Source organism: Micromonospora sp. AB353 (assembly GCF_049538395.1).
Taxonomy (GTDB): domain Bacteria; phylum Actinomycetota; class Actinomycetes; order Mycobacteriales; family Micromonosporaceae; genus Micromonospora; species Micromonospora aurantiaca.
Map to the genome: position 1 here is coordinate 1 of NZ_JBMVFV010000048.1, position 43838 is coordinate 43838.

Sequence of the window (43838 nt, forward strand, 5' to 3'; positions counted from 1 at the left end):
CAGCCGGACGGCGGCGGCCTGCGCCTCGCGTGCCCGGTCGGCTGTGGCCAGGGTCCACTGGCGGTGCAGTGCGCGGCCCACCTCGCCGGGGCGGCCGGTGGCGTCCGCGCCGAACGCGGGATGCGGCGGGTCGGTGGCGGTCACCGTGCGGGACAGGGTGGCGAGGGTGACGCCGGCCTCGTCGAGACGGGCGGCCAGGGCACGCAGCGTCTCCATGTCAGGCCCCCGCCAGCGGCCGGTAGGCCGCGAACGTCTCGTTGTGCAGTTTCTCCCGCGCCCACTGCGCCGCGTCGGCGGCGGCGGTCACCGCGGCCTGCACCGAACCGGCCACGTCGCGCGGGCTGCGGTGGTGCAGCGGGCCGAGGAACCGCACGTCGGTGATGCGCCCGCCGGCGGTCACCACCACCTCGACGAGCCCGTCGGGCGAGCGGACGGTGACCTCGACCGTCGCGACCGCCTGGTCGAACTCGGCCTGCAGGTTCTCGATCCGGCGGTAGCGCCGCACCGCCTCCTCGATCCAGGCCTCGTCGATCTCGCCCCGCGGCATCGGCGGACTCCTCCCGGCCGGTCCGGCCTTCACTGAGCGTGCCGCCTCGGTCACCGCGGCATCACCGGACCGTACCGCACGCCAATCGCGCGTGTCGATGCCCTGTGGACAGTGCGGAAGGGCCCGGCTCAGCCGCGCCAGAGGGCCAGCATCATCGCCTCCACGGCGATCCGCGGCTTGACGTTCGCCTCGATCGCCGCGCGGCACTCCAGCACCGCCTCCAGGCGGCGCAGCGAGCCCTCGGCGTCCCACTTCTGCGCGCCCGCCGAGGCGAGCGACGCGGTGTCGGTGTGCACCGGGGCGACAGGCGCCCGCAGCGCCATGATGAGCGCGTCCCGGTAGAACCCGGCCAGGTCGACCAGCGCCCGGTCCAGCGCGTCCCGCTGGGCGCGGGTGGCACGCGACTTCTGCCGCTTCTCCAGGTCCTTGAGCTGACCGGCCGCGCCGCGCATGGCGCCGGCCGCGCCCCGGCCGGTGCCGCCCGCGCCGAGCGCCGTCTGCAACGCCGTACGCTCCGCCTCGTCGATCTCCGCGACGGAGGCGGCGGCCTCCGCCTCGGCGGCCTCGATCAGCGCCGAGGCCGCGTCGAACGCCGCGCCCACGCCGGTCAGCCGGCGCGGCACGGCCAGCACCGCGTCACGCCGCTGCCGGGCCTCCGGGTCGCGGGCCAGCCGCCGGGCCCGGCCCACGTGCCCCTGCGCCGCCGCGGCGGCCCACTCGGCCACGTCCGGCGCGACGCCGTCGCGGCGGACCAGCACCTCGGCCACCGCTGCGGGCGGCGGCTGCCGCAGCGGTACGACGCGGCAGCGCGACCGGATGGTCACGGAGATGTCGTCCGGGTGGGTGGACGGGGCGCAGAGCAGGAAGACGGTACGCGGCGGCGGCTCCTCGATCGCCTTCAGCAGCGCGTTGCCGGCGGCCTCGGTGAGCCGGTCTGCGTCCTCGATGATCACGATTTGCCACCGGCCGCCGGACGGCGCGCTGGCCGCCCGCAGCACCAGCGCGCGCATCTCGTTGACGCCGATGGACAGGCCCTCGGGCACCACGAGACGGACGTCCGCGTGGGTGCCGGCGAGCGTGGTGTGGCAGCCGGGGCAGGTACCGCAGCCGGTGCCGTGCACGCACTCCAGCGCGGCGGCGAACGCGCGGGCGGCCACCGAGCGGCCCGATCCGGGCGGCCCGGTGAAGATCCAGGCGTGGGTCATCCCGCCGCCCGGGTCGGCCGGCGTGGCCGGGCCCGGATCGCCGTCGTGCTCCTCGGCGAGCGCGTCGAGGTCGTCGTACCCGCCCGCGGGGGACGTCACCGGCGCGCGCAGCAGGGCGGCGGCCGAGGCGGCGGCCCGCCGGAGCATGGCCACCGCCTCGTCCTGCCCGACCAGATCGCCGAAGACGTCGGTCATCGTCGGGGTTGCTCCATCGTCACCAGCTCCGCGTCGGATAACTCGGGCTGGACCGAGGTGTCCGGGCCCTGCGCCGGACGGGGGTGCACGATGCCGGCCGGATCCGCGAGCAGCTCGCCCACCCGGCGGGCGACCGCGTCGGCGGTCTCGTCGATCGGGCGGGACGCGTCGAGCACCAGGTAGCGCTTCGGGTCACCGGCGGCGAGGTCGAGGAAGGCGTACCGGACCCGCTCGTGGAACGTCAGCGACTCGGCCTCCAGCCGGTCGGTGCCCTCGTTGCGGTCCTCGACCCGGCTCAGGCCGGTACGCGGCTCGACGTCGAGCAGCACCACCAGGTCGGGCTTGAGGCCGCCGGTGGCCCAGGACGAGAGCCAGGAGACCTCGTCCACCGGGAGCGTCCGGCCGGCGCCCTGGTAGGCGAGCGACGAGTCGACGTACCGGTCGCTGATCACCACAGCGCCGCGTACGAGCGCCGGGCGGACGACGGTGGCCACGTGGTGCGCCCGGTCGGCGGCGTAGAGCAGCGCCTCGGCACGCGGCGACGGTGCCTCGCCGGGCGTGGTGCCGAGCACCAGCGAGCGGATCCGTTCGCCGACCGGCGTGGCGCCCGGCTCGCGGGTGACCACCACGTCGCGGCCCTGCGCACGCAGCCGGTCGGCGAGCTGGGCGAGCTGGGTGGACTTGCCCGCGCCCTCGCCGCCCTCGAAGACCACGAACAGGCCGCTGGAGACGAACGGCTCGGCCGGCATCAGCGGGCGGCCCCGGATCGAGCCCCATAGGTCGGCGAGGACCGGTACGCCCTTCTTGTCGTCCATCTGGCCGAACGCGCTGATCCCGGCGATGATGCCGGCCGCGCCGGCGGCGAGCAGCAGCAGACGGGTGGAGGAGATGGAGATGCCCAGGTCGGCGATGGTGAGCTGGCGGGAGCCGCCGACGCCGACCAGGAGGCTGCTGAGCGCGATGGCCAGGATCAGCACCAGCCGGGTGCCGATCTGCACCACCGCGAAGACCCGGCCGCGTACCTCGTCGGCCACCTCGCCGCCGAGCAGCGTGGTGCCGGCCAGGAACGCCATGCCGGCGCCCGCGCCGACCAGGATCGCGCCGAGGATGGCCATCGACAGGTGGATGGCGAACGCGAGCACCAGCACGGAGGCGCTGGCGAGCACGATGCTCATGCCGAACCAGCGGCGGCGGGACATGTCCCGCACGATCATCGGCCCGAGGCCGATACCGAGCGCCAGACCGACGAAGATCGCGCCGAAGAGCAGCGAGAACGCGGCGTCACCGGCGCCGAGCGAGTTGGCGAAGAACTTGGCCGTGCCGACCACGATGCCGCCGCCGGCGAACGCGCCGAAGATGCCCAGCACCAGGCCGCGGACGAGCGGGGTCTTGCCGATGTACTTCCAGCCCTCGGAGAACTGCCGGAACATGCTCTGCTCGGAGCGCTCGGCCTCGCCGCGCTGGGCGTGGCTGATCTCCTTGATCCCGAACGCCACCACGAGCGCGGTGGCCAGCCGGGAGAAGGCGTTGAACCAGAGCGCGAGCTGTGCGGGTTCGGCCCAGTCGGGCAGGTCGCCGCCGACCGCGCCGCGGACGCCGCGGTCCAGCACGGCCAGGGCGATGGCCGCCGCGACCGGCGTGAGGCCGTACGTGGTGATCAGCGTGAGCTGGTTCGCCGCCTCCAGCCGGGTACGCGGGATGAGGTTGGGGACCGCCGCCTCCTTGGCCGGGATCCACATCAACGTGATCGACTCGATCAGGAACGTGGCGATCAGCGCCCAGCCGACCACCAGCCCACCGGCGGCGCCGGTGAGCGCGTACAGCGGGATCGAGGCGAACAGCACGAAGCGCAGCAGGTCGCAGATGACCATGGTCCACCGGCGGTCGAACCGGTCGGCGAACACACCGGCCACCGGGCCGAGCACCAGCGCCGGGAGCAGCCGGATCGCGGTCACGCCACCGAACGCGGCGCCCTGGGCGGTGCTGCCGGAGACCTGGGAGGCGGCGAACAGCGCGGTGGCCAGCAGGCCGAGCCAGTCGCCGAAGGAGGCGGCGCTGAGCACGATCCACAGCCTGCGGAACGGCCGGATGCGCAGCACCGAGCGGATGGCGGCGACGCCGGAGTGGTCGGCGGCTGTCCCGGGCGACGACACGCCGGGCGACTCGCCGTTGTTCTGGCTTTCGATGGCCGTACCTCCACGTGCCGGCCCAGGTCTGGGCATCCCCGGTGGAACACTCTAGTCGCGCAGGAAGGGTCGTCCCCCGCGACATTCACCTGCTCGCCGAGCCTAGGCCGCCGGGACCACCGCCCGCAGCCCGGACAGACGCGAGGGTATTTCGCATTGCCGTCCAGACAGTTAGCGTGCAGACGTGGCCATCGACCGTGACAAACTTCGCGATCGTCTCGACCGGGCGACCGCTCACCTCGACCCGCCGTACGCGGTGGTCGACCTCACCGCGTTCGACGCCAACGCCGAGGCGCTGGCCGGCCGGTCCGGCGGCAAGCCGCTGCGCGTGGCGAGCAAGTCGGTACGCGTCCGCGAGCTGCTGACCCGGGCACTCAAGCGGCCCGGGTGGCGCGGCGTGATGGCCTTCACGCTGCCCGAGGCGCTGTGGCTGGTCCGTTCCGGGGTCAGCGACGACGTGCTCGTGGCGTACCCGACGGCGCACCGGGGCGGCCTCACCGACCTGGCCGCCGACCCGGCGCTCGCCGACGCCGTCACGCTGATGATCGACGACACCGCACAGCTCGACCTGATCGACCGGGTGTGCCCGCCCGCGCGCCGGCCCGCGCTGCGGATCTGCCTCGATCTGGACGCCTCCTGGCGACCGCTGGGCGGCCGGGTGCACGTCGGCGTGCGCCGCTCCCCGGTGCACAGCGCCACGGCGGCCGGCGCGCTCGCCGCCGCCGTCGCCGGCCGGCCGGGCTTCCGGCTGGTCGGCCTGATGTCGTACGAGGCACAGATCGCCGGCCTCGGCGACGCACCGCCCGGACAGGCGATGCTCGGCTCGGCGATCCGGGTCGCGCAGCGCGGGTCGTACCGGGAACTGCTCGCGCGCCGCTCCGCCGCGGTCGGCGCGGTACGCGACCACGCCGACCTGGAGTTCGTCAACGGCGGCGGCACCGGCAGCGTGGCCGCCACCAGCGCGGACCCCGCGGTCACCGAGGTCACCGCGGGCTCCGGCCTGTACGGGCCGACGCTGTTCGACGCGTACCGTGCCTGGCGGCCGACCCCGGCGGCGTTCTTCGCCTGCGCGGTGGTCCGCCGCCCGGCACCCGGGCTGGCGACGGTGCTCGGCGGTGGCTGGATCGCCTCCGGCCAGGCGGCGAGCAGCCGGCTGCCGCGGCCCTGGCTGCCGGACGGGTTGAAGCTGCTCGGCGCGGAGGGCGCCGGCGAGGTGCAGACCCCGCTGGCCGGGAAGGCCGCCGACGACCTGCGCGTCGGCGACCGGGTGTGGTTCCGCCACGCCAAGGCGGGCGAGCTGTGTGAGCACGTCAACGAGGTGCACCTGGTCGAGGGGGACGCGGTGGTCGCCACCGTGCCGACCTACCGGGGCGAGGGGCACGCCTTCCTCTGAGCCACCTCGCGGCTCCGCCCCGCCACGTGACGACGGCGGGCCCCGGCGTGTCCGGGAACCCGCCGCTCGGCGTGCCGCTCAGCCCTGGTGGGCGGCCTCCGTGGGGGCGTTCACCTGCCGGTGCAGGTACTCCCGGATGAGCGCCTTCGCCTCGACCAGCACCCGCTCGTCGCCGTCGGTGCGACGGCGGAAGGCCAGCTTGATCAGGGCGTCAGCGGCCTCCACCGCGACCTCCAGGTGGAACCGCAGGTCGGGCACCCCGGCCAGGCCGAAACGCTCGGTGAGTACGCGGGCGAGCTGCTCCGCGATGACCCCGTTGTTGTCCCGCTGGTCGTCCAGCAGGTGCAGGTCGACCACGTCGCCGAAGTGCAGGGTACGGAAGCCGGGGACGGTGCGGTGCATCGAGATGTACTCGTCGATCGCCGCGTCGACGCCGTCCCACCAGTGGGTCAGGTCGTCCGAGGAGAACCGCTCGTCGAGCCGCTGGAGGTAGGACTCCATGGTGCGCAGCGTCAGCGCCTGCACGATCGCCCGTTTGTCCGGGAAGAACTGGTAGACCGACCCGATCGCCACCTCGGCACGCTCGGCGAGCAGGGTCGTGGTCAGCCCTTCGTACCCCACCTCGTCGACGAGCTCGGCGCAGGCGTCCAGCATCCGCTGGACTCGCGCGACACTTCGACCCTGCACCGGTACCCGACGCAGCGGCCCGGTCGTGGCGGCTGGTGTGGACACTCGGCGCCACCCCCCTTCGACGGATGAACATATCTGCACGTCACGAGTCTGTGACTACCGGTACAACGAGCCGGGCTCGATTGCGGTATTTACCAGGCACAACGTTCCTGATATGAATTCAGTTCATATTCATGTCGAGGAGTGGCCGCGATGACCGGTACCACAGCCACCTGGTCCAACTGGGCCGGCAACCAGCACAGCACCGCGCTCCTCACCGTGCGCCCGCACAGCGTCTCCGACGTGGCCGAGGCCGTGCGCCAGGCCGCCGCGGCGGGCCGGACCATCCGGGCCACCGGCAGCGGCCACTCCTTCACCGCCACCGCCGTCGCCGACGGGCACCGGATCGACCTCGCCGCGCTGGAGACGGACGTCACCGTCGATGTGGCGCGCCGCCTGGTCACCGTACCGGCCGGGATGACGTTGCACACGCTCAACGAACTGCTCGCCGGGCACGGCCTCGCGATGCCGAACCTGGGCGACATCGACGCCCAGACCATCGCCGGTGCGCTCTCCACAGGCACCCACGGCACCGGGGCGAAACTGGGCTGCCTGTCCACCTTCGTGGCCGGGCTGACGCTCGTCACCGGCACCGGCGAGGTGCTGCGCTGCTCGGCCGAGGAGAACCGCGACGTCTTCGACGCCGCCCGCGTCGGGCTCGGCGCGGTCGGCGTACTGGTCGAGGTCACGCTGCGCTGCGTGGACGCCTTCGTGCTGCGCGCACACGAACGCCCGGCCCCGCTCGCCGAGGTGCTCGACGACCTGCCCGGCCTCTACGGCGCGCACGACCACGCCGAGTTCTACTGGTTCCCGTACACCGACCGGGTGCAGGTCAAGACCAACGACCGGGTACCCGCCGACGACCAGCCACTACCCGGCTGGCGCGGCTGGCTGGACGACGAGTTCCTCTCCAACACCGTCTTCGCCGGCGCCTGCCGCCTCGGGCGCGCCGTACCCGCCCTCGCACCCCGGATCAGCGCCGTCTCCGCCCGCGCGCTCACCGAACGCACCTACACCGGACGCTCCGACCGGGTGTTCTGCACGCCGCGCCGGGTCCGCTTCGTGGAGATGGAGTACGGCCTGCCGCGCGAGGCGCTGCCCACCGCGCTGGCCGAGCTGCGCCGGATCGTGGACCGGCTGCCGTTCAAGGTGCTGTTCCCGGTCGAGGTGCGGTTCACCGCCGCCGACGACATCTGGCTGTCCCACTCGTACGGGCGGGACTCGGCGTACATCGCCGTGCACCAGTACGTGGGCATGCCGTACGAGCCGTACTTCCGCGCGTTCGAGGAGGTGGCGACGGAGCTGGGTGGCCGCCCGCACTGGGGCAAGCTGCACTGGCGCACCGCCGAGTCCCTGGCGAGCGCCTACCCGAGATTCGCCGACTTCCAGTCCGTCCGCACCCGCCTGGACCCCCAGAACCTTTTCCAGAACCCCTACTTGACACAGGTTCTGGGCGCTTGACGATCTTGGAGGGAAAGGGCCCTTATCGGGGCCGTTTTCTTCCAAGATCTCGGCTGGCGGTCACCCTGGCCAGCCGGCCGCCCGCAGGGCGGCGCGGAGTTGGGCGATCACCTCTTCGGGATGGGCGCGCAAGACCCAGGCGGGGAACCGGAGAACCCGGTCGCCCTCGACCCACAGGTCGTTCTGCCGCCGCATGTCCGCCCACGCGTGCGCCGGATCGAGATGCTGGCCGCCGTCCACCTCGACGTGCACGCGCCACTGCTCGAAGTACGCGTCGAGGTAGCGCCGCCGGCCAGCGGAGTCCCGGCGGACCACCTGACGGCTCGGTTCGGGCAGCCCCGCGCTGCGGACGAGACCGAGCAGGTCGAGTTCGCCCAGGGAGTGCGCACCGCCGGCCGCATCCGTGGCGGTGGACAGGATCAGCCGTCGTCGGCGGATCCGGGGCATCCGCTCCACCACCTCGTGCAGGTCGTCGCCACCCACCAGCCGCTGCTGGAAGGCAGCCGCGACGATCGCGCGGGCCCGGGTGTCGGTCGGTGCCCACTGCGCGGCGTCGACGATCGACCGGGCCGCCGCCGTCCGGGGCGGTGCCGCGACCGGCACCACGTCGGAATCGGGCAGGTGGGTCGTCCGGTGGGCCAGCACACCGGCCGGCAGCGGTGACCGACGGGTCGTGGCGGGCAGGAGCAGGTGGACTGTCCGGTCCGGGAAGCCCCGCAGCCCGCCCGCCTGAGCAGCGGTCACGCCACCCAGAAGCGCGGTGGGACCGGCCGCCAGTACGGCGATCCACCGGAGTTGCGCGGGACCGACCGGGCCGTTGTGCGCGACGAGAACCGCGCGATGCGCCTGTCGCCACCGACCGGTCGTCACCCGGTGGCGGATCGCCCTACGCGTGAGATGCGCTCGTGCCTGCTGGAGGCTGAGCACGTCCTCCTGCCGGAAGAGCAGCCAGGTCAGTTCGTCCGCGTCATCCGACGGCAGCGCCCGCCGCATGCCCGCCCAGGAGTTCCCCACCCACCCACGGTGCCCCCGACGCGGCCCTCTCGCCGCCCCTGTGGACAACCACCAGATCTTGGAAGAAGACGGCCCTCATAGGGGCCCTTTCCTTCCAAGATCTCGGAAGGGGTCACTCGTTCGGGGTTGAGGTCGCCTTCTTGGGAGCAGCCTTCTTCGCGGGGGCCTTCTTCGCCGCCGTGGCCTTGGCGGCCGTCGTCTTCTTGGCAGCCGTCGTCTTCTTGGCGGCCGTCGTCTTCTTCGCCGGGGCGGCCTTCTTGGCGGCCTTCTTCTTCGGCGCCGGGCCCTTCGCGCGCTTCTCGGCCAACATCTCCGACGCCTGCTCGAGCGTCAGCTCCTCCGGCGTCTGCCCGCGCCGCAGCGACGCGTTGAACTCGCCGTCCGTCACGTACGGCCCGAAGCGCCCGTCCTTGATCACCAGCGGCTTCTCGGTGAGCGGGTCGTTGCCCATCTCCCGCAGCGGCGGTGCGGCGGCCCGGCGCTGACGCGTCTTCGGGGCGGCCAGCAACGCCAGCGCCTCGTCCAGCGTGACGGTGAACATCTTGTCTTCCGAGTCCAGCGAGCGGAACTCGTCACCGCGCTTGACGTACGGGCCGTAGCGGCCGTTGTTGGCGAACACCTCGGTGCCGTCCGGGGCCACGCCGATCAGCCGGGGCAGGCGCAGCAGCTGCAACGCCTGCTCCAGGGTGAGGCTGTCCGGCGTCTGCGAGCGCAGCAGCGACGACTTGCGCTCACCGCTCGCGACGTACGGGCCGAACCGGCCGGACTTGAGCACGATCGGCTCGCCGGTCGACGGGTCGTCGCCGAGCTTGCGCTCACCGCCGCCGCCGAGGAACAGCTCGTGCACCTTCTCCGGGGTCAGTTCGTCCGGTGCCAGGCCCTCCGGGATCGGCGCCCGGTCACCCTGCGAACCGCCCTCCTCGCCCTCACCCTCACCCGAGGCCGAGCCCGAACCCGGGCCCGGAACCGAGCCGGGCAGCGCCCGCTGCAGGTACGGCCCGTACCGCCCGACCCGGACGACGACCTCGCGGCCCTCGTCGTCGGTGAACAGCGGGATGGAGTTGACGCTGCGCGCGTCGATCTCGCTGAGGTTCTCGGTGACCAGCTTCTTCAGGCCACCGGCGTGCGCGATGGCCTGGTCGCCGGTGCCGTTGGTGCTGCCGAAATAGAAGGAGGTGAGGAAGTCGACGGCGGCGTGGTCACCACCGGCGATCTCGTCCAGCTCGTTCTCCATGCTGGCGGTGAAGTCGTAGTCGATCAGGCGCGGGTAGTGCCGCTCCATCAGCCCGATCACCGCGAACGCCAGGAACGACGGGATCATGGCCTGGCCGCGCTTCACCACGTACCCGCGGTCCTGGATCGTCTGCATGATCGACGCGTACGTGGAGGGCCGGCCGATGCCCAGCTCCTCAAGGGCCTTGACCAGCGACGCCTCGGTGTAGCGGGCGGGCGGCTGGGTGTGGTGGCCCTGCGCGGCCAGCTCGTCGGCGGTCAGCGGCTGGTCCTTGACCAGCGTGGGCAGCCGCCGCTCGGCGTCCTCGGCCTCGGCGTTCTCGTCGTCGCTGGACTCGACGTACGCGCGCAGGAAGCCCGGGTCGGTGATGGTCTTGCCGGTCGCGCCGAAGTCGGCCTCCTCCTGGGCGGAGGAGACGGCGCGGATGCGCACCGACACGCTGGAGCCGACGGCGTCGGTCATCTGCGAGGCGATGGTGCGCCGCCAGATCAGCTCGTAGAGCTTGTACTCCTCGGCGGACAGCTCCTTGGCCACCTCGCCGGGGGTGCGGAAGTTGTCGCCGGCGGGGCGGATCGCCTCGTGCGCCTCCTGCGCGTTCTTCACCTTGCCGGTGTAGCGGCGCGGCTCCGGCGGCACGCTGCGCTCGCCGTACAGCTCGACGATCTGCCGGCGGGCCGCCGCGATGGCCGTCTCGGACAGGTTCACCGAGTCGGTACGCATGTAGGTGATGTAGCCGTTCTCGTACAGGCGCTGCGCGGTGCGCATCGTCTGCTGCGACGAGAACCGCAGCTTGCGGGCCGCCTCCTGCTGGAGCGTGGAGGTGATGAACGGCGCGTACGGGCGGCGGCGGTAGGGCTTCTCCTCGACCCGGGTGACGGTGAACGGCTGGTCGGCCAGGCGGGCCGCCAGCCCCCGGGCCCCGCCCTCGTCGAGGTGGACGACACCCGCACCGGCGCGAACACGACCGGTGGTCGGCTCGAAGTCCTTGCCGGTGGCGATCCGGTCACCGTTGAGCGCGACGAGCGTGGCGTTGAACGTGCGCGGGCCCTCGCCCGGCTTCGCCACGGCGAGCGTGGCCAGGATGTCCCAGTATTCAGCGGTGCGGAACGCCATCCGCTGGCGCTCCCGCTCGACCACGATCCGCGTCGCCACGGACTGCACCCGGCCCGCCGACAGCTTCGGCATGACCTTCTTCCACAGCACCGGCGAGACCTCGTAGCCGTAGAGGCGGTCGAGGATGCGCCGCGCCTCCTGGGCGTCGACCAGGTCGCGGTCGATCTCCCGGGGGTTCGCCACCGCGGCCTGGATGGCCGGCTTGGTGATCTCGTGGAAGACCATCCGCTTGACCGGCACCTTGGGCTTGAGCGTCTCCACCAGGTGCCAGGCGATGGCCTCGCCCTCGCGGTCCTCATCCGTCGCCAGGAAGATCTCGTCGACCTCCTTGGCCAGCTTCACCAGCTTGCTGATCTGCTGCTTACGGTCGGGCGACACCACGTAGAGGGCGTGGAAGCCGTTGTCGACGTCGACGCCGAGGCGCGCCCACGGCTCACCCTTGTACTTCGCCGGGACGTCGGCGGCGTTGCGGGGCAGGTCCCGGACGTGGCCGAAGCTGGCCTCCACGACGTACCCCGGGCCGAGGTAGCCCGAGATCGTCTTGGCCTTCGCCGGTGACTCGACGATGACCAGACGGGTGGTTCCAGCGTTGCTCGGCACGTCTCTCCCCGACCTCACTCCTACGCCATGCCCGCTTCGGGCCGTGTTGCGCCACCCGGACCACAGGCGGTCCGGATGTCCAACGTAACGCGCCGTCCGCGTTCCGGGTTTCGTGGGCGGCAAACGGGCCGCCCTCCCGGCGACCGCCGGCCGCACCCTGCCGGACGGCGTCACGGTACACCGTGGGTAGGGCGACAGGCGGGTCACTGTGACGATCGCGTACACCCGGCGCAGCCGTCGCCGGGTGTCCGGCTTCGGACACCGGACGGTCAGCCGGGCGAGCCCGGCCACTCCGCCGCCGGGGCCGTCGCCGGCCGTTCCCCCACCAGTTCGGCGAGCCGCGACATGCGCCGCCCGCCGATCCGGAACGCGGGTCCGCCCTCGTCCGGCTCCACGAACGCGGCCGGCAGGCCGACCGCCGCCAGCGCGGCGCGGACCACCGGCCAGGACGGCTCGTCGGCCGGTCCGAGCCGCAGCCGGAAACCGGCCGGCTCGGCCGCGCCGGCCGCGGCCGACCAGAGCCGCAGCCGCCGTCCGTCCAGGTGGAAGCGGGCCGGCGGCCGCTTCACGCCGCCGCGCAGCCAGGCCCGCGCGAGCGGTGCCAGCATGCTCGTGTACGCGGTGCGCACCCGGTGCCGCCCGTCCTCGGTCGGCTCCCAGCTCGCCGGCACGCCCCGGGCACCCAGCTCGGCCACCAGCACGTGCACCCGCCAGGCGGCGTCGACCACCACGGAGATCCGGGCCGTGCCGCCCATCCGCCCCACCTCACCCGGCCCGGCGAGCAGGCCGGCGAGATCCGCCAGGGCCGGATCGGCCGCCTCGGTGGAGAACAGTGAGGGCTGGCGGGCGGGGTTCGGGGTGGGAGGGGTCAGCGACACTCCGGGACCTCGTCGAAGGCCTCTTTCAGCTCGGTCGAGTTGAGTTTGCTGGTGTCCAGCGCGCTCGCGTCGTACTCCTTGTTGAGCGTGTCCACGGCGGCGCGCACGCCGTCGTAGAACGGCCCGGCCTGGGCGGTGTCGAGCCGGTCGATGGCGCCCCGGGCCCGGCCGTACGCGTCGCGCATCTTGCTCAGCGACCCGAGGAACCCGGCGGACACCTCGGCGCCGCGTTCGGCCTCGGGCACGCCCGCCTCCTCGACCTTGCGCCGGGCCGTCTCGCTGGCCTGCTCGGCGCCGGCGAAGAGCCGGACCAGGTTCTCCTTGGCCTGCGCCGGGGTGGTCTGCGCGGTCATCTGCTGCTGCGTGCTGCTGGTCAGCTTGGAGATCTCCGCGCGCCACGGGGTGAGCGCCTGGCACACCGACGCCGCCCAGACGCGGGGGCTGGGACCGCCACCGCATCCGGTGACCACGAGGACCAGCGTGGCCAGGACCACCGTGAGCTTTCCGGCGGTTGCCGCCCGGCGCGTACGCATGCGAAGCAGCGTACGACCTCCGGGCGGAACCGCCACCGGTCAGGTTTGCCGGGTACGGGGTTCCCGGCCGGCCGGGGCCGGCCGGGAACCGTCGCGTGCGATCAGGCGTTCACCGTCTCCGGACGCTGGTCGGGCGTGCCGGCGCCGCTGTCCTCGTCGGTCATCGCCACGCCCTTGCGCTTGCTGAACACCACGGCGGCCGCGATGATCAACGCGGCCACCACGGCGATCGTGATGCGCAGCGGGTTGTTCTGGTCGTCGCCCACGCTCCAGGCCACCACGGCCGGGGCGATCAGCAGCGAGACCAGGTTCATCACCTTGATCAGCGGGTTGATCGCCGGGCCGGCGGTGTCCTTGAACGGGTCGCCGACGGTGTCACCGATGACGGTGGCGGCGTGCGCGTCGGAGCCCTTGCCGCCGTACGCGCCGTCCTCCACCAGCTTCTTGCCGTTGTCCCAGGCGCCACCGGAGTTGGCCAGGAAGACCGCCATCAGCGTGCCCGCGCCGATCGCGCCGGCCAGGTACGCGGCCAGCGCGCCCGGGCCGAGGCCGAAGCCGACAGCGATCGGAGCCAGGATGGCCAGCAGACCGGGGGTCATCAGTTCGCGCTGCGCGTCCCGGGTGCAGATGTCCACGACCTTGCCGTACTCGGGCCGCTGGGTGCGGTCCATGATGCCGGGCAGCTCGCGGAACTGGCGGCGTACCTCCATCACCACGGCGCCGGCCGAGCGGGAGACCGCGTTGATGGCCAGGCCGGAGAAGAGGAAGACCACCGCCGCGCCGATGATCAGGCCGACCAGGTTGCGCGGGTTGGACACGTTGAGCGAGTTGAGGATCTCGGTGCCGACGTCACCCACGCCCGCGTCCTCGTACGCCGAGCGCAGCGTGTCGGTGTACGAGCCGAACAGCGCGGTCGCGGCCAGCACCGCGGTGGCGATCGCGATGCCCTTGGTGATCGCCTTGGTGGTGTTGCCGACGGCGTCCAGCTCGGTGAGCGTCCGTGCGCCGTGCTCGTCGATGTCGCCGGACATCTCCGCCACGCCCTGCGCGTTGTCGGAGATCGGGCCGAACGTGTCCATCGCGACGATGACGCCGACGGTGGTGAGCAGGCCGGTGCCGGCCAGCGCGACCGCGAACAGCGACAGCGTGATCGAGCTGCCGCCGAGCAGGAACGCGCCGAAGACGCCGGCGCCGATCAGCAGCGCCGAGTAGACGGCCGACTCCAGGCCGACGCTGATGCCGGCGAGGATGACGGTGGCGGCGCCGGTCTGCGAGCTCTTGCCGATGTCCTGTACCGGGCGCCTGTTGGTCTCGGTGAAGTACCCAGTCAGCGCCTGGATCGCGGCGGCCAGCACGATGCCGATCACGACCGCGCCGATGGCCACCAGCCGCGGGTTGCGGTCGACGTCGGTCAGCCCGCCCTCCAGCTCGGCGAACGTCGCGGGCAGGTACGCGAACGCGGCGATCGCGACGAGCACCGCGGCGATCAGCGCGGACAGGTAGAAGGCCCGGTTGATGGCGGTGAGGCCGTTGCGGTCGCCGGCGCGCAGCCGGGTGATGAACACGCCGACGATCGCGACCAGCACGCCGATGGTGGAGATGATCAGCGGGAAGACCAGGCCGGTCTCGCCGAACGCGGCCCGGCCGAGGATCAGCGCCGCGACGAGCGTGACCGCGTACGACTCGAACAGGTCGGCGGCCATGCCGGCGCAGTCGCCGACGTTGTCGCCCACGTTGTCGGCGATGGTGGCGGCGTTGCGCGGGTCGTCCTCGGGGATGCCCTGCTCGACCTTGCCGACCAGGTCGGCGCCGACGTCGGCGGCCTTGGTGAAGATGCCGCCGCCGACCCGCATGAACATGGCGAGCAGCGCGGCGCCGAAGCCGAAGCCCTCCAGCACGGTCGGGGCGTCACCCCGGAAGATCAGCACGACCAGCGCCGCACCGAACAGGCCGAGGCCGACGGTGAGGAAGCCGACCACGCCGCCGGTGCGGAAGGCGATCTTCATGGCGCCCTCGCGCCCGCCTTCCCGCTCCCGTGCGGCCGCCGCCACCCGCAGGTTGGCGCGGGTGGCCAGCCACATGCCGGCGCCGCCGATGAACGCGCTGAACAGCGCACCCACCACGAAGAACGCCGAGCGGCCGACCTTCACCAGTGTTTCGTTGCCGTCGGTGTCGTGCACCGGCAGCAGGAAGAGCAGCACGACGGCGATCACCACGAAGATCGCCAGCGTGCGGAACTGCCGCAGCAGGTACGCCGACGCGCCCTCCTGCACCGCGCCGGAGATCTCCTGCATGTTGGTGGTTCCCTTACCGGCCGCCAGGACCGCCCTGGTGAGGGCGGCCGCGAAGACGAGCGCCACCAGCGCGATGACCGCGGCGATGACGACGTACGTCACGTTGGCTCCGGTAAGGGACAGTGCGCCGCCGTCGGCGGCCAAGGTCCCGGACATCTATGTCCTCCTGTACCGAACAACTCGCGCCGGCCTGTGGAGACGCACGGGCCGACGCCTGGATGCGGACTCGCAAGCGCGCGCCAACCCACCCCGGCGGACCAGCGATGAACTCCCGTTCCCGCTGGCTACGGGATGGGATCACTTGCTGACAACCCGCGTACTGTAGCCCTCTGGCGTGGCGGAGGTCACACCGAGGGGGCACCGTGTCTCGATGATCTTCGTAACTGTGTTATGCGAAGAAATCTGATATATGGCGCGGCCGATACGACGAGGCCGCGCCCCCCTCGCGGGGAACGCGGCCTGCGTGTGCGAATCGGTCAGGCGCGGCCGGCCGGCCAGGACATCCGTACCTCGGTGCCGACGCCGTCTTCGACCGGGCGGACCTGGAGATCCTCCACGAAACCGGCGAGCAGCGCGAAGCCCACGCCGGTGGTGAGCGCGTCCTCGCTGAGCGACTCCTTGGCCAGCTCGTCCGGGCCGAGCGCGGCCAGGCCGAGGCCCGCCTCGATCGGGGCCCGGTCCACCACCCGGACCGTGTAGCCGCCGCCGTCGGACATCTCCACGTACACCGGGTCGGCCAGCCCGTACTGCCGGTGCAGCGCCACCGCCCGGGTGCACGCCTCACCGATGGCCAGGCGCACCTCGTCCAGCAGGTCCTCGCGTACGCCGGCCCGCCGGGCCACCGCGACGCCGACCAGACGGGCGGTGCGCACGTGCACCGGGGCCGGAGAGAAGGACAGCTTGACGGTCGCCATCACGCGCCGGTGGAGTCGGCGGCGATGGCCGCGTCGACCGTCGGATGCAGCGGGAAGACCTGGTCCAGGGCGGTGATCCGGAAGATCTTGAGCAGCGGCTCCTTGTCGCAGACCAGCGCGAACGAGCCACCGGCCGAGCGCAGCCGCTTGAGCGCGCCGACGAGCACACCCAGTCCGGTCGAGTCGAGGAAGTCCACCCGGCCGAGGTCGACCACCACGTGGCGGGCCCCGCCGTCGATCAACTCCAGGAGCCGTTCCCGCAGGCGGGGGGCGGTGTAGACATCCACCTCACCACCGACCTCGAGCACCGTGTGCTCCCCCACGGTGCGGGTCGCCAGCGACAGCTCCATCGGTCCCTCCTCGGTAAACTCTCCTGGGCATCTAACCATCCCCCCGTGCGGCCCTCTCGGGTCACCGGCCACGCCCTCCCCATACCCCCACCCTGCGGTTCCCAATTCCGAACACCAGTGCGAGAGTGCAGGACGTGACCGACCACAGCCCCGGCCCGCGGCGTGCGCCGGGCGAGCTGCTGCGCCGGTTGCGGCTGCGTCACCCCACCGACCCGGTCACCCACGTCGAACGCGTCCCGGCCCGCGCCGGCGAGCCGGTCGGGTGGCCCGGCTGGGCGCCGGAGGAACTGCGGGCGGCGTTCTCCCGGCGCGGCGTCACCGCCCCGTGGCGGCACCAGGCCGAGGCCGCCGAGCTGGCGTACGCGGGCCGGCACGTGGTGGTCGCCACCGGCACGGCGTCCGGCAAGTCCCTGGCGTACCAGCTTCCCGCGCTGAGCACGCTGCTCGCCGACCCGCGCGCCACGGTCCTCTACCTGGCGCCGACCAAGGCGCTCGCCGCCGACCAGCTCCGCGCCGTCGCCGGTCTCGAACTCGACGGGGTACGCCCCGCCACCTACGACGGGGACACGCCGCGCGCCGAGCGGGAGTGGATCCGCCGGCACTCCCGGTTCGTGCTGACCAACCCGGACATGCTGCACCACGGCATCCTGCCCGGGCACGCCCACTGGTCCGGGTTCCTGCGCCGGCTCGCGTACGTGGTGGTCGACGAGTGCCACACCTACCGGGGCGTCTTCGGCTCACACGTCGCGCACGTGCTGCGGCGGTTGCGGCGGCAGTGCGCGCGCTTCGGGCGTACCCCCGTGTTCTTGCTGGCCTCGGCCACGTCGGGCGACCCGGCGGCGGCGGCCGGGCGGCTCACCGGCCTGCCCGTCACCGCCGTCACCGAGGACACGTCGCCGCGCGGCGGGGTGACGTTCGCGCTCTGGGAGCCGCCGCTGCTGCCGCCCACCGACTCGTCAGTCGACGCCGACCTCGTCCAGGTCCGGCGCTCCGCGCTGCGGGAGACCGCCGACCTGCTCGCCGACAACGTGGTCGAGGGGGTACGCACGCTCGCGTTCGTGCGGTCCCGCCGGGGCGCCGAGGTGGTCGCCGCGAACGCCCGGCGGTCCCTCGACGAGGCGGTACCCGGGCTGGGCGACCGGGTGGCCGCCTACCGGGCCGGCTACCTGCGCGAGGAACGGCGCGAGCTGGAACGGGCACTGCTGCACGGCGACCTGCTCGGCCTCGCCTCCACGAACGCGCTCGAACTCGGCGTCGACCTGGTCGGGCTGGACGCGGTGCTGATCTGCGGCTGGCCCGGCACCCGCGCGTCGCTGTGGCAGCAGGCCGGGCGGGCCGGGCGTTCCGGCGACGAGGCCCTAGCCGTGCTGGTGGCCCGGGACGACCCGCTCGACACCTACCTGGTGCACCACCCGGAGGCGCTGTTCGGGCGCCCGGTCGAGGCGACGGTGCTCGACCCGGCCAACCCGTACGTGCTCGCGCCGCAACTCGCCTGCGCCGCCCACGAGTCCCCGCTCACCCCCGCCGACCTGGACCTGTTCGGTGAGGGCGCGAAGGAGGCGGTGGACTCGCTGGTCGAGGCGGGGGCGCTGCGGCAGCGGCCCACCGGCTGGTACTGGCGGCACCGGGAACGCCCCGAGGTCGACCTGCGCGGCGAGGGCGGCGCCCCGGTGTGCGTGGTGGAGGAGTCCACCGGCCGGCTGCTCGGCACCGTCGACGGCGGGTCGGCGCACTTCCTGCTGCACACCGGCGCGGTCTACCTGCACCAGGGCGTCTCGTACGTGGTCGACTCGCTCGACCTGGCCGACGCGTGCGCGCTCGTGCACGCCGAGGAGCCGGACTGGTCCACCCACGCCCGCGACGTGACCTCGCTGTCGGTGGTGTCGGTCCGCTCGTACGTGGACGCCGGGCCGGTCGGCCTGTTCCTCGGCGAGGTGGACGTGACCAGCCAGGTGGTGTCGTACCAGCGGCGGCGCATCGCCACCGGAGAGGTGATCGACACGCGCCCGCTGGACCTGCCCGCCCGGGAACTGCGCACCGTGGCGGTGTGGTTCACGCTCTCCCCCGAGTCGCTGAGCGCCGCCGGTGTCGAGGTGGCGGACGTGCCGGGCGCGCTGCACGCCGCCGAGCACGCCGCCATCGGTCTGCTGCCGCTGATGGCGACGTGCGACAGGTGGGACATCGGCGGGCTGTCCACCGCACTGCACCCGGACACCGAGGCGCCCACCGTCTTCGTCTACGACGGTCACCCCGGCGGCGCGGGTTTCGCCGAGCGGGCGTACGGCACCGCCGCGGCCTGGCTGCGCGCCACCCGGGACGCGATCGCCGAGTGCGGGTGCGAGACCGGGTGCCCGTCCTGCGTCCAGTCCCCGAAGTGCGGCAACGGCAACAACCCGCTGGCCAAGGCGGAGGCGGTGAAGGTCCTCGACGTGGTGCTGACCAACCTCGCCGCAGCCGGGCGCGCCGGCGGCGAGGCGGCGGTGGCCGGCCCGGAGGCGGTGGCCGGCCCGGAGGCGGTGGCCGGCCCGGAGGCGGGCACCGGCCCGGAGGCGGGCACCGGCCCGGACTCGGGCGGCCCGGAGCGCGGCGAGGTGTTGCCCCGGCAGGACGACCGGGCGGCCCGCCCAGCTCAGGCGGCCGGTGCCCCACCCGCCTGACCGCGCCGGGGCGGTTGGGGTTGCCCGCCGCAACTTCGGGGAGGTTGCGGTATCGACAGGTGCTGGACCCCGCCACTTCCCCGAACTGGTGTCGATCAAGCTGGGCCGTGCGGCTCCGCGGGTGCCCAGGTGTCTGGTTGGTGGGACGGGTGCATGAGGGCAGGGCCGCCGGGGCATTGATGTATGGGAGCGCTTCCATGCATCATTTCCGGTAGCGCACAGGTGACCCGAGACCCGTCCCGCCGGAGGTGCCGCCGTGGCCGACACGATCGCCGAGACCGTCGAACTGCTCTACACCATCGACCAGGAAAACCTCACTCCCGACCAGCAGATCGCGCTGGGCACCGCGCTGGCCACGCTCGCCCAGGCGGAACGGCTGGAGCAGATCAACGAGCGTCTGCGCGGCATCCACCAGGTGCTGAACAGCTGGGCGATGAAGGCCACGGTCGACGGCGGTCGTTGACCTTGCGCCTGCCGTTCGGGGTGCGGCGACACGGCCTGCGCGGCGTGCCGCCGCGTGGGTTCTGCGTGCGGCGACCGCTCGTCCCGCAGAGGTGGCGCGCTCGGGCGAGCGATGGTCGGCCTGCTGTGCAAGACTCCGGCGACCCCTCGAAGGAGATCCCATGTCGCCCGACAACCTGCAGGCCCAGCACCGGTTCATCATCCGTCAACGGCTCCGGATGATGGTCAACCAGTACGAGGTGCACTCGGTCGCGCCCGACGGCTCCGAGGGCGGGCTGCTCGCGTTCGCGCAGCAGAAGCGGCTCGCCTTCAAGGAGCAGGTGACCATCTACACCGATGACTCCAAGCAGTACCCCCTTCTCGGCTTCAAGGCCCGTCAGCGTCTCGACCTCGGCGCCACCTACGACGTGACCGATCACGCGGGCAACCCCATCGGCCTGTTCCGCAAGGACTTCGCCCAGTCGCTGCTGCGCTCGACGTGGCACGTCGAGCAGCCCGGCCTGCCGCCCGCCACCGGGCAGGAGCGCAGCCTGCCGGTGGCGCTGCTGCGCCGGTTCGTCGACTCGCTCTCCTGGCTGCCGTACCACTTCGACTTCATGGCGGGCGGCCAGCCGGTGTTCTCGGTCGACCGGAAGTGGGGCCTGCGGGACCGGTACTCCGTGGAGATCCAGCACCCGCAGATCGACCGCCGGCTGGTGATCGCCATGGCGGTCGGACTGGACGCTCTCCAGTCCCGCTGACCTGCGGCCCCCTCGGGCTCGGCCCGGCTCTCGGCTCAGGCACGGTTTCGCGTGTCAGGACCGGGCCGGGCCGGCCCGGGACGTCGCGGTGGCGTCCCGGGTCAGCCCCGGCAGCGGCGCGACGCGTACCTGCGCCGTGACGATCAGGTCCAGTCCGTCGATCCGGCAACCGGTCATCCGGCCGCCGTTGGCCGAGACCAGGTCGGCCGCGCGAGCGCAGGCGAGTTCCGCTCCGTCGAGCACCTGCACGGCACCGGCCAACGCACCGAAGTCCGCCGCGTTGCGGGCCTGATGCCGCGCCCACCGGGCCGCCCCGATCGCGGCGCCGAACACCCCGACCAGTACGAACACCAGTCCGATCGCGAGCAGGCAGACCGTGGCCCCGCCCCGGTCGGCCGAGGGCGCCCTACCAACGGGCTGCCCGCGCTCTCCGCTCCCCACGGTCCCGTCCACCCGGAATGTGGTCGTCCCGGGCCCGCTCGTTCTGAGCCTGCTCGTGTTGGATGGCCCTTCCACGGTGAGCCGGCGGAACGAGGAGTCGGCCCCGGCACTGCTGGAGCTCACGGCACCGGGCCCGGCGCGCCGGGTTCCACGGCGGCCACCGCCTCCGCCGACACGACCAGCCGGGGCAGCCGCGTACCGAACGTCCGGACCGGTGCCCGGACCGTCGCCGTGACCCGATCACCGGCCACCGTCACGGCCACTTCGGCGCCATCAGGGGCGTACCGGGTTCCGGCGACCGCGCCGGACTCGCCCCGGGCCGCGGCCAGAGCCGCCTCCCGGGCCGCGTCGACACACGCGACCCGGGTACCCACCGCGTTCACAGCGGTCAGCCCGGCGACGAGGAGCAGCATGAGCGCCGGCAGGCCGGCCGCCAACTCGGCGGTGAAGGAACCCCGCTCGCACGCCACCCGCGAACGCCACAGGCGCCACACCGCCCCGGCCCGGCGGCCGACGGCGTTCCGGGCGGGCTCGTTCGACACGTCGAGCGGGTGGAGCGACCGACCACGGCGACCGGCCCGCCGGCGCCCGATCACTTCAGGGCCCGGTCGATGACGGCGGTCAGCGCGGACTGCACGTTGCCGGAGGTCAGCACCTTCAGCAGGATCCCGGCGAAGGCGACCGCGGCGAGGGTGCCCACCGCGTACTCGGCGGTGTTCATACCCGCGTCACCTCGCAGGCGGGTGCGGAGCTTGCGCATGTCGTACGTCCCTTCTCGATGGTTCACAGCACGTCGCCGAGAACGGCGACGATCACCGGCACCAGACCGGCGAGAATGAAGGCCGGCAGGAAGCACAGCCCGAGCGGCAGCACGATGAGCACGCCCGCGCGGCGGGCCGCCGCCTCGGCCGCGGTCGACCGTTCGGCACGCAGGTCGTCGGCCAGCCGGGTCAGCGCGCGGGCCAGGGCGGCGCCGCTGTTCGACGATCTGATCGCCGCCGCGACCACGGGTTCGGCACCGGCGACGCCGTCCAGGTGCGCCCACGCCTCGCCGGGGCCGCCACCGAGCCGAAGCGTCCGGCCCACCCGGCCGAGCCGGTCCGCGAGTGGCCCGCCGAGCGCCTCCGCGACAGCCAGCACCGAACGGTCGACCGGCGCGCCCGCCCGCAGCGCGGCGGCCAGCAGGTCAGCGGCCAGCGGCAGGTCGGCGGTCTCCCGCAGTCGCCGTTCCCGGACGGCGCGCGGCTCGATCCGGCGCAGCAGACGGTCGGCGACGACACCGGCCGGCAGCCCGAGGACCACGCCCGTCACCCCGCCGACCACCACCGCCACGGCGATCCCGGCCAGCGCTGCGCCGAGGCGTACCCGATCCGGCCACCACGCCGGGCGAGCCGGCGACGGAGCCGGGGCGAGCCGGCGCAGCCGCCGCGCCGGGCGGACGACCGGGCCGGCGACGACCAGGAGCGACGCGGCGCCGCCGAGGCAGACGGCGGCCAGCACCTGGCGCGACATCAGGCGTCACGCCCGGGCGTGACGCCGAGCCGCTCGGCCCAGAGCAACCCGCCGACCTGCAACACGACCGCCGCCACCGCGCTGCCCGCACCCACCGGCGTGTGCAAGAGCACCGCCACCGGATCCACCCCGATGCCGTAGCCGAGCCCGATCCCGCCGAGCGGCAACGCGGCGAGCAGCCAGGCGGTCGCCCGCGCCCCCGCGGCCTGGGCGGCGGCAGCGGCAAGTCCCCGGTCGGCGGCGCGGGCGTCGGCCTCGATCCGTTCCAGCAGATCGGCCAGCGGCGCGCCGGTCCGGTCGGCCAGTCTTCCGGCGGCTCGGGCCAGCCGCGCGACGCGCCCCGGGCCGTCGTCGACACCGCCGTCGGCGGGTAGCCCGGCCCGCAGGTCGGCGGCGACGGCGGCGAGCCGGTCGAGATCGCGGCGGTGCGCGAGGTCGGCCGTCCGGTGGGTACGCCGGCGCAGCACCGCCCGGGCCGCGAGCACGCCGTAGGCGGCGAGCACCACGGCGGCCACCGGGCCACCGAGCAGCGCCCCGATCACGGCACCACCCAGCGCCGCCACCGGCAGCACGCGTCCGGCGGAGAGCGCCGGCGCTGGCGGACGGGCGGACGCCTTCGGCCCGGAGTCGAGCGGCCGCCGTGGCGGGTCCGGCGGTGCTGAACGCGAGCCCTTCGCCCGCTCGGCCGGGGTGCCTGCCTCGACCAGGACCGCCAGGCGCCGGGCGCGACCGGCCCGCACCGGCCAGGCGACGGCCACCGCCGCGGCGGCCAGGAGCAGGACCGCCGGCCAGAGGTGGCCGGTCACGACGGTTCCGCCGGGGTGGGCCACGCCGCCTGGAGGATCGGCGGCACCGGCGTTCCCCGCTCTCGCAGCAGGTCGGCGAGCGCCCGGGCCGCCGGACCGAGACCCCTGCCGCGTACCCAGGCCGGGACCACTCTCACCACCCGGTCGGGCCCGTCGGGCAGCAGCAGGCCGATGGAGTCCAGGACACGTCCCTCGCCGGTGCGGCGGAGCTGGAGGACGACCTGCAACGCGGCGGCGACCTGGGCGTGCAGCGCGAGCCGGGGCAGGCCACCGAGCATCCCCAGCGCCTCCAACCGGGCCGGAACGTCGGCCGGGGCGTTCGCATGCAGCGTTCCCGCCCCGCCGTCGTGGCCGGTGTTCAACGCGGCCAGCAGGTCGACCACCTCGGCGCCCCGGCACTCGCCCACCACCAGCCGGTCCGGTCGCATCCGCAGCGCCTGCCGGACCAGGTCGCCGAGCCCGACGGCACCGGCACCCTCGACGTTCGCCGTCCGCGCCTGCAGGCCGATCACGTGCGGGTGCACCGGACGCAGCTCGGCGGCGTCCTCCACCAGCACGATCCGCTCGGTGCCGGGCACCAGCCCGAGCAGCGTGTTCAGCAGCGTCGTCTTGCCGGATCCGGTGCCGCCGCTGACCAGGTACGCGAGGCGGGCCGCCACGAGCGCGGCGAGCAGCGGGGCGACCGGCCGGGGCACTGTGCCGCGCTCGACGAGTTCGTCGAGGGTGAACGGCCGCTGCCGGAAGGTACGCAACGACAGGTAGGGCCCGTCGGTCGCTACCGGAGGCAGCACCGCGTGCAACCGGGTGCCGTCGGGCAGGCGCGCGTCGGCGTACGGGGAGGCGTCGTCGAGCCGGCGCCCGGCCGCCGAGGTGAGGCGCTGCGCCAACCGGCGTACGTCGTCGAGTGTGCCCAACGGCACGGCGACCTGCTGAAGGCCCCGTCCCCTGTCGACCCAGACCCGCACCCCGTTCACCAGTACGTCGGTGACCTGCGGGTCGGCGAGCAGCGGTGCCAGTGGACCGGCGCCGACCAGGTCGTCGTGCACCCGGTCGGCGATCCGCAGCAGCGTGGTGTCGCCGAGCACCGCCGTCGCCGGTTCGGCGCGTACCGCGGAGACGATCGCGGCGGGCGTGACCGGGGTGGCCTCGGCGGCGAACCGGTGCCGGACCCGCGCGGCCAGTTCCCCCGGGTCGGCAGACGCGGTCACGCCGCACCCGCTGCGGACGACCCGACCAGCTCGCCCACGAGCCGCTGGCACAGCACGGCGAGCGGCCCCTTCCCGCTCGCGCCCGGCGCCTCGCCCCGCTCCAGCCCGCGGCACAGCCCGGGCTCGGGTCGCAGCGTGCCGGCGAGCGGCAGCCCCAGCGCCCGGGACACCTCGGCCGCGCGCAGCCGGCCGGGCGCCGGACCACGCACGACGACAGACAGGTCCACGCAGTGCGGCGCGGCGACGGCGGCGACCCGGGCCGCGGCGGCCGCCGCCCGCAGCTCGGCCGGTACGACGAGCAGCGCCCGGTCGGCGGCCTGGAGCGCGATCACCGCCGCGTCGTCGAGGTGCCGGGGCAGGTCGAGCACGACCAGGTCCCGCCCGCGCCGGCCGGCGTCGACGGTGGCGGCCATCGCCTCGGCCGGCAGGTGCCGCAGGTCGCCCCGGTCCCAGGAGAGCACCACCAGGTCGCCCCGGCTGGGCAGCGCGCGGATCAGCGACGGCGGGTCGACCCGCCCGTCCGTGCCGGCCAGCTCGGGCCAGCGCAACCCGTCGAGTTGCTCCCAGCCGAGCACCAGGTCGAGACCACCGCCGAGCGGGTCGGCGTCGACGAGCAGCGTGCGGAGCCGGGACCGGGCCGCGCTGACGGCGAGCCCACCTGCCAGCACGCTGGCTCCGGCACCGCCCCGGCCGCCGAGGACGGCCACCACCCGGCCCTGACCCGGGCCCGCCGGACCGGCCACGCACTCGGCGAACCGGTCGACCAGCCAGGGCTCAGCCGCCGGCAGCGTCGCGACGTGCTCCGCGCCGACGAGTTCGGCCAACTCCGTACCCGGATCGAGCTCTCCGGAGCGACCGACCAGGACCGTGCGGGCGCGGCGGGGAAGGCGCGCCCGCAGGCAGGCCGCCGCCTGGTCGGCGCCGATGAGCACCAGCGGCGCCGGCGCCCAGCGGGCCCGGGCGGCGGCCGGGTCGGCCGCCAACTCGACCTCGGTGCCGCCGGCCGCCGCGAGTCGCAACAGCTCGTCGAGAAGGTCGCCGTCGGAGGTGACGAGCAGGGGCAGGCGACGGTACGGCGGGAGCGGGGTACGGGGCGGCATGGCGGCCTCCATCAGTCGGACTCGGACGTGCCGGGGTGCAGCCTGCCCGGCCGGAGGAGGTGAGACGGGTGCCCTGTGGACAACGGAGGTCGTTGTGGACAGACCTCGGTGGCCCGGTTGATCTGCTATGTGCCGGGGACGGAGGCAACGAGTGGCCCGTCGGCCATTGACGACGGGGACGATCAGTAACGGATAATCGGGGCCCCTCGCCGCTCGATGAACGGCACCGGCTTGCGGAATCGAGGCCATGACCGATTCACCGCACCCCCTCACGCCCCCCTCGGTACGACCCCACTCACGGTCCGCCCCCGCGGCTGGCAACGAGATCTGGCTCCGCGATCCGTCGCCGACGCTGCTCGCCGCCATCGCCATCGGACTCGTGGTCGTGGTGCTGGCGAGCATCGTCAGCGTCTTCGCCACACCGCGTCGCCCCGACCTCCCGCCGCCGCTCGAAGGCCAGGCGATCCTGGCGTCCCCGACCAGGGCGGGCTCGGTGACCGAGATGCCGGCTGAGTCCTACGCGCCGCCGTCGGTGTCGTTCTCCAGCCGTGCCGTGCCGCCCAGCCGCACCGCCGCACCGACCCGCCGCCCCACCCCGAGCAGCCGGCCGACCTCGTCGAAGCCCACGCCTCCCCGGCCCAAGCCGCCGGTGGTCGGGCCCGGGGAACTGGCCCCGCTGCCGGCCTCCCGCGAGTCGCGGCTGCGCTCGCACGGCGGTGGTCCGTCGACCTTCATCGACTTCGTCAACACCCGGGAGTCGACAGCCGTTGTCCACTGGATCAACTACGACGGCCGGCGCCAGCAGTACGCGGTGCTCCGGCCCGGGCAGTCCTACCGGCAGCAGACGTACGTCGGTCATCCGTGGGTCGTGACCGACGAGCGGGGCCGAGGGCTGGTGTGCTTCGAGCCGGACCGGCGGACGTTACGCGCGGTGATCCGGTAACTCCCTTGCCGGGCCCGACCGGCGGCTGCGACGCTCCGTCGGGTGATCGACAAGCCTGATATCGACGAGCGGACGCTGGCGGCCGAGGTCGCCGCCGCCTGGCCGGTGGACGTCGTCGACCTGGTGTTCATGCCGGTCGGGCTCGACGGGCAGGCATGGGCGTACCGGGTGGAGACGTCCGTCGGCGGGCGCTACTTCCTGAAGGTACGGCGGGGCGACTTCACCCCGGCCGCCGTCCTGCTGCCTTCTTTTCTGCGCGCACAGGGCCTTCGGCAGGTGGTGGCGCCGCTGGACCACGGTGGCGCCGGGCGCGGGTACGGGGACTATCGGCTACTGCTCTACCCGTTCCACGACGGCGGCAGCCTGTGGGGGCGCGGTCTCACCGACCGTCAGTGGACCGAGTACGGCGATTTCCTGGGCCGGCTGCACCGGGTCACGCCGAGCGCGGAGGTAGCAGCCGTCCTGCCGGTCGAGACCTACCGATCGGGTGCGGGTGAGCGGCTGCGGACCCTCGGCGTACAGGCCGCGACGAGCGAGGTCCTGGGTGCCTTCTGGGAGCGGTACGGCGCCGCGCTGCACCGGTTGGCGGAGACCGTCGACGACCTGGGGTCGCGCGTGACGCCGGGGCAGCACGTCATCTGCCACGCCGACATCCATCCGGGCAACCTCATCGCCGACGGCGACGGGCCGCTGCACGTCGTGGACTGGGACGCGCCGATCCTCGCGCCGCGCGAGCGGGACCTGATGTTCGTCTACAGCGCCGACTTCGGCGACCACCCGATCGACGCACGCCGGGCCGAGCTCTTCCGCGAAGGCTACGGGGCGCTGGAACCGGACCCGGTCCTGCTGAGTTACTACCGCAGTGAGCGACACCTCGACGACGTCGCGGCCTTTCTGGGCAGCATCCTCAATCCGGAGGCCAGTACGGAGTCCCGGGCCAGTGACCTGTACTGGCTCACCCGGATCGCCGAGGCGGTCGCCGACCCCGGCTACGCGCCCTGATCTCACTGCAGACGCAAAGGGACGACCCCCGTCGGGGGGAGACGGGGGTCGTCTTGTGGTTCGGCTCCGGGGGGGTCGAGCCGAACCGACTCAGCGGTTACGGGGGGTGCAACCGCCGAGGCCCATCGGCGCCGGGTATGCGAACTCCCGTCGCGAGGACAAGCATGCCGCAGTCGACCCTTATACGTCGAGTGTTGTTCACTCCACGCAAAGCTAAATTCATCGATAGCTACCTGTGACCGCCGTCACTCCACCGGGTGCTCATCGGCTTTCGCGACCCGGGCGGACGCCTCGACGCCTCCGGTCGGGCTAGACTTTCGCGCCGTGGGCCGTAGCGCCGCTTTCTTCGATCTCGACAAGACCGTCATCGCCAAGTCGAGCGCCCTGGCGTTCGGTCGGCCGTTCTACCGGGACGGGCTGATCACTCGGCGTGACGTGGTCAAGTCGGCGTACGCGCAGTTGATGTTCCGGCTGGGCGGCACCGACGAGCAGACCATGGCCCGCACCCGGGACTACCTCGCCACGCTCTGCAAGGGCTGGCCGGTGGAACAGGTCCGCCAGATCGTCGCGGAGACACTCCACGAACTGATCAACCCCTACGTGTACGCCGAAGCGGCCGCCCTCATCGAGGAGCACCAGGCCGCCGGGCGGGACGTGGTGCTGGTCTCCGCGTCCGGCGACGAGATGGTCCGGCCGATCGGTGAGCTGCTCGGGATCACCGACGTGATCGCCACCCGGATGGGCGTGGTGGACGGCCGCTACAGCGGCGAGGTCGAGTTCTACGCCGCCGGCCCGAGCAAGGTCGAGGCGGTCAGCGAACTGGCTCTGGAGCGCGACTACGACCTGGCCGACTCGTACGCGTACTCCGACTCGTACTCCGATCGGCCGTTGCTGGAGTGCGTGGGGCATCCGACGGTGGTCAACCCGGACCGGGCGCTGCGCAAGCTGGCGGTGGAGAACGCGTGGCCGGTGCTGGAGTTCCGGCACCCGATCCCGCTGGGCCGCCGGCTGCGCGAGCGGCCGGCGGTGCCGGTCGCGGCGGCGGCGCTCGGCGTGGGCGTCGGCGTGGCCATCGGCATCGCCTGGTACGGCCGGCACCGCCGCACCCGCGCCGCCGCACCCACCGCCTGACACCCCGCGCCCGTCAGGACGCGGCGAGGATCTCGTCGCCGATCAGCGTGATCTGGTCGGCGCCGACCTCCACCGCTGTCATGTAGTGCCGCAGCCAGGAGCGCAGGCCGTCGGGCGTGCCGGTGGCGAACGCGCCGGCCGCGCCCACGTACTCGGGTTCGCGCTCGCGGTGACCGACGTCCACCGCGACCAGCCCGCGGGGGTCGAACCCGGTGGAGATCAGCACCAGCCGGGCGGCGGCGCGGGCCACCACCCCGGACGGGCCCGGGAACGGGCGCAGGTTCAGCAGCTCGCCGTGTACGACGGCGGCCAGCACCAGCGGTGGCACCTTGGTGCCGCCGGCGACCAGGGCGGCCAGGCCGTCGAGGCGGGCCGCGACCACCGGGTCGGCGACCGGCCGGCCCAGTTCCTCCTCGGTCACCACGTCGCGGGCGGCGAGTACGTGCAGCCGGGCCATCACCTGCCGGGGGGCCTTCGGCCAGAGGTCGCTGAGGCCGGGCAGTGCCCCGGCGACCCGCAGCGCGCCCTGGAGCACCGGGTCGGTGACGGTGCCGGCGCGTACCTCCTCGCGGTCGTGGACGCGGCCCTCCAGCGCGGCGCTGGCCACGGCGGAGCGGAGGCTGACCTCGGCGGCGACCTGGCCGCCCTGGCGGCGCAGCGCGCGGTGCCGGTGGGCCAGGTCGACCCGCTCGCGGGCCTGCTCGACGGCGGTGGCGACGTCGGCGAGCGCGAGCAGCGGGGCGAGCGGATCGGTGGTCACCCCGTCACGCTAGCGACCGCCGGGCTCCCCCCAAGCCCGGGGTTGTTAATAAAGGGCCCTTCCTCTACCGGAGGCGTTAATAAGGTGCCCTTCCTTACACCTCGGCGCGAGGGGAGGGCCACTGGGCGCGCGGTGAGGGGCCGGGCGGTCGCGGGCGGGGTACGGCGGGACTAACCTTCCCCGGAGTAGGAGACGCAGGTCACGCGACGAAGGAGTCACCGCATGAGCGAGGCATTGGCCAACTTGCTGAACGAGACGCGCCAGTTCCCGCCGCCGGCTGAACTCGCCGCGAACGCCAACGTGACCGCCGAGGCGTACGAGGAGGCGGCCGCTGACCGGCTCGCCTTCTGGGAGCGCCAGGCCGGCCGGCTGGCCTGGGCCCAGCCGTGGGAGCAGGTGCTCGACTGGTCGAACGCCCCGTTCGCGAAGTGGTTCACCGGGGGCAGGCTCAACGTGGCGTACAACTGCCTGGACCGGCACGTCGAGGCGGGCCTCGGCGACAAGGTGGCGATCCACTGGGAGGGCGAGCCGGGCGACACCCGTACGGTCACCTACGCCGACCTGCACAAGCTCACCTGTCAGGCGGCGAACGCGCTGACCGAGCTGGGCGTGACCGCCGGTGACCGGGTGGCGATCTACCTGCCGATGATCCCGGAGGCGGCGGTGGCGATGCTCGCCTGCGCCCGGATCGGCGCCACGCACAGCGTGGTGTTCGGCGGCTTCTCCGCCGACGCGCTCACCAACCGGATCCAGGACGCCAGCGCCAAGGTGGTGATCACCGCGGACGGCGGCTTCCGCCGGGGCAAGCCGTCGGCGCTCAAGCCGACGGTGGACGAGGCGGTGGCGAACTGCCCGTCGGTGGAGCACGTGCTGGTGGTCCGGCGTACCGGTGAGGAGGTCGCCTGGTCGGCGAAGGACCACTGGTGGCACGAGACGGTGGAGACGGCGTCGCCGGAGCACGAGGCGCAGGCGTTCGACGCCGAGCACCCGCTGTTCATCCTCTACACCAGCGGCACGACCGCCCGGCCGAAGGGCATCCTGCACACCACCGGCGGCTACCTGACCCAGGCGTCGTACACCACGCACGCGGTGTTCGACCTGAAGCCGGAGACGGACGTCTACTGGTGCACCGCCGACATCGGCTGGGTGACCGGGCACTCCTACATCGTGTACGGCCCGCTCTCCAACGGCGCCACCCAGGTCATGTACGAGGGCACGCCGGACACCCCGCACAAGGGCCGGTTCTGGGAGGTCGTCGACAAGTACAAGGTGACCATCCTGTACACCGCGCCGACGCTGATCCGCACCATGATGAAGTGGGGCGAGGACATCCCGGCCGGGTACGACCTGTCGTCGCTGCGTCTGCTCGGCAGCGTCGGTGAGCCGATCAACCCGGAGGCGTGGATCTGGTACCGGCAGCACGTCGGCCGCGGCGAGCTGCCGGTGGTGGACACCTGGTGGCAGACCGAGACGGGCGCCATCATGATCTCGCCGCTGCCCGGTGTGACCGAGGCGAAGCCCGGCTCGGCGATGAGCCCGCTGCCCGGCATCGTCGCCGACGTCGTCGACGACCAGGGCCAGTCGGTGCCGAACGGCGGCGGCGGATACCTGGTGCTGAAGGAGCCGTGGCCGTCGATGCTGCGGACGATCTGGGGCGACGACAACCGGTTCCTGGAGACGTACTGGTCCCGGTTCGGCGCGGGCGCGAACACCGGCGACGAGTGGGTCTACTTCGCCGGTGACGGCGCGAAGAAGGACGACGACGGGCACATCTGGCTGCTCGGCCGGGTGGACGACGTGATGCTGGTGTCGGGCCACAACATCTCCACCACGGAGGTGGAGTCGGCACTGGTCAGCCACCCGTCGGTGGCGGAGGCGGCGGTGGTGGGCGCGACCGACCCGACCACCGGCCAGGCGATCGTCGCGTTCGCCATCCCGCGCGGCAGCGCGGAGATCTCCGGTGACGCGGGCGAGCAGCTCATCGCCGAGCTGCGCAACCACGTGGCGAAGACGCTCGGCCCGATCGCCAAGCCGCGGCAGATCATGCTGGTGCCGGAGCTGCCGAAGACCCGCTCCGGCAAGATCATGCGCCGGCTGCTGCGGGACGTGGCGGAGAACCGGTCGCTCGGCGACGTGACCACGCTCCAAGACTCCTCGGTGATGGAGTTGATCTCGTCGGGGATGAGCGGCGGGAGGTCCGACGAGGACTGACGCCGACCGACGATGAGGGGGCGGGCCGCCGGACGGTCCGCCCCCTCGTCGCGTCCGGGATCCGCGCCGGTCGATCGGGGGAGCCGGGACTGACCTGATCGGCCAGAGGGCCTGATCAGCTCTGTCGATGTCGCTCGTCGTCGGTTACGTTCAGCCAGCCGGCGGATTTCGACGAGCGTCACTGAGACGGCCGGTCCCTCACCATTCCCTACGAACGGAGTGGCATGCTCCCCATGTCGCAGCACAGGGCACGGCGACGCTTACTCGTCGCACTGCCCGCCATCGCGCTCGCGGCCACGTCGCTGACCGTGACGGGCAGCGCGGCGGCTCAGCCGGCCCGGTCCGCACCGGTCACGATCGGGGCGGACGAGCACTACATCAACTACGCCGAGCCCGAGGTCCAGCCGGACACCGGCGGCAAGGAGGTCAAGGGCCGCGACGGCATCTTCTCCTCGCCGGCGGACGAGGCCCGCGCCTACGACCGCAAGTACGCCGGGGGCAACCCGATCGCGGCGCGCGAGCTGGCCAAGCTGGAGGCCAAGTCCATCCGGACCGGCCAGAGCCCTCGCAAGATCAAGAAGGCGAAGAGTACGCAGACCGCCAAGCTGCTGACGCTGCTCGTCGAGTTCAACGACCAGGCCAACGACGACTTCACGAACGTGATGGTCCCGAAGACGGTGTTCGAGGACCGCACCTGCGTTCCCGGCACCGTGCAGAACGGGCCGCGGCACAACACGATCCCGAACCCGGCCACGCTGCCGCACAAGGACAACAACTCGATGTGGGTGCCGGACTTCTCGCCGGCCCACTACGACAAGATGCTGTACAGCAAGAAGGGCATCACCGAGCGGGTCCGCAAGGATCTGAAGGGGCCGGACGGCAAGCCGGGCATCAGCCTCGCCGGCCGGACCATGCACAACATGTACCTCGAGATGTCCAAGGGCGCGTACACCGTGGACGGGCAGGCCAGCCCGTGGATCACGGTGCCGCACTCGGAGGGCTGGTACGCCGCCTCGCGCTGCTTCCAGGACGAGAACGGCAACTGGGTCGCCGGGCGTGAGCAGTCGATGAACGGCCACCCGGACAACCCGCAGGGTGCCGGCCGGCTCGCCACCGACGCGATCGACGCACTGGCCGCGTCCGACCCGGACTTCCCGTGGGCCGACTACGACATCGAGGACCAGAGCGACCGCGACGGCGACGGCAACTACCACGAGCCGGACGGCGTGATCGACCACCTGGTGCTGGTGCACGCCAACCAGGGCAAGTCCCGCGGTGGCGGCGACGTCGGCATCTACTCGGTCTGGGCGCACTCCTCGACCGTGGCCGGTGGCTACACGATCCCGGGCACCAACCTGAAGGTGTCGAACTACATCGTGCAGCCGGAGGACGCCGGCGTCGGCGTCTTCGCCCACGAGTTCGGGCACGACCTGGGTCTGCCGGACCTCTACGACACCTCCGGCAACGCCGACTCCGACGTGGACTTCTGGGACCTGATGGCGTCCGGCTCGCACTCCGGGGAGATCTTCCAGGCGCTGCCCACGCACATGGGCCTCTGGGACAAGTGGGTGCTGGGCTGGGCCGAGCCGAAGACGTTCGGGCCGGGCGACCGGTCCAAGCTGGTCAACCTCGGGCAGACGTCGCGTACGCCGGTCGGCACCGAGGACGGCATCAAGATCGACCTGCCGGACAAGGTGATCTCGCTGGCCACACCGCACAGCGGCTCGAACATGTGGTACTCCGGCGCCGACCAGGCGTGGGCCGACGTCAAGCTCAGCCGTACGGTGTCCGTCCCGAACGCCGCGGACGCGAAGTTCTGGATGTGGAACAACTACGTCATCGAGGCGGACTGGGACTACGGCTTCGTCGAGGTCTCCACCGACGGCGGCGCCACCTGGAGCGAGCAGAAGGTGTACGCCGAGGGCGGCGCGCTCGTCTCCACGAACGACGGCTACGCCGACCCGAACGGCCGCATGGTCGACTTCGGCAACAAGAAGTACGGCCTGACCGGCAGCACGGGCGACTGGCGGCACGACTACGTCGACCTGTCGTCGTACGCCGGGCAGACCGTGCAGGTGCGGCTGCGCTACGCGACCGACGAGGCGTTCCAGGAGCGCGGCTGGTTCGCCGACGACTTCTCGGTGACCGGTGGCGGCGCCACCACCTGGAGCGACGACGTGGAGAGCGGCGCGGCGGGCTGGACCCAGACCGGCGGCACCTTCACCGACACCAGCGGCGCGGGTTGGTACATCGACTCGGGCACCCAGGTGAAGTCGCACTACTACCTGGCCGAGTGGCGTAACTTCGACGGCTTCGACAAGGGCCTGAAGTACACCTACGACACCGTCTACTCGCACGAGGCCTGGAAGGTCGACCGGATCGCGTACAACGCGCCGGGCATGCTGGTCTGGTACCGGGACACCCAGCTCGGCGACGTCAACCACGTCACCGCGCAGATGACCGCGCTGCCCAGCTACGGCGCCAAGGGCGGTCTGCTGATCGTCGACTCGCACAACGACCCGCTGCGCCGCAAGGGCGTCGCGGCCGAGAAGGACCCGTCGGTGCTGAAGAACCTGCCCAGCCGGCCGCAGTCCTCCAACGCCGCGTTCGGCCTGAAGCCGACGTACCCGTTCAAGGAGTGCCTGGAGGCGGCGGACGAGCCGTACAGCGAGTACTGCACGAAGTTCGGCCCGCAGGCTCCGGTGCGCGGCTTCACCGACGCCAAGGGCTGGTACCCGGGCATCGAGATCCGTGACGGCGCCGCCTACTCGCGGGACAACGACGCCTCGGTGGTCATCCCGTCGCGGGGCAACCAGCAGTACACGACCCGGGTGGTGAACCCGGACGGCACTCCGGCGACGGACTACTACGGTTCGACGCTGGGTGGCGGGGCGATCGTGCTCGGCACCGGCAACCCGGGTGACGCGGGCGTCCAGTACGGCGTCTCGATCATCATCAAGCGGGCCGCCAAGGACAACTCGTACGCCCAGGTGTACGTGGTTCCGCCGCGGAGCTGAACGGTACGGTCAAACCGGAACCGGAATGACCGAAAAATGATCTGAACGGCATCGATGGGGGAAGGGCCGGGAGCGTGAGCGCTCCCGGCCCTTCCGCGTAACCAATTGATCCATGACTGTCACTGCACTACATGATCGACGCATCGCCGCTGGTCAACGGCTCGGTGACGGTGCGGCGTGTGACGGCGGAAAGCATCCCCAACAAAAAGTTGCTACAAATCGACGCACACATCTTCCCACCAGTCGCAGCAGTGTCTATGTTCACCCTTGGTCCCACTAGTGGGACGTTCCACCGGCCCGTACCCCCAGTTGGGCCGGTTCCCTCACACCGGAGGTACCACGTGCGCAAAGTCGCAGTGGGTCTGCTCGGGCTTTCGCTGACCGCGACGGGGCTGATGGCAGGCACGTCCGCCAGCGCCGCGCCGACGCTGAAGCTGCCGGCCGCCGCTCCGTCGGTGGCCGAGCCTGCGCAGGCTGAGCACGACCTGCCCAACCCGCTCGAGGAGAAGCGGCGCGCGCTGCGCCAGGAGGGCCTGAGCGAGGTCCTGTCCGGCAGGGCGAAGGCCCAGAAGATCAACGGCAGCACGGTCGTCAAGGTCGGCGAGCGGGCTGCCGAAGGTGCCGCGGCGGGCAGGTCCGCCAAGAGCACCAAGGCCGGCAAGGGTCCGACCAAGGACCAGTACGTCGAACTCTCCCGCGAGCGGACCGACAAGATCTTCGTCATCCTCGCGGAGTTCGGCGACGAGCGGCACCCGAACTACCCGGACCAGGACACCGACCCGGACACCCCGGGCCCGACCCGGTTCGACGGTCCGCTCCGCAACCAGATTCCGCAGCCCAACCGGGCGGTGGACAACTCGACGGTGTGGCAGGCCGACTACAGCGCCGACCACTACCGGCAGCTGTACTTCGGCACCAACCCGGGTGACGAGTCGCTGAAGCAGTACTACGAGGCCCAGTCCTCGGGTCGGTACAGCGTCGACGGCGAGGTCACCAACTGGGTGAAGGTGCGGTACAACGAGGCTCGCTACGGCCGCTCCGGCGGCTACCCGTGCGCCTCGAACGTCTGCACCAACACCTGGGCGCTGGTCCGCGACGCCGCCAACCAGTGGGTCGCCGACCAGAAGGCGCAGGGCCGCTCCGACGCGGAGATCGCCGCGGACGTCAAGGCGATGGACGAGTGGGACCGGTACGACTTCGACGGCGACGGCAACTTCAACGAGCCGGACGGCTACATCGACCACTTCCAGATCGTCCACGCCGGCGGTGACGAGGCCGACGGTGACCCGTACCAGGGTGAGGACGCCATCTGGAGCCACCGGTGGTACGCCTTCGCCAGCGACCAGGGCAACACCGGCCCGGAGAACTTCCCGGCCGGCGGCACCCAGATCGGCAACACCGGCGTCTGGATCGGTGACTACACCATCCAGCCGGAGAACGGTGGCCGGAGCGTCTTCTACCACGAGTACGGCCACGACCTCGGTCTGCCGGACGACTACAACGTGGTCAGCGGCGGGGACAACAACAACGAGCACTGGACCCTGATGGCCCAGAGCCGGCTCGGCGCCAAGAACGACGGCGGCATCGGCGAGCGCGGTGGCGACCTCGGCGCCTGGAACAAGCTCCAGCTCGGCTGGCTCGACTACGAGGTCGTCGTGGCCGGCCAGAAGCGCACCCTGGAGCTGGGCCCGCAGGAGTACAACTCCAACAAGGCCCAGGCCGCCGTGGTGGTGCTGCCGCAGCGGGAGTACACGTTCCAGAACGGCAAGCCGTTCGAGGGTACGAAGCAGTTCTTCTCGGGCAACGACGACGACCTGAACACCACGATGACGCGCACTGTCGACCTCACCGGGAAGACCAGCGCCGCGCTGTCGATGAAGGGTCGCTACAGCATCGAGGCGGACTACGACTACCTGTTCTTCGAGGCGTCCACCGACGGTGGCCAGACCTGGACCTCGCTGCCCGGTACGGCCAACGGCACCCCGCTGAAGGAGATCTCCCCCGGGCGCTACGCCCTGGACGGCTCCAGCAACGACCAGTGGGTCGACGTCAACATCCCGATGGACGCGGTCGCCGGCAACGTCGTGCAGTTCCGGCTGCGCTACCAGACGGACGGCGGTGTCTCCGAGGGCGGCTTCTACGGTGACGCGATCACCGTGACCGCCGACGGTCAGACCCTCCTCACCGACGGCGCCGAGGCCGGTGCCAACGGCTGGACCCTCAGCGGCTTCAGCATCGTCGAGGAGACCTACACCCGTAAGTTCGACAACTACTACATCGCCGGCAACCGGTCGTACGTCTCGTACGACAAGTACCTCAAGACCGGCCCGTACTTCTTCGGCTACGCGAACACTCGCCCGGACTACGTGGACCACTACGCGTACCAGGAGGGTCTGCTGATCTCCTACTGGAACCTCCGGTTCGCGGACAACGACACGTTCGCGCACCCGGGTGAGGGTCGGAACATGATCATCGACGCGCACCCGCGGCCGATCTACAACCTGACCGGGGCGCCCTGGCGGGCCCGCGTCCAGGTCTACGACGCGCCGTTCAGCCTGAAGAAGGCCGACTCGTTCACGCTGCACCTCAACAGCCAGCCGCAGTACATCCGCGGCCAGGCGGCGCAGCCGCTGTTCGACGACACCAAGCAGTACTGGTACCCGGAGCTGCCGAACCACGGTGTCAAGCTCCCGGCCACCGGCACCAAGATCAAGGTTCTGGAGCAGAACGGCACCTCGCTGAAGGTCCGCTTCTCCTGATCCACTGATCGACGCACCACACGATGCCCGGGCGGTTCACCCGCCCGGGCATCGCCCTTTCCGGGAACCCGGCGTACCCCGCCCGCGTCCCATCCGTTCGACACCCGCACCACGCTGCCGGCCGCCCCGCGACGGGCTGATCGCCGGCGCGGCCGAGACGGAGGATCCGTGTCCGACGACCACCAGCCGGCCGCGAGCGGCCCCGCCTCGCCCGCCGATCACCCCACCCCGCTGTCCGCGACCGACCTGCCGACGCTTCGGCGGCCCACCGGGCCGCCGAAGACGCCGACCGACAACCGGCCGACGGGCGTCGTCGCCGGCTGGATCACCCGGGGCGGCTCCGGGCCGTGCTACGGCCTGATCGACGAGAACGGCACGGAGTACGCGGTGTACGGCCCGAACGCCGGTGAGCTGCGCAAGGGCGACCTGGTCACGCTGCGGCTCACCGCACGGGACCGCTCCGTCGACTGCGGACCGGGCATCCCCATGCGGATCATCGAGGAGTGACAGCCGGTGGCAGGCCGCGCACGACGCCGGGAGTCGGCCCGGGTGCGCGGTTCCAGGTGACCGCCCGGAGAAATCCCTGATCCTCGTCACCTGCGGGTCCGGTGGGTGACCGGCGGCCCTAGGCTGTGCCCCATGACCGACCAGCGCGGCGGACCCGTCGACGACTCCTGCGTCCTGCCCGAAGGGCCGTGGACGCACCGGTTCGTCGGCGCCAACGGCAGCCGGTTCCACGTCGTCGAGGCGGGCACCGGTCCGATGGTGCTCTTCCTGCACGGCTTCCCCGAATACTGGTACGCCTGGCACGAGATGCTGCCGGCGGTCGCCGACGCGGGCTTCCGGGCGGTCGCGGTCGACCTGCGCGGTTACGGCGCGAGCGACAAACCACCCAGGGGGTACGACGGCTACACGCTCGCCGCCGACGTCGCCGGCCTGATCCGGGCGCTCGGTGAGCGGTCGGCGACCGTTGTCGGCACCGGCGCGGGCGGGCTGATCGGCTGGACCGCCGCCTCCTTCCACCCGACCCTGGTCCGGCGGCTCGTGGTGCTCGGCGCGCCGCACCCGCTGCGGCTGCGGGCGGCCATCTTCGCCGACCCGCGCGGCCAGTTCACCTCGGCCACCGCGACGCTGAAGTTCCAGCTCCCCCGCTACGAGCACGTGCTGACCCGCGACGACGCCGCCGAGGTGGAGGAGATCCTGCGCCGGTGGGGCGGGCCGCGCTGGGTGTCCGGCCCCGACTTCGCCGACTACGCGCACTGCTGCCGGGTGGCGATGCAGATCCCGCAGGCCGCGTTCTGCGCGATGGAGGGCTACCGCTGGGCATTCCGCTCGGTGCTGCGGCTGCACGGCTACCGCTTCGTGAAGCTGATGCAGAAGCCGCTGGTCACGCCGACCCTGCAACTGCACGGCGCCCTCGACCGGGCCTCACTTCCCCGTACCGCCCAGGGCTCCGGCCGCTACGTCACCGCACCGTACGAGTGGCGGCTGCTCGACGACGTGGGCCACTTCCCGCACGTGGAGGCGCGCGACGTGGTGCTCGGCGAGATCCTGCGCTGGGCGAAGTCCTGACTCAGACCCGCTGCTCGCCCAGGTCGGCCACCTCGGCCGCCGGCGCCCAGCCCTGGTAGACGCCGAAGTCGAACGCCTCCAGCCCCATCGCCTCGGCCACCGGCCAGCGCCCACCGGTGTACTCGACCCGCAGCCAGCCCTCGTGCTCGGCCAGCACGATGAACGGCTGCCCCTGCCAGGTGCAGGTGGTCCGCACGTACGCCAGATCGTCGACCTCGGCGGCCGGCACCACCCGGACGTACCGGCCGGGGCGTACCTCGGTGAATCCCTCGCCGGGGCCGGGCTGGTAGAGACGGATGTCGTCGCCGTCGGGGCTGGCCTGGTACTCCCGGCCCCGCCAGCGGGCCACGTAGCCGTCGCGGCTCACGCCTCGCCCGCCTTCCGCCACAGCAGCTCGTCGGTGTCAAGGACGGCGACCAGCCTGCTGTCGCCGTCGGCGCCGACCCGCCACAGCTCGGCGCCGTGCGGGAGCCGGGCGCTGTCCACCTTGAACTCGGCGATCACGTCGCTGCTCTCCCCCGGCGCGAAGCCGTTGCCGCGGAACGGGGGCCGCTCGATCACCCAGCCCTCCATCGCCCGCATCGCCGCCTCGTTCGGGCCGCCGTACGGGATCCGGTAGAGGCTCGGCCGGTAGGCGGGCCAGCGCAGCAGGTAGATCTCCTCGTCGTCGGGGGAGAACGGCGAGCCCGGGTGGCCGAGCCCGAGCGCGCCGTACAGCTCCGCCGGGGTACGCAGATGCGCCAGCTCCCCGGCCCGGTGCACGAATCCGGAGACCCGGTCGTAGCCACGCTCCAGGTAGTACGCGAGCTGGCTCGCCGCGATCGCCTTCTGCATGGTCACCGGCCGGTTCGCGGCGATGGTGGGCGCCTCCGGGCGCTGTCGTTCCGCCGGCTGCGGCGCGGCGGCCGGCTCCGGGTCGTCGCCGAGACCCACCTCGGCCGCCCAGTTGGCGAGCGCCAGAACCTGCTCCCCCGGGTACGTCGCGCCGACCGGGCTGCCCGGGTTCACCCGGAACGACCAGGCCGCGTCCGGCCACCTGCGGATGAGCTGCACGAACTTGACCCGTACCGTCTCGATCTGGCCCTCGGTGTGCTCGGCCAGGCGTTCCGGCGAGGTGTAGACCGAGACGCACCGCTCGCCGTCGACGTGGTCGGCATGCCAGACGAAGCCGGCGTCGCCCGGCCGGCTGCCGGTGGCCGAGTCGGGCGCGACCGGCAGCAGCACCCGGGCCAGCAGCAGGGTGGTGAGGAAACCGTCGGTGCTGCCGCTGCCCGCGGCGGCCAGCAGGTCCTCCTCGACGTCGTTCGCCGGTACGAACTCGGCGGCCGGCGGATCGTCTGGCGTGGCGGGTGCCGCGGGCTCCGCCGTCGGCGGGGACAGCGCGACGGTGGCGTCGCTGGACGCGAACAGCGACGTGGTGACAGGTTCGTCGTCGCTGGCCGCCGGCTCGAAGAGGGAGACGGTCGGCTGCTCCGCCGGAGCGGGATCGGACAGCGGCGTGGTCGGTGCGGGGTCGAACAGCGAGACCGTCGGCTCAGCCGGCGATGACGCGAACAGCGACGTCGTGGCCTCGTCTGCCGAGGACGACGCCTCGAACAGCGACGTGGTCGGCTCGGGCGCCGACGTGAGCGACACCGTCGGCTCAGCCTCAGCCGGCGACGTGGACAGCGGCGCAGTCGGCTCGCCCTCAGCCGGACCGGTCAGCGGCGCGGTCGGCTCGGCGGGCGCCGGGTCGAACAGCGAGACGGTCGGCTCGGCCGATGACGACGTGAACAGCGGCGCCGTGACCTCGCCGGCCGAGGACGACGGCTCGAACAGCGACGTGGTGGGCTCGGACGCGGACGCGAGCGACACCGTCGACTCGTCGGGCTCCGAACTCCGGTCCGGTCCACCGAGGTGGGTCGGCGCCGGCTCGGCGAGGTTCACCGTGTCGTCGGCGACCGGACGGTCCACGGAGAGCGGCATCGTCGGGTCGGCGGTGCCGGCCCAGGGCCCGCCCTCGGCCGGTTCCGCACGCATCGGGCCGGTCGGCTGCGCGGACCGGACCGGCTCCGGCTCGGTCAGGTCGCGGGCCTCGATGACGGTGCCCTCGATGACGATGGGGGTGAAATCGCGGCGCGACACGGGCGGCGCGGACACCGGTTCGGCGATCGACGGCGGCAGTTCCTCCATCGGCTCGTCGAGCGTCTCCCACCGCGCGGTGTCACCATCCGTGCTGCCCGGCGCGGCCCCCCACCCGTCGGCAGTGGCCGGTCCGACGTGCGCGGCGGTAGCCGGTCCGGCCTGCGCCGCAGTGGCCGGGGCGGTCCGCGCGGCCGGGGCCGGGCCGGCGTGCCGCCGGGGCAGCGCCTCGGTCGCGTCCTCGGACGGGCGGGTCGGCCGGAACGCCTGGGTGGCCTCCTCCGATCGGGGCACGGTCGACGGCTCGTCCGTCCGTGTCGGGAAGGCCTCGGTCGGGCCCTCGCGTACCGGCTCGTTCAGCGGCCGCCGGCGCGGAAACGGCTGTCCGCCGGCGAACCGGGTCGGCGGGGCGGCACGCTCACCGGCCCGGCGCGACGGATCCAGCGGTGACGGGCGACGGGCCGAACGGCCACCGGACGAGGGCTCGAAGAAGGAGCGGGCCGGCGGCGGAGCGGCGGCGGCCGTCGGCGGCTCGTCGGCGGCTGCCTCCGGGGCGGCGGCGAACGGGTCCGGCTCGTCCGGGCGGCGGCGCAGGTCGGTGAGCCAGCCGTCGAGGGCGTCCGTGTCCGGCTCGGCACCGGGAGCGGTCCGGCTCGGGACGTCGCCGTCCGGCCCTCGGCGGCGGGGCGGCACCGTGGGCAGCCGTCGCCCCAGGACCGAGGCGGCCCGCATCGGTACCGTGGGCGGCTCACCGGCCTCCATCAGCCGCTCGTCCCGGCCGGGCGCACCGGCGACCGGCGGCACGGCCGGGGGCGGCATCGCGGGTGGCGGCACGGCCGGTGGCGGAACAGCGGCCGGCGGGACGGCGGCATGGGGCACGGTCGCGGGCGTGACGGCGGCCGGGGGGACGGGAACGGCAGGCGGCCGGGGCGCGGCCTCGGGCACCGTGTTCCGGGCCCCCCGGGTGGCGTTCTCCACCCGTTCCAGCCGGGCGCGGGCGCCCATGGTGCGGCCGGGGAGGCGGACGTCGCCCCGGGAGAGCTGAGCCACGTACCAGGCGGGCAGGTAGCCCTCGATCGGCAGGCCGGGATTGACCGCCAGCCACCATTCGGGGTTGGGCCAGCCGGCCGCCAGATCCGGGTAGGGGACGCGGCGGGTGGCACCCGCGTTCTCCCCCAGGCTCGCGCGCAGCGCGGCGACGGAGGTGAAGGCCAGGACGTGGGTGCGACCCCCGGCGGTCCAGGTGCCCCACCCGGCGGACGGCCCGCTCGCGATCGGAAGCAGGAGATCGACACGGGTCAGCACGCGGAAGTACTGCTGCTGGTCCTGCGCGCGCAGCGCATCCCGCATCGCCACCTCGGCCTCGGTGGCCGGCTCCCATCCGGTCACGGCCACCTCTCCTTCCGCGAACAGGCCACAGGCATCGCATACAACCTACAAGGTGGCGGCAAGATCAGGACTTCTGCCCATCGACGGGCGGCCCCGGAGTGAGAGAGGCGCTAACATCCCGTTCCGGAGCCGACACGCTACGGAGGTCGTCGATGTCTCGGCCAGTCGCGTACCCCGTCGTGGCCGCCCTGGCGACGCTCCTCGTCACCGGAGTTCCGGCCACCGCGTCGGCGGCTCGCGCGCCGGCCGGCTGCGCCTCGCCGCCCGCGCCGGCCCGCCCGGTCGCGGACCAGCCGTGGCCGCAGCAGCGGTACGCCCCGGACCGGCTCACCCCGCTCGCGACGGGCGCCGGAGTCGTGGTCGCGGTCGTCGACTCGGGTGTGGACCGGTCCCACCCGCAGCTCGCCGGCCGCGTACTCGACGGCGCCGACTTCCTCGACCGGGGCGGGGACGGCACCCGGGACTGCGCCGGGCACGGCACCGGGGTGGCGAGCATCATCGCCGCCGCGCCGCAGCCCGGCGTCGCGTTCCGCGGCCTCGCGCCGGACGCGCGCATCCTGCCGGTACGGGTCAGCGAGCAGCAGGTGGTCGAGGGACGGGAGTCGGGGCGTACGGTCGACGCGGCCGGGTTCGCCCGGGCGATCCGCTGGGCCGTGGACCACGACGCCGACGTGCTGAACCTCTCCGTGGTCCTGTACGCCGACGACCCGGCGGTACGCGCCGCCGTCGCCTACGCGGTGCGGCGGGACGTGGTCGTGGTGGCCGCCGCCGGGAACCTGCACGACAACGGTGATCCCCGGCCGTACCCGGCGGCGTACGACGGGGTGCTCGGCGTCGGCGCGATCGGGCGGGACGGGACACGCTCGGCGTTCTCCCAGACCGGCTCGTACGTGGACGTGGTCGCCCCTGGTAGCGAGGTGCTGATGGCGGCGCCCCGGTCGGGGCACCAGCGGGCGGAGGGGACCAGCTACGCCACCCCGTTCGTGGCGGGTACGGCGGCGTTGCTGCGCCAGTACCGGCCCCGGCTGAGCGCGGACGAGGTGGCCGGGCGGATCGTGGCCGCCGCCGACCCGGCACCGGGGCGGGACGCGGGCTACGGCGCGGGGGTGCTGAACCCGTACCGGGCGGTGACCGAGTCGGCGGGCGCGACGGATTCCCGTACCCGGCCGGGTGCCGCGCTCCCCGAGGACCGCCCGGATCCGGCCGCGCTGGCCCGCCAGTCCCGCCGGGACTCGGCCCGGGACCGGGCGCTGCTGGCCGCCGCCGTGGCGGGCGGGGCGGTGGTGCTCGTGGCGGCGCTCGCCCTGGTGCTGCCGCGCGGCGCGCGGCGACGCTGGCGGGCCGCCGACCCGGCCGGCACT

Annotated in this window: 36 protein-coding genes; 14 read left to right on the forward strand and 22 right to left on the reverse strand. The window is 73.0% G+C overall.

The genetic code is table 11. From position 1 onward, the window contains the following. The 4 genes from ACPCK6_RS19505 to tmk all read right to left on the reverse strand — a co-directional run. Positions 1–216 (reverse strand): hypothetical protein (locus ACPCK6_RS19505; RefSeq protein WP_423481822.1); only part of this gene is annotated, 216 nt, incomplete at its 3' end. Position 217: 1 nt separating this feature from the next. Beyond that, entirely contained in the window at positions 218–547 is a 330-nt protein-coding gene (locus ACPCK6_RS19510; RefSeq protein WP_013473591.1) for a YbaB/EbfC family nucleoid-associated protein, read from the reverse strand. 128 nt (positions 548–675) lie between these two features. Then, positions 676–1947 (reverse strand): DNA polymerase III subunit delta', encoded by a 1272-nt coding sequence (locus ACPCK6_RS19515; RefSeq protein ID WP_423481823.1) that lies wholly within the window; start codon positions 1945–1947, stop codon positions 676–678. Then, a complete protein-coding gene (gene tmk / locus ACPCK6_RS19520; RefSeq protein WP_423481824.1) occupies positions 1944–4100 on the reverse strand; it encodes a dTMP kinase in 2157 nt (718 codons plus the stop codon). The genes ACPCK6_RS19515 and tmk overlap by 4 nt, the downstream gene beginning before the upstream one ends. Positions 4101–4317: 217 nt before the next feature. Between tmk and ACPCK6_RS19525 the strand changes: the two genes are divergently transcribed. Next, entirely contained in the window at positions 4318–5526 is a 1209-nt protein-coding gene (locus tag ACPCK6_RS19525) for an amino acid deaminase/aldolase (protein ID WP_396882053.1), read from the forward strand. A gap of 78 nt (positions 5527–5604) precedes the next feature. Here the strand turns inward: ACPCK6_RS19525 and ACPCK6_RS19530 are convergent, their stop codons facing one another. After that, a complete protein-coding gene (locus ACPCK6_RS19530; protein ID WP_047893935.1) occupies positions 5605–6180 on the reverse strand; it encodes a TetR/AcrR family transcriptional regulator in 576 nt (191 codons plus the stop codon). A 219-nt stretch (positions 6181–6399) separates the two neighbouring features. Between ACPCK6_RS19530 and ACPCK6_RS19535 the strand changes: the two genes are divergently transcribed. Continuing rightward, positions 6400–7716 (forward strand): D-arabinono-1,4-lactone oxidase, encoded by a 1317-nt coding sequence (locus ACPCK6_RS19535; protein ID WP_396882052.1) that lies wholly within the window; start codon positions 6400–6402, stop codon positions 7714–7716. Positions 7717–7776: 60 nt separating this feature from the next. Here the strand turns inward: ACPCK6_RS19535 and ACPCK6_RS19540 are convergent, their stop codons facing one another. From ACPCK6_RS19540 to ACPCK6_RS19570, 7 genes are all read right to left on the reverse strand, one after another. Beyond that, a complete protein-coding gene (locus ACPCK6_RS19540; protein WP_423481825.1) occupies positions 7777–8730 on the reverse strand; it encodes a DUF559 domain-containing protein in 954 nt (317 codons plus the stop codon). A 112-nt stretch (positions 8731–8842) separates the two neighbouring features. Next, entirely contained in the window at positions 8843–11677 is a 2835-nt protein-coding gene (topA, locus tag ACPCK6_RS19545; RefSeq protein WP_423481826.1) for a type I DNA topoisomerase, read from the reverse strand. A gap of 269 nt (positions 11678–11946) precedes the next feature. Continuing rightward, the gene (locus ACPCK6_RS19550; protein WP_423481827.1) at positions 11947–12555 is read right to left on the reverse strand and encodes a hypothetical protein; all 609 of its coding nucleotides are present in this window, start codon (positions 12553–12555) and stop codon (positions 11947–11949) included. Then, positions 12546–13088, reverse strand: coding sequence for a hypothetical protein (locus ACPCK6_RS19555; RefSeq protein WP_396882048.1), 543 nt, complete (start codon positions 13086–13088; stop codon positions 12546–12548). Before ACPCK6_RS19555 ends, ACPCK6_RS19550 begins: the two co-directional genes overlap by 10 nt. Positions 13089–13189: 101 nt before the next feature. After that, on the reverse strand, positions 13190–15538 hold the full coding sequence (locus ACPCK6_RS19560; RefSeq protein WP_423481828.1) for a sodium-translocating pyrophosphatase: 2349 nt from the start codon (positions 15536–15538) through the stop codon (positions 13190–13192). 320 nt (positions 15539–15858) lie between these two features. Then, positions 15859–16296 (reverse strand): ATP-binding protein, encoded by a 438-nt coding sequence (locus ACPCK6_RS19565; protein ID WP_262015346.1) that lies wholly within the window; start codon positions 16294–16296, stop codon positions 15859–15861. Continuing rightward, entirely contained in the window at positions 16296–16646 is a 351-nt protein-coding gene (locus ACPCK6_RS19570; RefSeq protein ID WP_187691961.1) for an STAS domain-containing protein, read from the reverse strand. Before ACPCK6_RS19570 ends, ACPCK6_RS19565 begins: the two co-directional genes overlap by 1 nt. Positions 16647–16738: 92 nt before the next feature. Here ACPCK6_RS19570 and sftH point away from each other — a divergent pair, with 92 nt between their 5' ends. From sftH to ACPCK6_RS19585, 3 genes are all read left to right on the forward strand, one after another. Then, the gene (gene sftH, locus ACPCK6_RS19575; protein ID WP_423481837.1) at positions 16739–19303 is read left to right on the forward strand and encodes a DNA 3'-5' helicase SftH; all 2565 of its coding nucleotides are present in this window, start codon (positions 16739–16741) and stop codon (positions 19301–19303) included. Positions 19304–19559: 256 nt separating this feature from the next. After that, positions 19560–19766 (forward strand): hypothetical protein, encoded by a 207-nt coding sequence (locus ACPCK6_RS19580; protein WP_043327245.1) that lies wholly within the window; start codon positions 19560–19562, stop codon positions 19764–19766. Between the two features lie 160 nt (positions 19767–19926). After that, positions 19927–20505 (forward strand): LURP-one-related family protein, encoded by a 579-nt coding sequence (locus tag ACPCK6_RS19585; RefSeq protein ID WP_091414614.1) that lies wholly within the window; start codon positions 19927–19929, stop codon positions 20503–20505. A 54-nt stretch (positions 20506–20559) separates the two neighbouring features. Here ACPCK6_RS19585 and ACPCK6_RS19590 read toward each other — a convergent pair whose 3' ends face one another. The 7 genes from ACPCK6_RS19590 to ssd form a co-directional block, all read right to left on the reverse strand. Then, a complete protein-coding gene (locus ACPCK6_RS19590; RefSeq protein WP_423481829.1) occupies positions 20560–20958 on the reverse strand; it encodes an Rv3654c family TadE-like protein in 399 nt (132 codons plus the stop codon). Between the two features lie 107 nt (positions 20959–21065). Next, on the reverse strand, positions 21066–21488 hold the full coding sequence (locus tag ACPCK6_RS19595; protein WP_423481830.1) for a TadE family type IV pilus minor pilin: 423 nt from the start codon (positions 21486–21488) through the stop codon (positions 21066–21068). 50 nt (positions 21489–21538) lie between these two features. After that, positions 21539–21706 carry a DUF4244 domain-containing protein gene (locus ACPCK6_RS19600; RefSeq protein ID WP_396882045.1) on the reverse strand — a complete coding sequence of 56 codons (168 nt, stop codon included), beginning with the start codon at positions 21704–21706 and terminating at the stop codon, positions 21539–21541. A 23-nt stretch (positions 21707–21729) separates the two neighbouring features. Continuing rightward, positions 21730–22458: a type II secretion system F family protein gene (locus ACPCK6_RS19605; RefSeq protein WP_396882044.1), complete on the reverse strand. Its 729-nt coding sequence runs from the start codon at positions 22456–22458 to the stop codon at positions 21730–21732. Beyond that, positions 22458–23264: a hypothetical protein gene (locus ACPCK6_RS19610; RefSeq protein ID WP_396882043.1), complete on the reverse strand. Its 807-nt coding sequence runs from the start codon at positions 23262–23264 to the stop codon at positions 22458–22460. The genes ACPCK6_RS19605 and ACPCK6_RS19610 overlap by 1 nt, the downstream gene beginning before the upstream one ends. Next, entirely contained in the window at positions 23261–24472 is a 1212-nt protein-coding gene (locus tag ACPCK6_RS19615) for a TadA family conjugal transfer-associated ATPase (RefSeq protein ID WP_423481831.1), read from the reverse strand. Before ACPCK6_RS19615 ends, ACPCK6_RS19610 begins: the two co-directional genes overlap by 4 nt. Next, positions 24469–25572 carry a septum site-determining protein Ssd gene (gene ssd / locus ACPCK6_RS19620; protein ID WP_396882041.1) on the reverse strand — a complete coding sequence of 368 codons (1104 nt, stop codon included), beginning with the start codon at positions 25570–25572 and terminating at the stop codon, positions 24469–24471. Before ssd ends, ACPCK6_RS19615 begins: the two co-directional genes overlap by 4 nt. Positions 25573–25819: 247 nt before the next feature. On the opposite strand from ssd, the gene ACPCK6_RS19625 reads away from it, so the two are divergent. The 3 genes from ACPCK6_RS19625 (at position 25820) to ACPCK6_RS19635 (ending at position 28648) form a co-directional block, all read left to right on the forward strand. After that, the gene (locus ACPCK6_RS19625) at positions 25820–26515 is read left to right on the forward strand and encodes a VHL beta domain-containing protein (protein ID WP_423481832.1); all 696 of its coding nucleotides are present in this window, start codon (positions 25820–25822) and stop codon (positions 26513–26515) included. A gap of 42 nt (positions 26516–26557) precedes the next feature. Continuing rightward, positions 26558–27517 carry a phosphotransferase enzyme family protein gene (locus tag ACPCK6_RS19630; RefSeq protein ID WP_423481833.1) on the forward strand — a complete coding sequence of 320 codons (960 nt, stop codon included), beginning with the start codon at positions 26558–26560 and terminating at the stop codon, positions 27515–27517. 324 nt (positions 27518–27841) lie between these two features. Further along, on the forward strand, positions 27842–28648 hold the full coding sequence (locus ACPCK6_RS19635) for an HAD family hydrolase (protein WP_013283636.1): 807 nt from the start codon (positions 27842–27844) through the stop codon (positions 28646–28648). Between the two features lie 13 nt (positions 28649–28661). Here ACPCK6_RS19635 and ACPCK6_RS19640 read toward each other — a convergent pair whose 3' ends face one another. Further along, on the reverse strand, positions 28662–29408 hold the full coding sequence (locus ACPCK6_RS19640; RefSeq protein WP_135242913.1) for a Fic family protein: 747 nt from the start codon (positions 29406–29408) through the stop codon (positions 28662–28664). A 222-nt stretch (positions 29409–29630) separates the two neighbouring features. Here ACPCK6_RS19640 and acs point away from each other — a divergent pair, with 222 nt between their 5' ends. From acs to ACPCK6_RS19665, 5 genes are all read left to right on the forward strand, one after another. After that, positions 29631–31619, forward strand: a complete 1989-nt coding sequence (gene acs / locus ACPCK6_RS19645; RefSeq protein WP_396882038.1) for an acetate--CoA ligase — start codon at positions 29631–29633, stop codon at positions 31617–31619. A 233-nt stretch (positions 31620–31852) separates the two neighbouring features. Next, a complete protein-coding gene (locus tag ACPCK6_RS19650; RefSeq protein ID WP_423481834.1) occupies positions 31853–34636 on the forward strand; it encodes an immune inhibitor A domain-containing protein in 2784 nt (927 codons plus the stop codon). Between the two features lie 356 nt (positions 34637–34992). Continuing rightward, positions 34993–37395 carry an immune inhibitor A domain-containing protein gene (locus ACPCK6_RS19655; RefSeq protein ID WP_423481838.1) on the forward strand — a complete coding sequence of 801 codons (2403 nt, stop codon included), beginning with the start codon at positions 34993–34995 and terminating at the stop codon, positions 37393–37395. Positions 37396–37563: 168 nt separating this feature from the next. Further along, positions 37564–37902 (forward strand): hypothetical protein, encoded by a 339-nt coding sequence (locus ACPCK6_RS19660; protein WP_194802019.1) that lies wholly within the window; start codon positions 37564–37566, stop codon positions 37900–37902. Positions 37903–38034: 132 nt separating this feature from the next. Continuing rightward, positions 38035–38967 carry an alpha/beta fold hydrolase gene (locus ACPCK6_RS19665; RefSeq protein ID WP_423481835.1) on the forward strand — a complete coding sequence of 311 codons (933 nt, stop codon included), beginning with the start codon at positions 38035–38037 and terminating at the stop codon, positions 38965–38967. A 1-nt stretch (position 38968) separates the two neighbouring features. Here ACPCK6_RS19665 and ACPCK6_RS19670 read toward each other — a convergent pair whose 3' ends face one another. Both ACPCK6_RS19670 and ACPCK6_RS19675 read right to left on the reverse strand, forming a co-directional pair. Further along, positions 38969–39334, reverse strand: a complete 366-nt coding sequence (locus ACPCK6_RS19670) for a UCP033725 family protein (protein ID WP_121684991.1) — start codon at positions 39332–39334, stop codon at positions 38969–38971. After that, positions 39331–42477: an SseB family protein gene (locus ACPCK6_RS19675; RefSeq protein WP_194802021.1), complete on the reverse strand. Its 3147-nt coding sequence runs from the start codon at positions 42475–42477 to the stop codon at positions 39331–39333. Before ACPCK6_RS19675 ends, ACPCK6_RS19670 begins: the two co-directional genes overlap by 4 nt. A gap of 152 nt (positions 42478–42629) precedes the next feature. On the opposite strand from ACPCK6_RS19675, the gene mycP reads away from it, so the two are divergent. Continuing rightward, on the forward strand, positions 42630–43838 hold a 1209-nt coding region (gene mycP, locus ACPCK6_RS19680; RefSeq protein WP_423481836.1), incomplete at its 3' end, for a type VII secretion-associated serine protease mycosin.

Bases quoted from the DNA above. Each gene is read 5' to 3' on its own strand.
- ACPCK6_RS19600 (WP_396882045.1), bottom strand. From the start codon at position 21,706: ATGCGCAAGCTCCGCACCCGCCTGCGAGGTGACGCGGGTATGAACACC.
- acs (WP_396882038.1), top strand. From the start codon at position 29,631: ATGAGCGAGGCATTGGCCAACTTGCTGAACGAGACGCGCCAGTTCCCG.
- ACPCK6_RS19560 (WP_423481828.1), bottom strand. From the start codon at position 15,538: ATGTCCGGGACCTTGGCCGCCGACGGCGGCGCACTGTCCCTTACCGGA.
- ACPCK6_RS19565 (WP_262015346.1), bottom strand. From the start codon at position 16,296: ATGGCGACCGTCAAGCTGTCCTTCTCTCCGGCCCCGGTGCACGTGCGC.
- ssd (WP_396882041.1), bottom strand. From the start codon at position 25,572: ATGCCGCCCCGTACCCCGCTCCCGCCGTACCGTCGCCTGCCCCTGCTC.
- ACPCK6_RS19510 (WP_013473591.1), bottom strand. From the start codon at position 547: ATGCCGCGGGGCGAGATCGACGAGGCCTGGATCGAGGAGGCGGTGCGG.
- ACPCK6_RS19605 (WP_396882044.1), bottom strand. From the start codon at position 22,458: ATGTCGCGCCAGGTGCTGGCCGCCGTCTGCCTCGGCGGCGCCGCGTCG.
- ACPCK6_RS19515 (WP_423481823.1), bottom strand. From the start codon at position 1,947: ATGACCGACGTCTTCGGCGATCTGGTCGGGCAGGACGAGGCGGTGGCC.
- ACPCK6_RS19665 (WP_423481835.1), top strand. From the start codon at position 38,035: ATGACCGACCAGCGCGGCGGACCCGTCGACGACTCCTGCGTCCTGCCC.
- ACPCK6_RS19625 (WP_423481832.1), top strand. From the start codon at position 25,820: ATGACCGATTCACCGCACCCCCTCACGCCCCCCTCGGTACGACCCCAC.
- ACPCK6_RS19570 (WP_187691961.1), bottom strand. From the start codon at position 16,646: ATGGAGCTGTCGCTGGCGACCCGCACCGTGGGGGAGCACACGGTGCTC.
- ACPCK6_RS19530 (WP_047893935.1), bottom strand. From the start codon at position 6,180: ATGCTGGACGCCTGCGCCGAGCTCGTCGACGAGGTGGGGTACGAAGGG.
- ACPCK6_RS19555 (WP_396882048.1), bottom strand. From the start codon at position 13,088: ATGCGTACGCGCCGGGCGGCAACCGCCGGAAAGCTCACGGTGGTCCTG.
- ACPCK6_RS19650 (WP_423481834.1), top strand. From the start codon at position 31,853: ATGTCGCAGCACAGGGCACGGCGACGCTTACTCGTCGCACTGCCCGCC.
- ACPCK6_RS19585 (WP_091414614.1), top strand. From the start codon at position 19,927: ATGTCGCCCGACAACCTGCAGGCCCAGCACCGGTTCATCATCCGTCAA.